A 56,333-nucleotide genomic window follows, 5' to 3' on the forward strand; every position below is an offset into this window, starting at 1 on the left:
GGTCCGGAAATGGCGATGACGGTATTGTCAACGGCATTTCGGAAGCCCATGCCGAGGCAGCCATCGATGTGACGGCATTCAACCAGAGCATCGTGATGGGCGCCAATCTGCAGGGCAACACGATCGACATGACCGTTGTCGGTGGTGACCTGACCAGCACCTTTACTGGCGAAGACGTCTAGCAAGCGCGAATGTCCGCCACGGCGGACCGGATGTTGACCTGCGCGGGGATATCCCCGCGCAGCGTTCCCAACGGAAATAGGCACTGATCGGTCCTGGGCGGGTCCGACACCAAAAGGGAGACGCGACCCCCGTGCTTATGGACAAGACGACAGAAGCCATCGCCCATTTCATCGGTCTGTTTGCAACCACGCTGGAAGAAGCCCGTCTGCGCAAGGACTACAACGAGTTTCAAGCAACGCGCGATTCCGCACCTGAACAACCCGGTCTCATCAACATCGACGCTTCGACGAAGGCGCCATACGACTTTGTCGAGATGGATCCTGGCCTGCGCTATCAGCCCCTGCCTCCGGACGTGATCTGGCTGGCGCCATGGATCGAGACCAATTTCCATCCGCCGCATATTCCGGTATCGATGCCGATCTCCTCGCAGATCATCGCGAATCTTCCGGAGCCGGGCGTGGTGCACCAGGCATCGTCGCATGTCGTGTTCCACATCGACCCGCCCAGTTCGCTCGCCGCTCTTATCAATCAGGAGATCAGTCTTTCAGACAATGACTATGTCGGCGTCGGCGGTCATGGGCTGATTTTCAGCCCGGATATGGACTATGGGGCCGAGATGGCCGCCCTTCTATATGGCGCCGCGCAGCTATCGCCGGTCGGCCGTCTGGATGCACCCGGCTCCGGCGTGGAGATCGGCAACTTCATCCTCAACTCGGCGTCGGCGTTGGAAACCTTCGTCGAGGAGAGCCACCAGGATGGTGACGTGTCCGCTCTCAGCCAGGACAGGATCGAGGGGACCTATGTAAATGGCGAGCTTGTCTCGGAGCTTCCTAATCTGAAGGATTATCTACCCGATCCCGAAGGGGAGGAGACCGATGCAGGATCAACCACGGTTCACTCCGTTCACGGGCTTGGAACTGTGGAGATCGCGGCCTCGGTCACGGTGGAAGCCGGCTCCAACCTGCTGGTCAATTCCGCAGTCCTTACCAACAACTGGCTGGTCGGACCCGTCATCGCAACGGTCGGCAATCACGTCGAACTTAATGCGATCGTGCAGATCAATGTCTGGAGCGATACCGATGCGATTGGCACTTCGGTAGGCGGGTGGGCCTTTGACCCCGGCGAGACGACGGAAGCGTTCAATATCGCCATGTTCTCGCGCATCGATCCTGGTGCAGACACACATGCCGAAGCATCAGATGATTTCCCGCAAAATTGGGCGGTTACTCGCATCGACGGCGATCTGATCCTGATGAACTGGATCGAGCAGTTCAGCTTCATGATGGACAATGATGTCCATGTCCTGTCGTCTTCGGGCGTAAAGTCCATGGTGACGACCGGCGACAACACCATGCTGAACAACGTCAATCTGACGGAGCTGGGGCTTTACTTCGACCTGATTATCGTCGGCGGCAATATTTACGACTGCAATTTCATCTACCAGATGAATGTCCTGCTCGACGACGATCTCGTCGGGGCAGTCAAAGGTTTCCAGACAGACGGGGACGGCACGCTTTCCACAAGTGGCAATCTACTGTGGAACCAGGCAGGAATCGTCAATATCGGCGGAGCCGATCGTTTTGAGACGATGCCTGATTACTACAGGGAGGCCGCTGCGAATCTGAAGGCAGGCAAGAACGATTTGCCAAGCGGCGTCTTCGGTGATGATGCCTTTGCTGGTCTTGGAGGCCTTCGGGTCCTCTATGTGTCAGGCGATATTCTCGATCTGCAATACATCAAGCAAACCAATATTTTGGGTGATGCCGACCAGGTCGCGCTAGCGATGAACAGCATCGGCGAGAACTTTCCTGATGCTCAATGGAACATATCCACGGGCTCCAACGCACTTGTCAACACGGCCGGAATTCTGGATCTCGATTCGACCGGAAAGAACTATGTCGGCGGCGATCAATATTCGGATGAGATTTTGATCCAGGCCGAACTGGTGTCTACCGATCCCCATCTTGGCGGACAGAATCCCGATGTCCTGGTCAATGAAGCCGTTGCATTCCTGGACGACGATTTTGCCGCCCCGGATGACGATGCCCCATCCGCCCCGACTGTTCACGATGCGCCTCATGTCGATGTCATGCAGACCATGCTGGCTTGACGGCGTAATCCGAGGAAACCGATGAAAGACAATCACGCACATTCCCTGCGGCCTTTCACCGACGAAAAAGGAGAGGGCGGATCAACCGGAATGCCGGATGATGATCCCGTTCAGGCACTGTCGCGAATGCTCTACCGGACGGAAGAAGCTATGCGCTCGATGAACGACCTTGATCGGGCGATCGTCGAACTGAGCGATGCCGCAGCATCGCGTCCCTCGCTGCCGCCCAGGCCTGATTGTGAGCGGGCTTCTCCCAGCGAGCCGCAAGCCCCGACACAGGAGGCGCCGCCCTCGTCCTGGAAACGGGAAGAAGTCGTTGAGGAGCAAGCACGGCCAACTGTAGTGGAGGTGGAGCCCGAAGTGCGGGTGGTCGAACCCAGCCGGCTTGATGTGACGGAAACAAAGTCCATCCCCGCCACCGCGCCTGGCATGGTGACGATTGATGATGACCGATCGCCCATCAAGGCTGATGGACGATCGCCTGACAAGGCCGGCCCGGGCAATTTGGACAAGGGTGGCGGAGGAGGGAGTGGCGGTGCGGGAGGCCAATTTCACCGTCGTCTCGGGCCGATAAATTTTGCGCAGAATTTGCGCGCGGGCCTGCAAGCGGTCAGGAAAAACCTGCTTGTCGTCATGATCTTCACAGTTGCCAGCAACATCCTGGTGCTGGCCATTCCCATCTATCTCTTCCAGATTTCGGATCGCGTTTTGACCAGCCGGTCGATCGATACGCTGATCATGCTCACAGTCGTGATCGTAGGAGCTGTTTTGCTGCAGGCGGCGCTCGATGCGATACGGCGTTTCATTCTGATGCGCACGGCCGTCGAGGTCGCAGCCCAGCTAGGTGCCCCGATCCTCAGTGCCGCCGCCCGCGCCGCCCTGCATAGCAATGGCCGCGAATATCAGACCCTGGGAGACCTTCAGCAATTGCGCTCCTTCCTGGTTTCGGGAACGCTTCTGGCATTTCTGGATGCGCCGATGGCGCCTTTTTTCATCCTGGCGGTCTTCCTTGTGCATCCGCATCTGGGATTTATCGTCGTCAGTTCGGCGCTTGCGTTGCTGGCGATCGCCGCGATCAACCAGCGCGCGACCTCCGGGGCTTTCAGTGAGGCCACCTCTCACCAGAGCAAGGCCAATCTTCATCTCGATTCCATGTCTCGCAATTCGCAGATCATCAATGCGCTGGCAATGATCCCGGAGGCGGTCAAGATATGGGGAAAGGACACGGCTGGTTCGCTCAAGGCACAGGTGGCGGCACAGGATCGCAATATCGTTTCTGCCGCCACCTCCAAGGCGGCGCGGCTTCTGACGCAAGTGGCAATGCTTGGCTGGGGTGCGTTTCTGGCCATCGAAGGCGAATTGACTGGCGGCATGGTCATCGCCGCTTCGATTATCGCCGGTAGGGCACTGGCACCTGTGGAAGGGGCCATCGAAGGCTGGAACCAGTTCATCCAATCGCGTGCAGCCTACGGGCGCATATCGACTCTGCTTCAGTCGTCGCCGCTCAATTTCGAGCGCTTGAACCTGCCGCGGCCGCAGGGCCGGCTCGATGTGGAGCGGCTGCTTTTCGTGCCGCAAGGCACCAAGCGTGTGGTGCTCAACGGCATCACTTTTTCGCTTTCGCCGGGCGATTCGCTGGCGATCATCGGCAATTCAGGCGCCGGAAAAACCACATTGGGCAAGATGCTGGTCGGCTCGATCCTGCCGACCTCCGGCAATGTGCGGCTCGACCTGATGGACCTGCGCAACTGGGACCAGCGGCAGTTCGGCGAGAATATCGGCTATCTGCCGCAGGACGTTCAACTTTTCCCGGCTACCATCAAGGCCAATATCGCCCGCATGCGTGAAGATGCCAGCGATGCCGACATCTATCAGGCCGCGATGCTTGCCGATGTCCATGAGATGATTGCAACGTTCCCGCAAGGCTATGAGACATTCGTGGCAGGCGACGGCGCACCGCTTTCCGGTGGCCAGAAACAGCGCATCGCGCTTGCCCGTGCCTTTTTCGGCAATCCGCGGATGGTCATTCTGGACGAGCCCAATTCCAATCTGGATAGCGCCGGGGATGCGGCGCTGGCGCGAGCGCTGGAACATGCCAAGCGCGAGAAGATTACCGTCATCACCATTACCCAACGGCCGGCCCTGCTGCGCAGCGTCGACAAGATTCTGCTGCTCACCAACGGAACGGTGTCGCTGTTCGGTGCGCGCCAGGAGGTCTTGCAGGCCTTGGCCGCACGGGGAATGGCGCCGAGTTCTGCCGGATCGTTGGCAACGCAATCGGAATGAATGGGTAGCAAAGTGACTGTCGCCACGCATCACGATCCCGAATGGTACGCAGATGTGCCTCGCTCCATCCGCAAACAGGCCTTTGTCGGCCTCGCGCTGATGGCATTGAGTTTCGGCGGCTTTGGAACCTGGGCGATGACGGCACCGCTTGCTGCGGCCGTCATCGCCCAGGGCAGCTTTGTCGCGACCGGGCAAAACAAGATCGTGCAACATCTGGAAGGCGGCATCATCAAGGAGTTACTGGTCAACGAGGGTGACCATGTCGAACTCAACCAGCCGCTTTTGCGGCTCGATGAGACGGCCGCAAAGGTCAATGAACGGCAGTTCTTTCTGCGCCGGCTACGTCTCGAGGGGATTGTCGCGCGCCTGTCTGCCGAGGCCGCTGGGCTGAAGAAGATCAATTTCCCTCAAATCATCCGGGAAAATCGCGGCGATGACGACGTGGCTTCCATCGTCGCCGGCCAGGAGCTCAATTTCCAGGCGTCACGCAGCAAGCTCGAGAGCGAAATCAGCCTTCTCACCCAGAATATGAAGGCGCTCGAATTCAGAGCGAGCGGCTATCAGCAACAGTTCGATTCGATGGAAAGACAGCTCGAACTGCTGGGAGAGGAATATGAAGGCAAGAAAGTGCTCTTGAAGCAGGGCTTGCTGCGCAAGACCGAAATCAAAGCCATTGAGCGTGCAATGGCCGATGCGGAAGGGCAGATGGGACGGCTGGCGGCCGAGGTTTCGGAAACCGATGCGCAGATCGTCAAACATAAACAGCAGGTCGACCAGACGCTTGCCGCCTACAGACAGGCCGCGCTTGATGAATTGCAAAGCGTAGAGGCCGATCTTGACAGCGTTCGTCAGCAATCGCGTGAGGCGGAGAATGTTCTGGGACGCGCTACGATCCATGCGCCGGTAGCCGGAACGGTGGTGCGCATGCTCTATCACACCTCGGGCGGTGTTATCGAAAGCGGCAAGAGCATTATGGAAATTTTGCCGGCCGATGTGCCCCTCGTCATCGAAACGCTGGTTCCGCGAACGGAAATCGACAATGTCAGGGTCGGGCAGAAGGCCACGGTTCAACTCATCGCCCTCAATCGCCGCACGACCCCGGTATTGAACGGTGAAGTCTACTATGTTTCTGCAGACTCCCTGCCTGACGCCAGCGGCGATCAGAGGCACGAAGCCTATCTCGCCCGAATCAATCTTCCGGTCAGCGAACTGTCGAGGGTACCGGGATTTTCGCCTACCCCAGGCATGCCGGTGCAGGTTATGATCCAGACGGCCGAGCGGACATTCTTCTCCTATCTGATCAAGCCGATCACGGATAGCATGTCGCGCGCCTTCATCGAGCAGTGACGTACCCTCGATGTAGCATAGAACGGCTGGTGCGATGTGCTGAGCGCTATCAGCGCCTGCTCATTCCTGGCATTTGCCGTTATGCAGGCATCCGCAACCACACAGCTATTGGCATGAACGACGCCGATGATACTGGCATCCCCACGTGCTTCGGCGCAGGCATTGAGGTTGACGATGACGTTGATGCGCGTTTCCGCCTGCCGCAGTCGGCTTGTGGATTCAGTGTGATCGGCAACTGCAACCTGTTTTGGCCAGTTGGCTGCCGCTCCGATATCTTTGTCGTAGCGCGGGCTGAGATATTTCCTTGAACCGGATCGCTTCCAGCACAGACCACCAAGGCGTGGCCTGAGGCGGCCACGGTCGCCTGTCCGAACTGAGCTTTAGGGAACAATTATTCTTTCAGTTCTGATTCTTCGGCGCATTGTCGACCATTCTGTGTTACCGGTGCTGTGGGGTGAAGGCTCGGCGGTCCACATCACTTTGTGGAACCAGGCTCTTGGGGTTCGGACCTTCCTGACTACATTGACAACAGGAAAGCTGAGAGGTCCTCATGGCACGGAAAGCGGTTGGCGGGTCGTCTGCAGGTGAAGGCGCAGAGCCGTCCACCACGCCGCCGAGGACGAAACGCCGCAAGAAGATCGCTGTAGGGCTGTTCAGTCCGCACGTGATTTCGGCATTGCGGCAGGAACGAAAATCCTACATTGCCCACCAAAGTCGGGAAAGTGATGGCGACGCCCTTGTCGCTTCTTACAACATCCACAAGGGTGTGGGCCTTGACCGCCGGTTCGATCCCTACCGGACAATCTCGGTCATCAAGGAAATCGGCGCGGATGTGATTGCCCTGCAGGAGGCCGACCAGCGCTTTGGCGATCGTGCCGGCCTGCTCGATCTTGCAGCGCTCAAGCGCGAGTGTGGCCTGATCCCTGTTCCGATGGAAATCCAGCAAGGGGGGCACGGCTGGCACGGCAATGTCATTTTGTATCGCGACGGCACGGTTACCGCTGCTCACCAGATCGCCTTGCCGGGTGTCGAGCCTCGCGGTGCACTGGTAGTTGACCTCAAGCTTACCAGCGGCCCGCTGCGCATCATTGCGGCGCATCTCGGCCTGCTACGTCGCTCGCGGGCCCAGCAGGTCAAGGCGCTTCTGTCTGCGGCAAGCTTCGACGACGGCACGCCGACTGTGCTCGTCGGTGATCTCAATGAATGGCGACTGGGCAAGCGATCGTCATTGCAGGGCCTGGCGCCGGCATTCGGTCCTCTCCATGCTGCCATCCCGAGCTTTCCGTCCCGTTTTCCAGTGTGGGCACTCGATCGCGTTCTCGGCAATCCGCACAGTCTCATTTCCAGCGTGGAGTTGCACGAAACCCCGCTGGCACGCATCGCCTCCGACCATCTGCCGATCAAGGCGGTCATCAGCCTGTCGGAGGGAAAAAGCACCGGCGACAAACAGAAATCGCGCGATTTGGCCGCCGCCGCATAGCCGCCGTCTTACCGGCGATCGCACGTGGCAACCCCGTCGAATCATTGGCCGCTTTTCCAAAATATGGTTTAGCTTGACCGCGTGTGTACAAACCGATGCGAAGCTTGCCCTGATAGAAAGCACAATCGCGCGCTCGCATATCGTCGCGGAACGCGCAGTTGTGGTCACATGCATGTGAGATGAAAGATTTGCTACAAGCCCGCTTGCATTTCGTTCAGTCAGTCGCTAGGTAGCACTTCTCATTCGCAGCCGGGCGGATCGGCCGGCTAGCGACGATCGTTTATGCGGTCGGTTGCGCGCCCGTAGCTCAGCTGGATAGAGCACCAGACTACGAATCTGGGGGTCAGAGGTTCGAATCCTTTCGGGCGCGCCAATTCTCTATGATACCGGAACAAAGAACTCTTCAAGCGGGATTTGAGCGGTGTGGATCGGTGGGGCGGCCGGACGACTTGCCGATATTCGCAAAAACTTTGCCCGTCGCTCATGCTCTGGGCGAAAATCATGAATCGCCGATCACGCCCCACCCCTGATCAAAAATACCCGCCGACGCCTATTCACCCGGCAGGATGTGGGTGGCATCGGGGCGCCAGGAGACCCACACCTGGGCGCCCGGCTCGAGATTGAGCTGTTCGAGTTCGTCGTGGCTCTTCTGGACCTTGATCTCGATGCGCTCGGCACCTTCCAGATGGATGACGGCAGTGGCGCCGACAAACTCCTCGCCGACCACGGATGCCTGCAGCCGGTTCAGCCTATCCTCTGGTGGCCGGTTGCTCAGGTGCAGCCTGTCGTCAGAAACCACGAATGTGGCCTTGTTACCCTTTGAAAGCGGCTTGGCTGCGTTCGGCACAACGTCGAATTCGCCCGCAGGGGTCGATATCTTGACGGCTGCTTCACTCACATTCGAGACCTCGCCGGCAAATATGTTCGACGAGCCAAGGAATTCGGCGACGAACTTCGTACGCGGCGCGCGGTAGATCTCCTGCGGGTTGCCGATCTGCTCGATACGCCCCCGGCTCATGATGACGACGCGGTCGGCCATCGAGAAGGCCTCCGACTGGCTGTGCGTGACATAGACGAAGGTGATGCCAAGTTCGCGCTGCAAGTTCGAAAGCACCGACTGCATGCGCACCTTGAGATGGGCATCGAGGGCCGACAGCGGCTCGTCGAGCAGAAGGATCTGCGGCTCCGTCACCAGCGAGCGCGCCAGCGCCACGCGCTGGCGCTGGCCGCCGGAAAGATGCGCTACGTTGCGGTCGGCAAATTCGGTGATTTGCATGCGCTCCAGCCACTTGTCGACCCGGCGCCTTCGCGCGGCCTTGTCGGCCCCACGCATGCGAAGGCTGAACTCGACATTCTCGCGCACGGTCAGGAAAGGAAACAGCGCCAGGCTTTGCCACACCATCGGCGTGTCGCGGTTCCAGGTCGGCAAATCGTTGATGCGCTTGCCGTCGAGCCTTATCTCTCCTTCAGAAGGCGCTTCAAGGCCTGCCAGCATCCTCAAGGTGGTGGTCTTTCCGCAACCGCTGGAGCCCATGATGGCGAGGAACTCGCCCTTACGAATCTCAAGGTTCAGTTTTTCGACCGCAACGAAGTTGCCGAAGCGCTTCGCCACACCGTCGAAGACGACAAGGGCCTGATCAGTCATGGCGTGACTACTCCAATATCTGCTGGGGCGGCGGCACTGGTGGTGGCAGGCGTACCACTGCGTCTCATGAGAAGAATCTGGGCGAGCACCACCAGGGTCATCGAGGCGATGAAGACAAAGGTGCCGATTACATTGATGCGCGGGCTGACCTGGCCTTGCAGGAAGCCGAGCACCTTCACCGGCAGCGTCTCGTTAAGGCCGGACACGAACCAGGCAACCGCGAATTCGTCGAAGGACACCGCCATGGTGATGAACAGGGCGGCAAAGATGGCCGGCTTGCAGAAAGGAATGATGACGTGCCGCATGGCCATCCATTCCGAGGCGCCGAGATTCCAGGCGGCCGCCTCCAGGGAGGGGTCCATTTGCGACAATCTCAGCCGGCAGATCGCCATGGCGAAAGGCGCGCACATCACGACATGGGCGATGATGACGGAATAGATAGCGCCTGAAAGCGAGATGTTGGACAGGAACGCAAGCATCGCAAGGCCGAGGATGACCACGGGGATTGTCGGCGGCAGCAGGGCGAGCGCCATATAGACCGACTTGCCGAAGAACTTGTAGCGGAAGTCGGTATAGGCGGCGCCGAAGCCGATGGCTGTGGCCAGGGCCGAAACCACGACGCCGGCAATCAGCGTGTTGCGCAGCCCCTCCCATATCAGCGGGTCGGCCCATACGGCCTCGTACCAGATCATCGAGAACCCGCCGAGCGGAAGTGAAGGGAACCGGTCGACATTGAACGAGAAGACGAAGCTCGCTGCGATTGGCGCAAAGATGAAGCCGAAGGACAAAAGAACGTAGAGCTTCAGTGCCCAGTCGATCAGTCGATTGCTATTGAAGCTATTCATCGTCCGCGCTCCCTATAGGCGAAGCTTACGGCCGCAAAAGCCACAGCAAGCAAGGTTGCGATCATGGTAAGTGCGATCACCGCCGCCCTCGGCCACTGCTGGCCCGATTTGGTGGTGTCGGTGATCAGGATGGACAGCGTCGGCGGGTCACCACCGCCGAGATAGAGCGGGCTGACGAAATCGCCGAAAGTGAGGATGAAACAGAAAAGCGCGGCAATGACGAGACCGACCTTCGCCGATGGAACGATCACCTCGAACACGGTACGCAGGCGGCCGCAGTGTAAATTATGTGCCGCCTCGATCAGCGTTTTGTCGACAAAAACCAGGCTGAACAATTGCAGCAGCACCACCAGCGGGAAGCTCAGCGTCAGATAGCCGATCATCACGCCGAAGGAAGAATTGAGCATGCCGAAGGGGCCGATCCCGACCTGGGCAAAGAGCGCATTGAATATGCCGTTGTCGGACAGGAATATCTGCCAGGAATAGACGCGCACCAGATAGGAGGTGAAGAAGGGGATCACCATCAGGAATATCGCCCAGCGGCGAGCGGTTTCTGAAAGCTTGAAGGCGATGGCATAGGCGCAGGGAAAGGCCAAAATGCTGGTGATGACTGCCGCAGAGGCGGATAGCAGGAAGGTACGCAGATAGGCCTGCCAGAACACCGCCCGCCCCAACATCCGTGTCCAGTTGTCCGGATTGAAGTCCGGCTCCATGCGGAAATTACGGACCGACCAGAAGGAAAGCGCAATCAGGAAGAGCAGCGGCGCAAGGAAGAACAAGGCCTGCCAGACAAGCATCGGCAGCGAAAATGTCAGGCCATAGAAAGTGATGGATTTCCGCATTGCGCCAGTCCGGTTGTGGGCCTGTCAAGGCATCGCCATTCAAGGCCGGAAGAAACAGGCGGGCCGATAGCCCACCCAAGATCATGACGACGTTTCCGCGCCATCATATTCCATCTCTTGATGGAGGATCATCCCGAAAATCGGCTTCGGGATCATGCTCTGGCTTCCGACATCCGCATGACCCAGCCGGGCTTGAATGGCGGCCACGCAGCAGTCATGCGCAACTCAGACGCCCATGCACCGGCTTGCGCCATATTGGGCGCTACGACCCCTTGTATTCCGACCAGAAGTCGTTCCAGTCCTCGAGGCTCTGCTGAACCGGCAGCTGGCGGTACTTGATACGACCGCTGCGGATCAGTTCCATGGCATTGTTGCTTTCCGTGAGCAGCATGCCCTGCCGCTTGGCCTCTTCCGGCGTTTCCTTCGCCAGCAATTCCCAGCCTTTCTGGTTCGGGATGAGGCATGGGTAGGCCACCATATTGGCCGATTTCACCTGGCCCTTAGCCGATGTGATGTACTGGATCCACTTCTTGGCCAGATCGCCCTTTTGCGTGCCCTTGCCGATGGAGAAGGATTCGGTGAATTGCAGGCCGCCTTCCTCGGGAATGACGCTGCGCACCTTGGCGCCATTGCGTTCCAGAGTACCGGTGATCCAGTCGCCAATGCCGGCCATGGCCAGCATCTGCCCGTTCTGCAATGAGGAGAACGTGCCGCCATAGTCGAAGAACCCGCCGATCTGCGGGCGCAGCGTCATCGTTTTTTCCTGCACGGCATCCCAAGCCGTCTCGTCTATGTCGTAAGGGGTGGCATTGCCGTTCAGCAGGCTGACCTGACCCAGATTAGGCAGGTGCCAGTCGAAATGGCCGACCTTGCCCTTCAGTTTCTCGGTCCAGTAGACATTGTATGTGGAGGCTTCCTTTTCGGTGATCGCCTCGGTGTTGTAGGCGACGCCGAGGAAGCCGAAGCGGGTGATGACCGAATAGAGGTCGTTATCCACCCAGTGTCCCGGGAATTTCTGGAACTCGGGGAAGAAATCGTCGAACGGATAGTCGGCAGGATCGAGCTTCTCGATATAGCCGGCAGCGTTGAGTTGCTGAACATATTCGGCATCCGACAAGATGAGATCGAAGGTTCCGGACGGCGACTGGGCGATCAGCCCCAGCATATTGTCACCGCCGGTATAGTATTTCGGCTTGAATTTGACGTTGTTCTCGGCCTCGAATTCACTCACCATGTCTGGCTCGGCGTGGCCGTACCAGGCAAGCATGGTGAGTTCGACAGGCTCGGCAAAGGCAAGCCGGCTGAGGAATGGCGTGGACAGAGCCCCACCACCGATCGCAGCCGCGCCCTTCAAGATATTGCGGCGGGTATGAACGCCCGACAGCGTCTCCTTGATAGTCATCGCATTCCCCTTTTTTGCTTGTTGTTGTTCGCACGGTATGCAGGGCGAGTGCATTTGAAAAATTAATTCTAATAATTTTGTTATTTGCGACGCTTATTAACGGGTCAGCTTGCCTTCGCGCCTTACGGGGTCTGCGGAGGCTCCCGCCTCGTCCAGTCGCGAGATGATGTGATTGACCAGACGGATGCCCGCATCGGACAGGCGCGGGTGCTTGTAGAACAGGCCGACACGGATTTCCGCCAGTGGCGGGAAGCCGTCGCTTTCATCCAGTACCCTCATGCCCGGCCGCATGGTGTAGCGCGTCAGGGCGCTGGCCCCGAGACCGTTGATGACCGCATTTTGCAGGCCGGATATGCCAGGGCCGGTATAGGCCACGCGCCAGCGTATCCGCGCAGCATCGAGTGCCTGGATCATGCGCGCGCGATACGCACAGCCCTCAGGATGGGCTGCAAGCGGCACGCCGGTGGCGGGATCGAAACGCGCGTTCTCGGCGGCCGCCCAGATCGGCCGCTCAATCCAGGATCGCGACAAATACTGGGCCCGCTCGTTATCGACCATGGCAATGGCAAGGTCGAGCTCATCGGCCCGCAGCCGCTCCAGCACCTCGGCGCTCCAGCCGCAATAGATCTCCAGCGATATCTCCGAGTGCTGGCGCGTATATTCGGTGATGACCCCCTGCAGGAAGGCCACTGCGTAATCGTTCGGCAACCCGATGCGCAGCACGCCGGCGATCTTGGCACGGTTGAAATAAGAGGCGGCTTCATCGTTCAGCCGTAGGATCTCGCGCGCATAGCTCAGCAGGATTTCGCCTTCGCTGGTCAGCAATAGCGTGCGCCCGACCTGCTTGACGATCGGAGACCCAACCAGTTCCTCCAAGCGTCGCATCTGCAGGGAAATCGCGGGCTGCGTACGGCCCAAAACCTCGCCCGCCTTGGTGTAAGCGCCAAGATCGATCACCGACACAAAGGTGCGCAGCAGGTCGGTCTGGAGATTGATGATATTGCGCATGGATTTCGATTCTTCATGCAAGGATGATGATTATAAATTTCTCATATCAGGCAGACATCATCAAATGATTGTTCATCAGGAAAAATGGGAGATGAACATGTCTGAACAAAGTGTTTTTGCCGCCGAGCTTTCCTGGCCGGACTATGATGCACGGGTGCGTGACGGAAAGGTTCCGATCCTGCTGCCTATCGGCTCGATGGAGCAGCACGGCCACCACATGCCGATGAATGTCGATGTGCTTCTACCGGTGGAATTTGCACGGCGCGTCGCCATGCAGACAGGCGCGCTTGTCGCCCCGCCCTTCACCTATGGCTATAAATCGCACCAGAAATCCGGTGGCGGCAATTATTTGCCCGGCACCACGAGCCTCGACGGCGCGACACTGGTTGCAGCTCTGCGCGACGTCCTCAAGGAATTCGCCCGTCATGGCGTGCGCCGGATTTGCCTGTTCAACGGCCATTTCGAGAATTCGTGGTTCATCATTGAGGGCATCGACCTGGCGTTGCGCGAACTCAAGTGGGGTGGCATCGACGACATGAAGGTGGTTGTCCTGTCCTACTGGGACTTCGTCGACAAGGATACGATCAAGCGCCTCTACCCCAAGGGTTTCCCTGGTTGGGAGATCGAGCATGGCGGCGTTCTGGAAACCTCGCTGATGCTGGCGCTTCACCCCGAACAGGTGCGCCTGGAGCGCGCAATCGACCATGCGCCGGCAAGCTTTCCGCCCTATGACGTCTATCCGCCAAAGCCGGAATGGGCGCCCGCCAGCGGCACACTGTCCTCACCGAAGGAAGCGTCGGCTGAAAAGGGTGAGATCCTGCTCCAGGTCTGCGTGGACGGCATCGTCAAGGCGCTGAAAACCGAATTCCCGAACTGAGTTGCCGAGCAGGCGAAAAAGCCGCGGCGTGACCGCGGCTTTTTTTGTTCAGCTGAGGCAAGGGCGTCAGAAGGAGCGTAGCGGCAGTACCAAACCGCCATGCCAGTCCGCCGGCTCGTCCTGCCTGGGCGGCCTTGGCGAAACACGCAAGTGCTTCCTCCTTGCGGCCATGATGAGTGCGATCATCCGGGCCAGCAAGGAAACAAGCTCGCGTGGCCGCGGTAAAGGTGGAGCCGACGCGGGTTCCGCGTCGATCCACCGATAAGGCAGATCGTGGGGGATATAGAAGGCCAACGCCGCCTCACGATCATCTTCAGTTGCGGATGACATTGTGTTCGGGGCCGAAGGGGAAGCCGGTGATGTTCTCGGCGCCGTCTTCGGTGACGATCAGGATGTCGTGCTCGCGATAACCGCCGGCCCCCGGCGTGCCCTCCGGCAGCATCACCATCGGCTCCATTGACACGACCATGCCCGGCTTCAGTTCGGTTTCGATGTCCTCGCGCAGTTCCACGCCCGCCTCGCGGCCGTAATAGTGGCAGAGCACGCCGAAAGAGTGGCCGTAGCCGAAGGAGCGGTATTTCAACAGGTCCCACTCGCGGTACATCTCGTTGAGCTCGATGGCGATGTCCTTGCAGCGCGCGCCCGGCTTGATCAGTTCGAGGCCGCGGCGGTGCACCGCCACGTTCTTCTCCCAGATGTCGAGGCTGGCATCATCGACATGGTCGCAGAACAGCGTCCGCTCCAGCGCGGTGTAGTAGCCGAAGATCATCGGGAAGGTGTTGAGCGACAGGATGTCGCCGGACTGCACGATGCGGTTGGTCACCGGGTTATGCGCCCCGTCGGTGTTGATGCCCGACTGGAACCAGGTCCAGCTGTCCATCAGCTCGACATAGGGATGCGACTTTGCGATCTCGCGGATCATGGCATTTGTGGTGGCGATCGCCACCTCGTGCTCGGGTACACCCGCCTTGACCGCCGCCACACAGGCTGCGCCGCCGACATCGCAGACACGAGCGCCTTCGCGGATCAGCTTGTGCTCCTCGGCCGACTTGATGGTGCGCATCCACATCGACGGCTGGCCGACATCGACAAATTCCACCCCCGGCAGCGCCGCCTCGAGTTGGCTGCGGAACTCCAGCGAGACATGGTCGAACTCGATGCCGATGCGCTTGGCGCCTGCCGTCAACTGGCGCACGGCTTGATAGAAATTATCACGTCGCCAGTCGGTATAGGTGATGTTGTCGCCGAAGGAACGCCGCCATGGCTGGCCGCCATCAATGCCGGCGGAAACGGTGGTGGCGTTGTTATGGTCGATGACCATGCCGTATTTGCGGCCGAAATAGCAGTAAAGCCAGCCCGAATAGTAGTTGATGCAGTGATAGGACGTGAACAGTGCGGCATCGACATTGTTCTTTTCCAGCCAGCCGCGCACATCGTCCTGACGGCGCTTCATCTCGGCATCCGAGAAGGGCGAATATTCCTTCTCACCATTGTGCCACTTCATTACGTGCAACATGTCGTCTGTCATCGGCTGTTCCTCCTCAAAGACAGGATCTGATGCAGCACAGACTAGTTTTACCGGCGATATTACGAAAATTTATTCATCAAATATGAGAATAATGGATTCTTATGCAGCCCCGATTGGCTACGCGGAGAACCGGCTGGCCGGATCATGGCACAAGCGCGACGTTTCGAGCAGCAAGCCTTGACCCTCACCGATCAAGCAGCACTAGAGTAGGCAACGAAAACCGACTGCCGGATAGCCGCCGCCCTGATCCCGCGTCTAGCGCACGACCAGAACCGGAATCTTCGTGTTCGTAAGAACTTCCGCTGTCTGGCTTCCGAGTAGCAGCCGCTTTACCCCACGCCGGCCATGCGACGCCATCACGATCAGGTCACATCCTGCCTGCTGTGCAGTTTCAACGATCGCGGTGGCAGCCCATGCATCCGGGACATGGATGGTGTCGGACTTGATGCCCATTTTCTCGGCTGCTGCCTTCAGGGGAGCAAGTATACCTTCGGCAAACTTCTTGCGGCTGGCCTCATAGCTTTCGAAATCGTCCGGCGTGGCAATCCAACCCGCGGCACTTGCGGTTCCTGGCACTGGAAAAGGTTCGGTCGCGGTGATGATCGTGACCTTGCTGCCGAGCGCCTTGGCCAATGACAGTCCATGGTCGACGCCTGCCTGGGCAAGTTGCGAGCCGTCGGTCGAAATCAGGATGTGCTTGTACACCATGCGCCTCCAGTTCAGGTCAAAGTGGCAGCTTAGCCACTTCCTGTGCGACACGCCACCTGAGTGAGGCCATCATGCAATCAGGATAAGACCGGTCGCAGCCAGGGCGGCAATCCAGATAGCATCGAGGTTGATCCAGCCCCGGCGCAGGAAGGCCAGTCCTATCCATTCATAGACTCCGATCGCTATCGCCGCTGTCAGGCCCAGCATCGCCGCCATATGAACGCCTATCGCTGCAAGCGAGACCGGCAAGGAGCCGGCTGCCGTCAGTTCGCCGGCCGAGCCAGAGGCAAGACATAGCGGGATGATCACCGGCACCAGCATCAGGCCGGCGCCGTGGCTGGTCGCCATCAGGAACGACCAGAAGCCAAGCCCCAGCATACCGGTCTGCATGCCGACGCGAACGCGATGGCGATGCCCGTAGACGGCGTGGTAGGCGGCCCAGCCCAGAAGCAACATGCCTGCCATTATTTCAAGAATACGCTGATCGACGATCAACCCCACGACCACGACCGCAAACACCAGCAGGGCAATCGATACCGCATGCCCTAAAGCGATCGGGAGAAGCGACAGAAACACTATACGCCGGCTGTTTCGGTGCAGGCCCAGCGCAACGGCAAAAAGCCAGCCCATGGCCGGGTTGAGGCCGTGAAAGGCGCCTAGGCCGGCTAGCACCAGCCAGGGCGACATCACCTGCCCACTGCTATCACGCTATCGGGTGCCGGGCACATCACGGATAGCAGTAGGAATCGGATGAGCAGTCGCCGCCCTCCAGGCGCACCTGGTGCGGGCGATGGCCACGGGGCCAGTCGACGAAGAACTTGTCGTCGAACCGGATGCCGCCATTGTCCGCCACGTCGAGCTTGACCATCCAGCCGTCTATTCCGTCGGGATAGAATTGCGGATCGATCGGGCCATAAAGCGAATTGGTGAAATAGACACGCTTGCCGTCGCGGCTGATCTCGACCATTTGCGGCCCGCCGTTCAAGGTACCGTTCTTTGCGCCCGGATGGGTTTCCCGCGAGACGATACCGCCGATGCGCACCCGGCCGGTTTCCTTGGGGCTGAACGGGTCCGAGACGTCATACTGGATCATGTCGCCGGTGCCCCAGCAGGAGACGTAGAGGAAGCGGTCGTCCATCGACAGATCGATATCGGTGACCAGCGGGGCAACCGCCTTGAACCCCTTGAGCACGGGCGGCAGGAGATCGGGATCGGCCGGTTCCGCCGGAATCTCGATCACCTTCTTGACCGCCCATTTGTCGCCGTCGCGATACCAGGTCCAGATCGAGGCGGAGAGGTCCTTCAGGCTGATGACGCAGCCGACAAAACCATAGGCCTTAGTGGGGTCATGGGCGGGCCGCAACTCGAAGACGAGTTGGTGCTCCTCACCGAAATCGATCTCCTGAAGATGCTTGCGCTTGTGGAGGTCCCAGAAATGCAGCCGCCGGCCATATTTGCTACCGAGCAGCACCTCGGGAACCAACCCGTTTTCGAAGGTGTCCGGCGTTCCCCATTCGCTCGTCACCATCGTGTCGTGGCCGAGATGCCACCAGAAATCATAGGCGAGTTCCTGCGGGCCGCGGTCCATCTCCCACTGGCCGAGCACCTCGAAGCTGTCGGAGTCAAGCAGGAAAATGCCCCCGGGCGCCTTGCCCTCGGCGTTGCCGAGTGCGTTGACGTAAATCCCCTCCGGTCCGCAATGGGTCGTATGCAATCGGGTATAGCCTGCCTTTTCAGCAACTTCCTCCGGCTCAATCACCTTGACGATCTTCGGCTTTCTCGGGTCAGGCTTGGTGTCGATTATGTGCAGCCGCGACGAGCGCAACCCCGGAACGATGAGATAGCGGCGCTCCATATGCGGATGCGGCGCGTTCGGGCACAGGCAGGACGAGCATGCATTCCAGCCGAAATGGTGCAGTTCGTCACCCGCATTGGGCATGTTGACCTGGCCGACGATCTGCGAATAGGTCGCGGATGCCGGATCGACATCGACCACGGCGATAGCGTCGGGCTTTCTGCGTTCCGGATCGAAGGATGCCACATAAGCCAGGCCTTCGGCTGGCGCCTTGGCCGCCATTCTTGGTGAGGGGTAAAATGATGGGTCTGGTTGCCAGCTTGCCATGAGAGACCTCCCGGGCACCCTCCCGCCGCAATCCGCTATTTTACAGCCTCACACCGCCAATGTCGCCTTCATTCCGCCGAGGCTACCTCAACCCTTCTCCGGCGAGACCTGCGCGATGATCCAGCGCGCCAGCACATCGAGGCCGTAGCCTATGATCCCGATGACCAGGACGGTCGCCATCAGTTCGGGATAGGCGAGCCTGTCACGCGTATCGAGGATGAAATAGCCGAGCCCGGCCGACACACCCAGCATCTCGCAAGGCACCAGCACGATCCAGCTGATGCCGATGGCAAGCCTGAGGCCCGTGAGCACATGGCCGAGCACGCCCGGAATGATGACACGGAAGAGTGTTTCCCATCCGGTAGCCGCTAGGCTGCGGGCAAGCAGCAGCCAATGCGGATCGAGATGGCGAACGCCGGCCGTGGTATTGAGCAGGATCGGCCAGACCGCCGCAAAGGCCAGCAGGAAATAGATCGGCGCATCGCCGACGCCGAAAACCATGACCGCGATCGGCATCCAGGACAGCGGTGAAATCATGCGCAGGAACTGGAAAGCCGGCGTGGTCGCCGCTTCGGCCAGTTTGGAGCTTCCAACAAGGAGCCCGACAGGCACGCCGATGACCAGAGCAATCCCCAGCCCCACTAGCACGCGCTTTATGCTGACGAAGATGTGCAGCGGAAGATCCGAGCCTGTCATAAGCGCAAGCAGCGTCGGCAGCGCGCTTGTCGGCGAAAATCTCGGTGCGAAACCTTCGGGATTGGCAAACAGATCCGTGGCCACCCACCAGGCAAGCAGAAGCAAAGCGAGGCCGCAGAGGCCGAGCAGCACATGAGTCGCGCGCCGGCGCTTTTGCGGCAACAGCTCCGCAGCCCTGCTTTTCGCTGGCTGTGGAACGATCCGAACGACGGACGGCGCGTCGATATCGTCTACCCTTGCGTTCACGCCGCGATGGTCTCCGTACGTGTGAAGGAATCGGCCAGCCCGAATGCAGGCAGGCCGCCAACCTGGCCGAGCGCGGCCTTGACGAAGCGGTCATCCACCAGATCCTGGGCAGCATGGGTCGGATCGAGCGTATCGAGGAAGCTGCGATCCCCTTCCACCAGCGTATCCTTCAGCTGGTTCACCAGTTCCTGCGTGTAGCTTGGGAACGGATAGGGCTGGAAATCGATGCGCTTGTTGCGCCAATCCGGATGCCGGATGGCGCCCGACGATACATATTCGGCAATGTCGCTTTCTTCAGGCGCCAGCACGCGCTGCAGTACTTCCTTGCTGTGCGGGGTGTATCTGTTGGCGTCGTCCTTGGAGAGCAGTTGGGCGGTTTCGGCCCGGTTGTCGCGCGTCCACAATTGCGCCTTGACCATGGCGTTGACGACCTTCTGCGACCATTCCGGACGCTCCTGCAGGTCGCGCTCCTGCATGAAAACAACGCAGCATGCATGGTCTTTCCAGACATCGCCGGTAAAGCGCAGGATCTTGCCGACCTTCAGCACTTCGGCAGCCGCGTTGAACGGTTCGGCCACGATATAGCCGGCAATCTGGCCCGCCGCGAGCGCGGGGACCATGTCCGCCGGCGACATGACGACAAGATTGACCTCGTTTGCGGCAGGCGACCCGGTCTTCTTGGAGACCGGAGTCAGGCCGTTTTCACGAAGCAGCGCCTGCAGCACGACATTGTGGATCGAATACCAGAAAGGTATCGCGACCGTCTTGCCGCCGAGATCGGGAACCGTGTTGACGTCCTGCGCCACGCTGAGGCCGGAGCCGCTGGTATGGTTCCAGGCGACGACCTTGGCCGGCGCCTTGCTGCCATAGCGCGCCCACACGGTAATGGGCGACAGCAGATGGACGACATTGACCTGTCCGGCAAGGAAGGCCTCCAGAATCTGCGACCAGCTTCTGAACAGGACCGGCTTCTCGACCTTCAGCCCTTCATTTTCGAAGAAACCCTTGCCATGGGCCACCAGCAGAGGCGTGGCGTCGGTGATCGGCAGATAGCCGACCTTTACCGGTTCATCGGGGTCCTGGGCACGCGCCTGGTTTGCCCTGATGAAGGGCAGCGCGCCTGAGGCCGTGAGCAGCGCCGATAGCTTGAGGAGGTCCCGGCGGGAGAAGAAATCATCGGTGAGCATTGAAATGTCCTGAATCAATGGCGGCGAACCGCGTTGCGTAAAGTGCTGAGTATCTCGATGCGCAGGGCCCCCAGTTCGGCGACATTGTCGTCGCGCGGCTTGGGCAGATTGATGGTCCACTGACCGATCTGCACGGCGGGAGAGCCACCCAGCAAAAGGATGCGATCCGAAACCAGAAGAGCCTCGTCTATGTCATGCGTGACGAGGATGGCTGCGGTCTTGAAATCGGCGATGACCTTGAGCAGCAAATGCTGCATCTCCGCGCGGGTCACTTCATCCAGAGCCCCGAAAGGCTCGTCCAGAAGCAGAACCTCCGGTTTGCGTGCCAGGCAGCGCGCCAGTGCGGCTCGCTGGGCCATTCCGCCGGAAAGCTCCGTTGGGCGCGCCCGGCGGGCGTGGCTCAGGCCAACCTCATCGATGGCGGTATCGACACGGCTCTGTCGTTCGGTAGAAGAGAGCTTCGGCTGGTGCTTGAAATCGAGCCCGAACGCAACATTGCGCTCAAGATCCAGCCAGGGCAGCAGGCCGGGGTTCTGGAAGGCGATCGCCAGACGTGGGTGGACGCTCGAAAGCGTGCTTCCCTCGACATGGACCGCACCTGAACTCGGCGCCTGGAGGCCGGCCAGCACGCGCAACAGGCTCGACTTGCCAACGCCGCTCGGCCCGAGAATGGTAACCGCTTCGCCCGCTGCAAGATCGAGACTGAAATCGGCAAGCACGGCATCGCTGGCGCCGGCATAGCGCAGCGCGATGTTTTTTGCCGTCAGTGCGGGGAGCACATTGCCTGTCACGCTGCGTCCTGCCTTCTTTCAAGCAGAGCTGCCTTCAATTGGACGAGACTTGGCGTGATGAGGGGAATGAATGCCGCCTCGCGCCAGCGCCGCGCAAAATCCCTTCCAGGCCCGCTCAGATAGGCACGGCCACCCGATGCCTGCAGTTCCAGCGAAATCGCCTCCGAGACGATCTCGGCAAGTTCGATCCGCAGGGTAAACAGCGATACGGCGTCCACCTCGAATTCGCGTGACCTGAGGCCGGCGGATAGGCGGCTTTCGGCCTGGGTCAGCCGCTGGGTGACGGCAGACAGCTGCGGGCTCAGGACGTTGCGTCCGGCACCGACCGATTTCGCCGTTTCGGCGATTGCGCGCCGCGCCAGCCCGATCGACATGCCGCATTGCAGGCCGGTAAAGGCCGGGCGCACCTGCGGCAGCCATTCGCCCGCATCCGGGTGAAGGACACGCTCGGCGCTGATGCGCACTTCCGACAGCTTGATCGCTGCCGTGTTGGTGGAGCGCATGCCCAGCAGCGAGAGGTCATTGGAGCGCTGCAGCCCATCATCGTCATGAGCAAGCGAGGCGATGAATGTTCCTCCGTCCGCATGGTCAACGGCGGCAGCGACATGAAAACTTTCCGGGCGCAAATTGGTCACCCAGGGCATCTTGCCGCTAAGAACAAGGCTGTCGCCTTCAGCTCCTGCCGAAATCTGGAGCGGCTCCAGCCCGGCAAGAAACTTCATGGCGTTCGACAGGCCAGTTGCTCCCGCAAGACGCCCGGCCAGCAGGTCCGGCAGAAGCTTTTCGCCAAGTTGCTTGTTCGGGCTCTGCAGCAGGAATTCGATATAGGTACGTTGGCTCCACAGGACGAAGGCCGCTGCCAGAGATTCCTCCGCGACCACGGAGATCCCCGCGACGCCGTCCACCACGTCGCCTCCCGACCCGCCCAGTGCGACGGGAACGCCTGCCCCCGCAAGCCCCGCCGAGGCAAGGCGCGGCAGCACCGTCGAAGGGCTCTCGACGCCAGTATCCAGGTCATGGGCCGCAGCAACGACCCAGTCCGAAAACTCCCCGTCGAGCCGTGTCTTGCCGACCTCGTGCATCACCCGGGCGGTCATTCTGCTGCCGCCTGAACGAGCGGAGGCTCCCAGCGATAAGCAGAAAGCTGCTCGTTGAGTGGCGGCTGGCCGAGATTGTTGGCGAAGTTGCACAGGGTGGCGAGGCTGACGCCGAGCACGACTTCAAGGGCAGCCTGGTCATCGAAGCCGGCCTTCTTGAATGTGGCCAGCGCCTCGTCGGACACCGCACCGCGGCTGGCGATGACGGCTTCGGTAAACCTCGCCACGGCATCCAGCCGCGCATCGGCGACGGTCGAGCGTGCACGCAAGGCATTCACCACCTGCTTGTCAAGTTGCGCCTTCTTTTCGGCGATTGCGGTATGCCCGGCGACGCAGAAGCCGCAACCATGCGTGGCTGCTGCTGTGATCTGCACTGCCTCGCGCTCGGGAAGGGTGAGGGAACTGCGGGCATTGATGCCTGAAACCGTCAGATAGGTTTCGAGCGCCACCGGGGCATTGGCAAGAATACGCAACAGGTTGGGCAGATAGCCATTGTTCTTTTCGGCCGTGGTCAATGCGGCCTTTGCCGCCTCTGGGGCATCGTCGATGGTACGGAGAGGAAGTCGAGACATGGGAATCCTTGCCTGAGAAAAAATAAATCTACGGGTTGAAAGTCCCTCTCAAGGTAGCATTCACCACATTTCGTCCGTAATTATGCGCGTTGCGAGTTTGCCTTTGGCTCCGGAAAATTTGTCTACGCAGCCCGCCAAAGGACGAATAAAATTCCAGGGGCTGTGCATGGCCCTCGCCGCATATTTTCCGTCTTGATCGTCTGGGGCTATCGAACTGACGCTACAGTCCTGCCGTGTGATGGCATTTGGCGCAGAATTGCATGCCTTACAGGCGAAAAATCCTTGGCGGTGGGCATGTCAGCGCCTAACAGTGGTATCGGATCAGGAGAAAGACATTTGAGCGATATGGAGAGCCGCAGGAGATCGGGACGGGAGCCACGCCTGCTTGGCTTGTCCACCCCCTCGCGTATCCCGCTGATCCCGCCAGTGACAGCGGCGCGATGGCTGCTGGTGCTGATCGTCGCGGCGGGAATTTATTTCTTCCACGGCTTTCTGGTTCCGGTGCTCGCGGCCCTGGTCATCGCTTTTGCAAGTTGGCCGCTTTATCGTCGCTTGCTGGCAGCGTCAGGGGACAACCGGACGCTCGCAGCGACGCTGGCGATCGTGTTGATCCTGACCTTCCTCATCGTGCCGATCTTCATGGCCGGCAGCTATGCCTTCAACGAAATCCGCGAATGGTTCAGCTGGGCGGTCGAGACCAATCGGCATGGCGCACCGACACCGGCATGGATCACCGCGCTGCCGGCGGTGGGTGAATGGCTCGACCAGCAATGGGCGCGCCATATCGGGCACCCCGGCGCTATCGGCGAGCTTATCCAACTCGTCAGCGGCGCCAATATCGGCAACATCTATCGCGGCGTGCTGGCAGCGGGCGGCGCGTCCTTCCATTTGTTCCTGACGCTTCTGTTCATGCTGATCGCGCTGTTTTTCGTCTATCGTGACGGCGAGGCCTTTGCCCGTCAGATCGACCGGCTTGGCGAACGCATCCTGCCGACGCGCTGGGAGCGGATCTCCGGCGTGGTGCCGGCAACGATCAGTTCCACCGTTACCGGCATGACATTGATCGCCGTCGGCGAGGGGGTGGTGCTGGGCACAGCCTATTGGATCGCCGGCGTGCCATCTCCGGTGACGCTCGGCGTTCTGACCGGAATAATGGCGCTGATCCCTGGCGGTGCTCCGTTGTCCTTCACGCTTGTCTCGGCCTATCTGGTGGCAAGCGGATCGCCGGTGGCAGGTGTCGCCCTGTTTGCCTGGGGTTCGATCGAACTTTTCATCGTCGATAAGACCCTGAGGCCGAGACTGGTCGGGGGGCCTATCAAGCTGCCGTTCCTGCCGACCTTTTTCGGACTGATCGGCGGCGTCAAGACCATGGGCTTCCTTGGCCTGTTCATCGGCCCGGTGCTGATGGCGCTGCTGGTGGCGATCTGGCGAGAATGGCTGCGCGAGGTGGAGATGAGCGACGAGCCGGTGCAGGAAGTCGTCGAACAGGATATGGATGCAGAGGTGAAGACGGTCGTTCCGCGCAGGCTGACCGGCTCGGATTAAGGGAAATCCGGCTCAGTCCACCACGATCTCCAGCAGGAACGGCTTTCTCATTGCCCAGGCGGCCTGCAGTGCCTCAGTCGGGTCAGCCGAGGCTGCGATCCGCTTGGCGGCAATGCCATAGGCTTCGGCAAGGCGGATGAAATCGGGCGGAGCCGGCGAAACGCCGACCGGCTCGACGCCAGCCTCGCGCATGGACATCTCGATCTCCCGGTAGCCGCGATTGTTCCAAACCAGGAAAATGACCGGAGCCTGCGCATCGAGTGCCGCCCCAAGCTCCGACATGGTGAATTGGAAGCCGCCGTCGCCCGACAGGCAAACTACCGGCACATCCGGCATGGCCAGAGCCGCACCGATCGCCGCCGGCGGCCCGTAGCCAAGCGCCCCGAAACCTGTGGCGGCGTTGAACCAGCCAGCCGGCCGATCATGATCATAATAGAGATTGGCGGCATAGATGGGCTGCGTGGAATCTCCGACGATGATCGCGCCCGGCAGCGCATCGCGTATGATTTCGACGAAATCGATCTGTCCGCGCATGGCAGGGCTAAGTTCTGCGAGCGCAGCCTGCCGAACTGCCTGTGCACGGGCTGTGCCCGCGTGGTGTGACACTCCCTTCCTGCCGGCAGCGATCAGTTCGCCCAGCGCCTCAAGCGCTGCCGCGCTATCGGCTTTCAAGTTGACCGTGGCCGGATGCCGGGCAAGCTGCTCTTCGTCGATATCAATGCGTACCAGCTTGGACGGGAGAGAAAATCCGCCATCGCCATACATGTCATAGTCGGTCGGGCCCAGTTCCGTCCCAACTGCAATGACCAAGTCTGATTGGCCGATCAAGGCACGGATGGCTTTCAGGCTTGGGCTGGCATGGACGCCGAGCGGATGCCGGTGAAGCAGGCCGCGTGCATTGGCCGTGGTGACGACCGGTGCATCGATCAGTTCGGCAAGCCGACGCAATGGCGCCTCGGCGGCCCTTGCCCCCCCGCCGGCGAGAATGAGCGGGTTTTTCGCCGCATCCGCCAAGCCGGCTGCCTGGGTAAGCAATGCGCTATCCGCCATTGGCCGGACTGTTTCAACGTCCGGCATTTCAAGCTCACCCGCTTGTTCACTCATGACGTCCAGCGGAATTTCGATGTGTACCGGACCGAGCCGACTGGTTGCAAAGAGCGAGAAAGCACGGGCCAGCACCTGCGGTAATTCATGGCCCGATTCAATACGGTGCGAAAACAGCGCGACCTTTGCCAGCATGCCGCGCTGGTCCGGCAATTCGTGCAGATAGCCCAACCCCTTGCCGATCGAAGCCCTCGCATTGACACTGGAGACGACCAGCATCGGCACGGAATCGGCGCGCGCCTGTCCCATCGCGGTAATCGTATTGGTCAGACCGGGTCCGGTGATGACGAAAGCCACCCCCGGCCGGCCAGAGGCTCGCGCATAGCCGTCAGCCATGAAGGCAGCACCCTGTTCATGACGCGGCGTGACATGGCGTATTTTCGAGCTTGCAAGACCCCGATAGAGCTCGACCGTATGAACACCCGGGATGCCGAAAACGGTGTCGACACCATGCTGTTCGAGCAATTTGATCAGGGCTTCGCCGACGGTGGTCATTGCCGCAGAATGGGCCTTGTCAGGCAGGTCGGGCCGCCTTCGCAGGCAATGCACAGGGCGTCCGCCTCAAAGGTCTGAACCATGCAGCCGGCCTTTTCCATCGCCGCCTTGGTCCGGGGAAATCCGGCAACCGCGATGACCTGGTGCGGCGCGGTGGGCAAGACGTTCAGGCTAAGCCCGCTGGAGGCCGAAAATTCATCGGCGTCGCCCTCGACGAGCCGGATACCCCGCGCCTTCAGCAGTTGGTAGAATGCCGCTGGCAGCAGTGGCGAATAGACCAGCGCCAGATCTTCGGCCAGCGGGCTGATTACCGACATCAGGTGCAGGCAGGCTTCCTCGCCATGCCAGAGCGGCAGGTCGAAGCCGAGGACTTCTATGCCGTGCGGCAACAGCATGTCGGCGAGTTGGCGGATACCTGCCTCGTTGGTGCGCAGGCCGCGGCCGACGGCCAGTGTCCCGCCATCCACCCAGACACAATCGCCGCCTTCGACGGTGCCGGGAGCCTCGACGCGGCCGAGGATCGGTATGCCCATGCGCTCATAGGCGGCTTCGTGCAGCGAAGGCTCCGGCCGCCGCAACGCCTTTCCCATGGAAAGGATGATTGCCCCATGGCCGGTCATCAGCGACGGATCATGCGTGAAGACGGAATCGGCAAGCCCGTCATCACGGTCATCAAGCCATTCCACCCGTGCTCCGGCGGCGGCCACCAATTCGGCGAACGCGGCGTGCTGGGAAGCCGCTTTGCTGGGATCAAAGCCAGGCCCATAATGCCATTTTGTGCGATCCGCGCCGCGCATGGCGCTTCGTGCCGAGCGCATCAGCACCCGTTTCAATGGCGCGGCCATCGATTGTGCCCCAAAGGATCGCGTCACTTGCAAGTTCATCCGCATCTCCCGTCTGCCGGCTGACTGCGAGCCTAAGCAGTGCCGGCGGTAAGGGCAATGGGGGCACGGTCTGCGGGTTGACGGAAAGGAGTGAGCCAGTCCATGCTGGGTGTGGGCAACGGAATGCAACGGAATGCATAGCCGCAGTTTGGGATCGAGACGATCCATCCAGAGTTTGGGAGACCTCTTGTGAGGACTTCTGGCGCCATCCGGGAGGACATCTCCACGGCGCCGGATGGTGCTGCTGAAGCCATCCATATCGAAAACCTGCACAAGAAGTTCGGTGAACTGCATGTCCTGAAGGGGGTATCGCTGTCGGCGCGCGACGGCGACGTGGTGGCCATTATCGGCGGCAGCGGCTCGGGAAAATCGACGCTTCTGCGCTGCATCAACTGCCTCGAAAATCCGACCAGCGGCATCATCCGCGTCAATGGCGAGGAAATCCGCCTTAAAAGCGACAGCCACGGCAATACGGTACCGGCCGACAGGCGGCAGATTGAGCGTATCCGCTCGAGACTCGGTATGGTGTTCCAGAGTTTCAATCTATGGAGTCACATGACGCTGATCGAGAACGTCATCGAAGTTCCGGTGCATGTTCTCGGCATCAAGCGGGAGGAAGCAATCGCCACAGCCGAGAAACTGCTGGCCCGTGTCGGTCTTTCCGACAAGCGTGACGTCTATCCGGCCTTTCTCTCAGGTGGGCAGCAGCAGCGTGGCGCGATTGCCCGCGCGCTCGCCATCCAGCCGCGGGTGATGCTTTTCGACGAGCCGACCTCGGCGCTCGACCCGGAACTGGTCGGGGAAGTGCTGAAGGTGATCGCCGACCTGGCGCGCGAGGGGCGCACAATGATCCTGGTTACCCACGAGATGAAATTCGCCCGCCAGGTCGCGAGCCATGTCATCTATCTCTACAACGGGCAGGTGGAGGAGGAAGGCCCGCCCGAACAAATTTTCGGCACGCCACGGTCCGAGCGGCTCAAGCAATTCATCCGCAATATCGGTTAGGCGGACGAAAAACGGGAACACAATAACCGGAACAGGGAGTGGAAAGAATGGTGAATGGTCTGAAAATGGCGCTGGCGGGACTTGCACTGGGCTTGGCGTCGGTGATGCCGGCACATGCCCAAGCGCTCAAGGTCGGCATCGCAGCCGAACCCTATCCGCCCTTCGCGGCGCCCGATGCCTCGGGCAATTGGGACGGCTGGGAGGTGCAGATCGCCAAGGCGCTTTGCGAGGAAGCCAAGCTTGAATGCGAGATCACGCCGATCTCGTGGGACGGCATCATTCCGGCCCTTACCACCAAGAAGATCGACATGATCGCGGCGTCGATGTCGATCACCGCCGAGCGCGAAAAGACGATCGCCTTTTCCGATAAATACTACAACACGCCGACCGGTATCATCGGCCCCAAGAGCGAGACCTTCGAGGCCACCCCGGAAGGGCTGAAGGGCAAGATTCTCGGCGTACAGGTTTCGACCGTGCATGAGGTCTACGCCAAGAAGCACTTCGGCGACACCGCAGCCGAAATCAAGATCTACCAGACGCAGGACGAGGCGAACGCCGATCTCGCCGCCGGGCGTATCGACGCTGTGCAGGCAGATTCCATAGCGCTTGACGATTTCCTGACAACCGAGCAAGGCAAGGCCTGCTGCGACATGAAGGGTACGGTCGCCGAGGACGTCGAGGTGCTGGGGCCGGGCGTCGGCGTAGGCCTGCGCAAGGAAGACACTGAACTGAAAGACAAGATCAATGCCGCCATCAAGGGTATTCGTGCCAGCGGCAAATATGACGAAATCTCGAAGAAATACTTCGATTTCAACATCTATGGCGACTAGGCGCCGGCAAACCTGATCTCGATCGGTGGAGGCAAAGGCAATCGAAGCGTTCCTTCTCCCACTGTCGCAGTCAGGCCTGTTTGAACTGCTCTCGCCGACCCCGCCCGGCTGGGGCGGCAACCTCCTGCGCGGTCTGTTCAATTCGGTACAGATCGCGCTTGGGGCCTTCGGGCTCGGGCTGGCGATTGGCACAGCCGGTGCCTATGGCAAGCTTTATGGCGGACCAGTCATCCGCGACCTGCTCGAAGTCTACACCACGATCATGCGGGCGGTACCGGAACTGGTGATGATCCTGCTGCTCTATTATGCGGGCACCGATCTGGTTAACCGCGCACTGCAAGGCTTCGGCTATTCGCCGATTGACATCAGTGGCCTGGTTGCCGGCATTGCGGTTCTGGGCATCGTGCAGGGCGCTTACGCAACCGAAGTGTTGCGCGGCGCCATCCTTGCCATTCCGCAAGGCCAGATCGAAGCAGCGCGCGCCTATGGCATGTCGCCTAGCCTGCTGATGCGGCGCATCACGTTGCCGGCCATGCTGCCTTTCGCCATTCCCGGCCTCGCCAATCTGTGGCTGATCGCCACCAAGGATACCGCGCTTCTAGCCGTTGTGGGCTTCAACGAACTGACCCTGGAAACGCGCCAGGCAGCCGGCAGCACCAAGGCCTATTTCACCTTCTTCATGGCGGCTGGCGTGCTTTACCTGCTGCTGACGCTGTTTTCCAATGTGATTATTGGACGTATCGAGCGCTGGTCGCGTCGTGGCATGCCCTCGGTTGCGGGCGGACATTGATGCAAGACCTGCCACGCAGGGCCCTGCGCATTCCACCGCACCGGATCGGACTTCTGGTTGCTGCATCGGCTCTGGTAATTTTCGCCGCGCTCTTCATGCGCTGGGACTGGCTGCCCGACTATTACGGTCTTGCGCTTGCCGGGCTGTGGCGGACGATCTGGATTCTGGTCGTCACCTGTGTGCTTGGCTTCGTCATTGCGGTCCCGCTCGGCCTTGCCCAAGCAGGCGGGCCGCTTTGGCTGGCGCTGCCCGCCCGCGCCTTCTGCACGACGATACGCGGCACGCCGCTATTGCTTCAGCTCTGGTTGCTCTATTTCGGTCTGGGCTCATTGTTCCCGCAATATCCGTGGATACGAGAATCCGAGCTCTGGCCCTATCTGCGGCAGGCATGGCCCTATGCGGTGCTGTCGCTGACATTGTCCTTCGCCGCCTATGAGGGCGAGGTGATGCGCGGGGCCTTCGCCGGTGTGCCGCGCGGTCAGCTCGAGGCCGCCCGCGCCTTCGGCATGCGGCGAAGTGCCATCCTTCGTCGCATCTGGCTGCCGCAGGCCATTCACCGGGCCCTGCCGACATTGACCGGCGAAACCGTACTGCAACTGAAAGCAACGCCATTGGTAGCGACCATCACAGTCGTGGACATCTATGCGGTTGCCGGGCGGGTGCGGCAGGACACTTTCATCATCTATGAGCCCTTGCTGCTGTTGGCGTTGGTCTATCTGTGCATCGCCGGCATTATCGTATTCGCTTTTCGGCGGCTTGAAGCACGAATTCCGGCGAGGCTCGGATAACAGCAGCGCCATTCCCTCAATAGGCGCCTCACTCTTTCTTGATTTGACCGTGAAGGGTCCCGGCTGCCGTTTGTGCAGTGCAACCAAGGAGATGGCATGTCTGAAACGACGATGATGAAAACCCGCAGCCGCCTGATCATTCCCGGCTTGAGCGGCCTGTATGAAAGTCTGCATGAGGGCGCGGAAACGCTGCTGCGCGTCGTAGCCGGCCTCGCGCTCGTCACCCATGGAGCGATGAAGATCGGCAACCCATTCGGAGCCGCCGAAATGGTGGAAGGCCTTGGCTTTTACCCCGGCGTGTTCTGGTCGCCGTTATTGGCCTTCACCGAATTCTTTGGCGGGTTCCTGATTGCGATCGGCTTGTTGACCCGACCTGCGGCCTTTGCCGCCACATTCGTTCTGCTGGTGACCGTCTGGTTTCACTGGATAACCATGGGACAGGGCTATTCAGGCGCGGAGAAGTCTATTCTCTGGGCGGCGATCTTCCTGTTCTTCACCATTCGCGGCGGCAATCGTCATTCGGTGGATGCGAAGATCGGCAAGGAATTCTAGCCGATCCGGGGCACACCTCAGGGCTGGCCCTCTTCATCCCCCAGACTGTCGACTGTTTCAAAACCAGGGACATTGCCATTCGTTTCGGCGCGGTCGCGGTAAAGTGCCGCCCGCGCCAGAAGCATGAGCGTGACCGGTGTGGTTACGAGCACGAAGACCGTGATCAGGATTTCATGCAGCACCGGCCGTGATCCGAGGACACTGAAGCAGGTGATCGAGGCGATCAGGATGCTGCCGGCGCCCCAGGTCGTGCCAAGCGTCGGTGCATGCATGCGTTCATAGAAACTTTTCAATCGCAAAAGGCCAATCGCTCCAGTCAGGGTCAGCCCCGAGCCGACGACCAGGAAAAAGGCAACCAGCAAGGCTGCCCAAGCGGGCAGGTCGGAAGGATGAGTCATTCGATCACCTCCCCGCGCATCAGGAACTTGGCCAGCGCCACGGTGGAGACAAAGCCGAGCAGCGCTATGATCAGGGCGAGTTCGAAATAGAGCGTCGTGCCGGAGCGGATGCCGAATGTCAGCAAAAGCAGCATGGCGTTGACATAAAGCGCATCGAACGCCAGCACGCGATCCTGCGCGCGCGGGCCGCGGACCATCCGGTAGAGATTGCAGCCCATCGCCGCGACAAGGAAAAGCTGCGACAACGCGATGGCAAGGATGAGGATGATGCCGCTCATTCGAAAATCTCCATCAGCAGGTGCTCGTAGCGCTTGATGACGTTGATCCATCCCTGCTCATCGACGAGATCGAGAACATGGGTCAGCAGCCTCCCATTGGCGGCGTTGTAGTCTACCCAGGCAGTGCCCGGCGTGCTGGTGATGATGCAGGCAAGGATTGCCAGGCCGGTGCGGTCACGCAGTTCGAGCGGAATCATGACGAAACCGGATGTCTGTCTTTTGTGCCCGCCTTTCAGAATGATGCTCGTAACGGCGATATTGGAACGCAGGATGTCGATGAAGACCAGATAGATCAACTTAGGGATCAGGTCCCACCGCCGCAGCCTGGGCTTGGACGGCTGCAGTGCCACCATGGCGCGCGACGCAAACAATGCAATGGCCGTGCCGAGTATCGCATGGCCAAGCGAAAAGCTGTTGAGCAGCAGCCACATGACCACCAATGACACGGTCAGCAAAGGATATGGCAGCAGACGGCTCATTGATGCGCCTCCCGGGCGGGAGCGGGCATGCGAGGCGCGCTCAGCACGTCTCGAATGTAGTTCTCCGGAGCGTGCAGCGAACGCGCAGTTGCCTCCATGTAACGCATCACCGGACCGCCCTGTACCGTTATGGCCAGGCACAACAGCAGCAGGAAGGCGACCGGCACGATTTCGATCAGCAGGACGCGCGGCACCGTGCCCTCGATTGGCGCCCAGAACGTCCGGATTCCGGCGCGCGTCATGGCGATCATGGCCGACAGGCCGGACAATATGAGCAGCGCGACAAGCGCCCATATCATGGCCGGGATAACGCCGCCGGCGCCAAATCCCTCCGGGTTCATCATAGCCGTCAGCAGCGCGAACTTGGCGATGAAGCCGGAGAGCGGCGGCATGCCGGCGAGCAGCAATCCGCACCCGGCAAAGCAGATTCCCAGAATAGCGAGCGTCGCAGGAATGGCGACACCGACTTCCTCTTCCTCCTCCTCGTCATCCAGGTCGTCACCATAGGCCTCGCGCGTAACGGCAAGGATGTCGGCGGCCGGATCCTGTGCGCGCTCGACCAGTTCGATCAGCAGGAAGAAGGCGCTGATCGTCAGGGTCGAACTCACCATGTAGAACAACGCGCCCGAGGTTACCTCGATCTCGGCAAGTCCGATCGCCGCCAGAAGGGTGCCCGACGACACCAATATGCTGAAGCCGGCAAGCCTTCCCATTGCCTGCGATGCCAGTACGCCGATAGCGCCGAAGGCGATTGTCGCCATCCCGCCAAACAGAAGCCACTGCTCACCGAAGCCGGAAGATGCGCCCGCACCCGCGCCGAACAAGAGGAGGGACAGGCGCAGGATGATATAGACGCCGACCTTGCTCAGGATGACAAAGATTGCAGCCACCGGCGCTGCCGCCGCCATATAGGCTGTCGGCAGCCAGAAGCTTAGCGGCCACATGCCGGCCTTGACCAGGAATGCAACGCCGAGGATCGCGCCGCCGGCCTCCAGCAACATGCGATTTTCTTCCGGTACGGCGGGTATGCGCACGGCCAGATCGGCCATGTTCAAGGTGCCGGTCACGCCATAGATCAGGCTGACGCCGATCAGGAACAGCGAGGCACCGGCGAGATTGATGACGATATAGTGGAGGCCCGCCCTGACACGAAGTGTTCCTGAGCCATGCAACACCAAGCCGTAAGAGGCTGCCAGAAGCACCTCGAAGAAAACGAACAGGTTGAACAAGTCGCCGGTCAGGAAGGCGCCGTTCAGCCCCATCAGCAGGAACTGGAACAACGTGTGGAAATGCGGCCCGCTTTTGTGCCAGCGCGCCAGCGAATAGAACAGCGACGCGCAGGCGAGCATCGCGGTCAAGGTCAGCATCAACGCCGACAGCCTATCCAGTACCAGGACGATGCCGAAGGGGGCCGGCCAGTTGCCAAGCAGGTAAACCCCTGTCGTCGGCGTGCCCGTATCGGCGTCTGCCAGCCTCAAAAGCGCGACCGCGACAATTGCAAGCATCAGCACCGAAACTGCGCTGATCAGCGCCTTGAGAACACGGCGGCGCTCATCAAAAAGCAGCAGCAGCGCGCCGGTGGCCAGCGGCAGCAATATCGGCAGGATGATGAGATGATCGGACAGAAGCATCAATTCGGCTCCCTGCCGTCGACATGGTCGCTGCCAGTAAGGCCGCGGGAGGCGAGAAGCACCACGAGAAACAGCGCTGTCGTGGCAAAGCCGATGACGATGGCTGTCAGAACCAATGCTTGCGGGATCGGATCGGTATATTGCGTCGGATCGACCGGTGCTCCGGACGGCAGCACCGGAGATGCGTTCACCCTCAGCCTGCCCATGCTGAAGATGAACAGGTTCACCCCATAGGAGATGAGGGAAAGGCCGACGATGACCTGATAGGTGCGAGGCCGCAGCAGCAGCCAGACGCCTGAACCGACCAGCACCCCGATGCCGATGGCAAGGATCAGTTCCATCAGGCGATCTCCTCGTCGGCCGCTGCGGCGATCTTGGAGGCGCGAAGGCGGCGGATCGACTGGTGGGCGAGCGCGATCAGCATCAGCACCGTAGCCCCGACAACCAGCGAGAAGACGCCGAGATCGAACAACGCCGCTGTCGCCGCGGGCACCTCGCCAACCAGCGGAATGTCGATATAGCGCGAATGGGAGGTCAGGAACGGATATCCGAATATCCAGGCGCCGGCGCCGACGCAGGCTGCAATCAGCAGGCCGAGGCCGATCCAATTCACCGGCAGGACACGTAACCTGTCTTCCACCCAGGTCGTTCCGGCGGCCATATATTGCAGGATGAACGCCGCCGCCATTGCTACGCCGGCTGCAAAACCGCCACCGGGAAGGTCGTGGCCGCGAATGAAGAGATAAGCCGCCAGCACGATGATGACCGGAAACAGCCACTGCATGATCACGGACGGGACGAACAGATAGTCGTTGAGCGTATCGCCATGCTGACGATCAGGCCGCTCTTCGTCGAATGCCCGCTGGATGCGCTGCTGCTCAGGCAGTTCGATGCTGTCGGGCGCTGGGCGGAAGCGGCGCAGCAGCGCAAACACCGTCAATGCGACGATGCCAAGAACGGTGATCTCCCCGAAAGTGTCGAAGGCCCGGAAATCCACCAGGATGACATTGACAACGTTGCGCCCGCCACCCTCCAGATAAGAGCGCTCCAGGAAGAAATCGGCGATCGTCTCAGGCGGCGTGCGGGTCATGACGGCGTAGGCGATCAGGGTCATGCCCATTCCCGCGCTGATGGCCATGGCAAGGTCGCGGAAGCGACGAAGCCGCGCGCCAACGGTCGTTGGCTCTGTGAAGTCCATATGGAAGCGCTTGGGCAGCCAGCGCAAGCCAAGCAGAATGAGCACTGTGGTAACGATCTCGACCAGCAATTGGGTGACTGCCAGGTCGGGCGCCGAGAGCCAGACAAAGGTCATGCATGTGACGAGCCCGGCTCCTCCCAGAAGGATGAGGGCGGCAAGCCGGTGGAATTTCGCCTGATAGGCAGCGCCTATCGCGCAGAGTATGCCGATGAGCCAAATGCCGGCAAAGACCAGGTCAATGCCCCTCCACACCAGTTCGCCCGGGTGGAAACCCTGGCTATAGAGTGGCCATGCCGCCGCACAGAAGGCTATCACCACGAGGAGACGAAGCTGCGGTTGCAGCTTGCGGGTTCCAAGCCGGCTTTCCAGGGTTCGTGCCCAGCGCCAGGACAGCGTCACCATGATGCGCTCGAAAATGCGCTGGCCTTTCAGCCGGCGCAGGATCGGCGGGCCTTCCTCGCAGCGGGCAAGATAATCCTTCAGCAGAAGGTAAAGCAGTGTGCCGCCGGCAAGGGCAATCACGCTCATGATCATCGGGACCGTGAAGCCGTGCCAGACCGCCAGGCTGTATTCGGGTGTCTGCGGCCCGAGCACCGACGTCACCGCGGAATGAAGGAAGGGACCGATGGTCAGCCCAGGCACGATACCGACGATAAGACAGGCGAGCACGAGCAACTGGATCGGAAACCGCATCAGGAACGGTGGTTCATGCGGTTCATGCGGCAGATCGGTGGGCGCCGGTCCGAAGAAGACGCCATGGATGAAGCGGATCGAATAGGTGACGGCGAATGCGCTGGCGACCACGGCGACATAGGGAGCGGCCGTATCGAGGATCGAAACCTCATGGGTCTGGATCGCCTCGGCGAAGAACATCTCCTTGGAGAGGAACCCGTTCAAAAGCGGCACGCCGGCCATGGCTGCACTTGCGACCATGGCGAGGGTGGCGGTGATCGGCATGAAGCGGAAAAGCCCGCTCAAACGACGGATGTCGCGCGTCCCGCTTTCATGATCGATGATGCCGGCGGCCATGAACAGCGACGCCTTGAAGGTGGCATGGTTCATCATGTGGAAGATCGCGGCAACCGCACCGAGCGGGCTTCCGAGGCTGAGAAGCAGCGTGATCAATCCGAGATGACTGATCGTCGAATAGGCGAGCAGGCCTTTGATGTCCTGCTGGAAAATGGCGAAATAGGCCCCCAGCAGCAGCGACATCATGCCCGCGAAACCGACGATCCAGAACCATTCATAGGATCCCGCCAGCACCGGCCACAACCGCGCCATCAGGAACACGCCGGCTTTCACCATGGTGGCCGAGTGCAGATAGGCTGAAACCGGCGTCGGTGCCGCCATCGCATTGGGCAGCCAGAAATGGAATGGAAACTGGGCGCTCTTGGTCAAGGCCCCGAACAGAATGAGCACAAGCGCAGGCAAATAGAGTTCGTGCGACCGGATCGCATCTCCCGACGCCAGAACGCGATCGAGATCATAGCTGCCGACGATATGCCCGAGGATGAGCACACCCGCAAGCAGGCCAAGTCCGCCCGAGACGGTGACGGTCAGGGCCATGCGCGCACCGTCGCGAGCGCTGGCATTGTGGTGCCAATAGCCGATCAGCAGGAAGGAAAAGATACTGGTCAGTTCCCAGAAAACCACCAGCAGGATAAGGTTTCCGGAGATCACCACGCCGAGCATCGCACCCATGAAGGCGAGGAAGAAGGAAAAGAAGCGCGGGACCGGGTCCTCGGGCGACATGTAGTAGCGTGCGTAGAGAACCACCAGGAAACCGATGCCGCTGATCAGCATGGCGAACAGCCAGGCAAAACCGTCCATCCGCAACGAAATATTCAGGCCCAGGGAAGGCAGCCATTGGATTTCGCTGTGTATGGCGCCGCCAGCGGCCACATGTGGATAGCATGAGATGGCAAGCGCCAGCCCGGCCAGGGAAATACAGCCAGCCAGCCATGCTTCGGCGTTGCGGGCGTTTGAAGGAAGGAAAGCGGCTATGAGGCTGCCGACAAAAGGCATGACGAGCATCAAGATCAGCGATGTATCGTCTGCCATCTGCGTTGGAGCTCTCCGGAAAAATCAGGCAACCATTGCCTGACTTCGCCCATTATGGTTGACTCGAACAAGATTCGGCAAGGCTTTGATTGAATGAATCTCCTTCCTCAACAATGCCGCGCGGCAAGAGGGCTGCTCAATTGGACACAGGCACAGCTTGCAGCGCTTGCCGGAGTGTCACGCACCACGATCAAGGATTTTGAGTGTCACAGGCATTGCCTGCATCGTGCCACCGAGGACTTGTTGGTCAAGGCGCTCGAGAAAGGCGGTGTGCGCTTGCTTTCGGCCGACGACGAAGGACCAGGGGTGCGCCTGAAAAGCCAGATATAGGCGATCGCGGTACAGGCTGTTATAGGGCTCGTGCCCACCCTGAAGGCCGGGCACTAAAATCAGTCCTGCGGAGGAAAAATGCGCGAGCTGGAAAGCCTGCTGGCGGACAAGGGATGCCAGTTCGCGACAATCGCATCCTGCGACACCAATGGCTTCCTGCGCGGCCAGTTCGTTTCGCGCAAGACCCTTTTGTCGATTGCGCGCAATGGTGTGGGCATGGCGCCGGTAACCCTTGCTTTCGATCCGACGGATGTCGTGCTGCCGATCCCCGGGGTCGGCGACGAGGACGCCGACTTCCACGACGGCAAGATGCGTCTCGACCTGGAAACATGGCGCGAAATCCCCTGGCATGGCGAGGGCAAGCGGCTGCTTTTTCTGGGCGACCATCAGGGCGAGGAAGCGGCGCTCTGCCCCCGTTCACTGCTGAAGAGGGTGGTGGCGCAGGCTCATGCCGACGGGCTTTCGCCAAAATACGGGCTTGAGCTGGAATATACGCTATTCAACGAGACGCCGCAGTCGGCGCGCGACAAGGGCTATCGCAACCTAGTCCCCGCTACCACCTATCCCAGCCACGATCTGCTGCTTTATCAGGCCGCGCAGAGCAAATGGTACGACGACCTGGTCGATATGTGCGCCAGCCTCAGGATCGACCTCTACAAGGCCCACGAGGAAATCGGCCCCGGCTTCATGGAAGTGTGCGTCGATGCGGGCCGCGACCTTGGCCCTGCCGATCAGGCGGTAGTCCTGCGCACTTTCCTGAAAGCCTTGGCGCTACGCAACGGCCAGATGGTCACCTTCATGTCACGCTGGAGCGAGCAGGCCGACAGCCAATCGACCCATATCCATATATCGCTGGTTGATGAGAAAAACGGCGCGCCGCTTTTCTGGAGGGAAGGCGCGCCGCACAATATGTCGGATACGCTCCGCCATTTCATCGGCGGCATGCAGGCGCATCTGGCTGAGCTGATCCTGATCTTCGCGCCGACGGTGAACTCTTACCGTCGCTTTGCGCCGGGTACCTTCGCCCCGTCATCGCTTGGTTGGGGCTTCGAAAACCGCACCACGGGTCTTCGCGTCGTCGGCGACGAACCGGGAGCAATGCGGCTGGAAAACCGGCTGCCCGGGGCGGACAGCAATCCATATCTGACCACCGCAGCCATGCTCGCTGCCGGCCTGGCAGGCATACGTCGCCGCATCGAGCCGCATGCCGAGTTGATCGGCAACGGCCTGGGGAGACGCAAGCATGATCCGGCGCTGCTGTTTCCCCGCACTATGGCCGAAAGCATCGAGCGGTTTCGTCGATCGGAATTTGCGCGCGAATGGCTGGGCGAGCGTTTCGTCGAGGCGTTCGCCGCCACGCGCGAGGCGCAGATGAACGAATTCGCCGTCAAGGTGCCAGATGTGGAACTGGCGCGCTTCTTCGAACTTGCGTGAAGGCTCGGAACGGGCTGTCAGGTGACAGCAGCGCGTACCGCAAAACGCGGCTCGCGCCACGCCTCAGTCTCTAGAATGTCGCGCAACGCATCCACTGCGTTCCAGACGTCGTGATAGCCTATATAGAGCGGCGCGAAGCCGAAGCGCATCACGTCTGGCGCACGAAAATCACCAATCACGCCGCGTTCGATCAGCGCCTGCATGATAGCGTAGCTGTTCTCATGTGAGAACGACACCTGACTGCCGCGCGAGGTGCCGTCGCGCGGACTGGCAAGCTTCACGCCAAATCGGCCGCAATGGGCCTCGACCAGTTCGATGAACAGATTTCCAAGCTCGACGCTCTTCTGGCGCAGCAGCGCCATGTCGACATCGTCCCAAATGTCGAGCGCACCCTTCAATGCGCGCAAAGACAGGATCGGCTGCGTACCGCAAAGAAAGCGGCGGATGCCGGCATCGGCCTCATAGCCCTGTTCGAAGGCGAAGGGCTTGGCATGGCCCCACCAGCCCGACAGCGGCTGGCGCAGGTCCTGATGGTGGCGCTTGGCCGCGAATAGGAAAGCCGGCGCACCAGGGCCCCCATTGAGATATTTATAGGTGCAGCCGACGGCCAGATCGGCATCCGCGCCATTCAGATCGACCGGCATGGCGCCGGCACTGTGGCACAGGTCCCAGACGATGATCGCACCAGCATCATGCGCCTTGCGGGTCAGGGCAGCCATATCGCGCAGCTCGCCGGAGCGGTAATTGACATGGTTGACCAGCACCACGGCAACCTTGTCGTCGATCAGTTCCTCGATCGTGGGGGCGTTTACCCCTTCCAGCCGGATTTGGGTGCCGGGGCGCGTGGCAGCGACCCCTTCCGCCATATAGAGATCAGTCGGGAAACTGCTGCCCTCCGCCACGATCACCGAACGGTCCGGACGCAGGGAAAGTGCTGCATGCAGGGCCTTGTAGATATTCGTCGAGGTCGTGTCGGTGACGACTGTCTCGCCGGGAGCCGCGCCGATCAACCGCCCGATCCGGTCGCCAAGCTGCTGCGTAAGCTCAAACCAATGGGCCTTGTTCCAACTGCGGATGAGGCCCTGTGCCCATTCCTCTTTCGCGGCTGTCTCCAGTTCGATGAATGCCGCCTTGGAGGCGGCCCCAAGTGAATTGCCGTCGAGATAGATCACGCCCTCCGGCAGGATGAACCGCTCGCGCATATGGCGAAGCGGGTCGCTTGCATCAAGCGCGCCAACCTCCGAGACACCAGGAACTGAAGACATGGAAATCCCCCAAATCTATTCGCGGAAGGCTTCGCGAGCGGGCGCCGGCCCGCGGCTGCGGCGCAGGCTTGGCAGCGCCAGCATGGCGAGCACGAAAAGGCCCGTGGCAAGCTTGAGGTCGGGCGGCGGCATTCCCGCGGCAAGGCACAGGGACACGAGTTGGTAATAGACGATGGCGCCGACGAAGGGCGCCGCTATCTGACGCAGAACGCTTTGCTTGCCTACTATCGCCTCGCCGATCATCAGCGCGGCCAGGCCGTTGATCAGGATGCCGAGACCCATATTGACGTCGGCGAAGCCCTGCGACTGGACCATGACCGCACCGCTGAGCGCCGAAAAAGCGCCGGCGAGCCCAACACCGCCGATGGTTGCGGCCCAGACATTGATGCCCTGCGCCTCGGCCATATCGGGATTGGCGCCGACAGCACGAACCGCGGTCCCCCTCTCGGTCTTGAAGTAGATGTTAAGCAGGACGAAGACCGCCAGCGAAAGCAGGCCAACAGCCACGATCTTGCTTGCCGGGAAACCCGGCTGGGTGAAGGGCACCCAGTCGAACACTGTCGGCGCACCGAACACCGACAGGTTGGATTTGCCCATGATGCGCAGATTGACGCTGTAGAGCATCGTCATCATCAATATGCCGGCCAGCAGCGTATGGATGCGGAAGCGCAGATGGATGAAGGCGGTGCAGCAGCCGGCCGCAAAGCCTGCGATCAGCGCCACGGCGATCGCCGTCAGCGGCGACGCGCCTGCCGCCAGTAGCACGCCACACACGCAACCACCGAGCGGAAAGGCGCCTTCGCTGGTGAGGTCGGGGAAGCTCAGCATCCGGAACGGGATCATGATCCCAAGGACGACGAAGCCGAGAATGAGGCTCTGGGCGAGCGTGACGGGGATGAGCGAGATGAAGCTCGCGAAAGTGGTTTGAACGAAATCCATCGGTCAACTCGCAAGCAGCATGCGGTCGGTCTTGACCGCGAAATGGCCGATCAGGTCGGGCACGGTGATATTGGCCTTCTCGTCACCGGCAATTTCCAGGCGCACGCGGCCCGCATCCAGCATGATCACGCGGTGACCGAAATCAACGGCATGCTGCATGTTGTGAGTCACCATCAGGGTGGTGAGCTTCAATTGCTCGACCGCGCGAACGGTCGCTGCCATGACGATGTCGGCAGTGCGTGGATCAAGGGCGGCCGTGTGCTCGTCCAGAAGCAAGAGATCGGGAGACCCGCCCACTGCCATGATCAGTGACAGCGACTGCCGTTGACCGCCCGAAAGCAGCTCAACTCGCGTATCGAGCCGGTTTTCGAGGCCAAGGCCAAGAAGGGACAGCCTCTCGCGATAGGTTGCAATGCGAGTGTTGGTGAGACCGGGGCGCAGGCTGCGCTTCTTGCTGCGCAGATCGGCCAAAAGCATGTTCTCCGCCACCGTCATGCTGGCCGCCGTGCCCTTCATCGGGTCCTGGAACACACGTGCCAGCCGCATGGCCCGCTTGTGCACCGGCAAGCCTGACACATCGTCGCCATTGACCAGTATCTGGCCCGAATCGAGGCTGAGCGATCCTGATACGGCATTGAGCATGCTGCTCTTGCCCGCGCCGTTGGAGCCGATGACCACACCGAACTCGCCTGTGCCAAGCTTGAGGTTGAGCCCGTCAAGGGCAACCTTCTCATCTGCCTGGCCGCGGTAGAATGTTTTTTGCGCCGACCGGATTTCCAGCACGGGCACCTCCCTTTGGAATGCGGCAGCACGAGAATCGCGCCACCGCATCGATCACTTGTGGCCGATCACTCGACGAAGCAGTTGCAGCCTTCCAGCTCCGCTGGCAGCTCCGCGCCGAATTCCTTCAGCGTGGCCTTGTTGATCAGCGGCGCATGATCTTCATAGGCAGGGTTCACCGGCGCGATGGTCTTCGGGTCGGCACCCTTGAGGATCTGCAGTGCAATCTTGCCGGCATTGATGCCGACCTGCTCGTAATTGACCGCAAAGCTGGCCGGCACCACACCCTTGCGGACGGCGTCGTCGTCGGAATTGACGATCGGGATGCCGGCCTGGCGGGCAGCAGCCGCCACGGCGGCAATCGCCGGCTGCAGCAGGTTCGAAGCAGGCGTGTAGATCACGTCGGCCTTGCCGGCGAAGGAAGCGACGCGCTGCTGGATGTCATTGACATTGTCTACGCCCACCGCGACCACCTCGAAGCCAGCCGCATGTGCCGCTTCCTTGACCTTGTCCAGCAATGCCACGTCATTGGCCTCGCCCGGATTGTAAGGCTGACCGAAGCGCTTGGCCTCGGGCAGCAGCTTGTGGGCGAATTCCATGACGGCTGCCACGTCCTGCAGATCGGTAGCGCCGGTCATTCCCTCATCGCCGGCATCCCACGAGGGAACCAGCTTGGCCGCCACCGGGTCGGTGACGGCGGTGAAGACGACCGGGATGCCCGACCCCGCCAGCGCCTTCTTGGCGATCTGCGAAACCGGCGTGGTCACGGTATAGATCATCTGCGGCTGTTCGGCCTGCAGCTTGGCGATCATCTGCGGAACCAGCGAGGCATCGAAATTGGTGTGGCTGGTCGAATAGACGACGTCCTTGCCTTCGACATAGCCGCCTTCCGCCAGCGCCTTCTTAAAGCCTTCGATCGAGGCGTTGAGCTGGGGGTGTTCGCCGAAATTGGCGATGCCGATGCGAATTGGGTCGGCCGAAGCAGCGCCGATGGCTGCAACAACGACACTGGCTGCAACGATACCGCGCAGCCAGCCCCTCTTTGCCTTGTTCATGCTATTCCTCCGAATTGATCCAACCAGCTGCCACCGGTAGCGGCGGCCATGCAGTGCCTTGCTGCTAGCCTGGAGCATAGCGAAGCCGTTGCATTGGTCAATATTATATATAATCGTTGCAGATTTATCGCATGATATATAATTTTTGAGAGGCTGGATGAGTCGAAACGATGCAGAATGGCGAGCATAGCAGCAAGACCGAGAGCGCCTACCAGACGCTGCGACGCGACATATTGGAGACCCGTCTCCAGCCCGGCGCGCCGCTGAAGCTCAGCGCCCTGCGCAACGCCTACGGTATCGGCTGGACACCCTTGCGCGAAGCCCTGTCGCGCCTGGAGGCCGAGCGATTGGTCACTGCGATCAGCAACCGGGGATTTGCCGTCGCATCTGTGTCGCGAGAGGAACTGGAAGATCTCACCCATGCGCGGCTGGTGGTCGAACTGCCGCTGTTCCTGGAATCGATCAAGCACGGCGACAGTGATTGGGAGGCGGAAGTCGTTACCGCGCATTACCGCCTGTCGCGCTGCAAGCTGGCGGTGGACGATTCGTCTGAAGCGGCGGTCAATGAGTGGGATGAAAAGCATGTCGCCTTCCATTCAGCCTTGCTCAGTGCAGCCAATTCACGCTGGCTCCTGCGGTTCCACGCCAACATCACCGACCAATTGCGACGGCATCACCGTTTTCTCGGACTTGCGCCGACATTGCGTGCCGCAGCGGGGCTGAAAGCGGGTTACGAGGAAGCTGTCGCCGCCTTGCGCGAGGCAATGGCAATCGAGAATCACACAAAACTCATGGAGGCCGCTCTTGACCGGGACATCGAGCGGGCGAAGGCGTTGATGATCGAGCATATCGGCTACACGCTTCACGTCTATGCGCGCTCGGCGAAAGACACGGAGGCATATTAGCCGGCGGTTTTGCGCCATGGCTTGAATTGCCTCGCCTCTTCTTTCAGCCATTCGCAAAACAGGGCGGATTTGCGGTGCGGACGTGTACGGCGTATCGCAACATAGTCCATTCCGCTTTCGATGAATCCATAGGGTGCCACCAGCCGACCGGCATGAATGTCGTCGGCCACCAATGGCCATGGCGCGATACAGACCCCAAGGCCCGCCATTGCCGCTTCCAGCATGAAGTAGAAATGCTCGTATCCGATACCCGGCTCATCTTTCACGCCGATGCCAGACCGGGCAAGCCAGTCGGCCCATGCCTCGGGCCGGGTTTGCGTATGGAGCAAGGGGAGGCCGGTAAGATTCGGCGCATACCTTCGCGCGAGCTGCGGCGCCAGGACCGGGCCGACCTGCTCCCCAAAGAGCGTGGTGATTTGTGCATCCGGCGGCCAAGGCCCCGTACCGACCCGAATGGCCACGTCGAATCCCTCGCGCGCGAGGTCGATCGGGCCATCTGATGAGGTCAGCCGGACCGAAATGCCCGCATGCGCCGCCTGGAAGCCATATAGCCTTGGAATGAGCCAGCGCATGGTGAATGTGCCGAGGCACGACACGTCAATGGGGCCGTCCTCTGTATCCGCGACGAGCCGGACGGCCTTGTCGATTTGATCGAATCCCGAAACCAGGCCCGGCAGGAGCGCATGCCCGGCCTCGGTCAATTCCAGCCTATTTTTCGGCCCCTCGAACAGGGTCACGCCCAGCACTTCCTCCAGATGTCTTATCTGCCGGCTGATGGCGCTATGTGTGACATTCAATTCGGCGGCAGCCTGAATCATACGCCCATGTCGCCCCGCGGCCTCGAAGGCGCGAAGGGCATTCAGTGAGGGCAGGTGGCGTGCCATGTGAGATTTCCGAACAAAGCCTGTTCGAACATATCGCTTTTCCCTTTGATCTGCACGGCGTTATAAGCCAGCCATATCAAGGAGGGGGCGGAAATCGAACATCGGTAGTTTGCGTCCCGCTTCCAGCCATGTCGACATGCGGTGCGGCAAGGCCGCGTAGCGATATGCGGCGAACGAAATTCTCCGATGAAGTCGCTGCCTAGCCGTGTTCCACCAACGAGCACTCCTGGCAGACGCAGGAAAAAAATGGAACCCATCGTTTTCATAGCAGTGTTGCTGGCGGCCGCATTTCACGCCGGTTGGAACGCCATCGTCAAGATCGATCTCGACCGCTTTTTATCGGTAACACTGATCTCGGTTTCGGCCTGTATCATTGCCGCTCCGATGCTGCCCTTCGTAGCTATCCCGCATGCCGCCACCTGGCCCTGGCTGCTTGTCTCGATCGGCCTGCATACCGGCTACAAGTTGTTCCTCATCCAGGCCTATCGGGCTGGCGATCTTGGTCAGGTCTACCCGATCGCTCGTGGGGCCGCGCCGCTGATCGTCTCCTTCGTCATGTCGTTTTTCTTCGGCGAGATGTTGACCCCAGCCGCAATGGTCGGCATCGCCATGCTGGTCACCGGCGTCTGCTTGATGTCGCTCCGCGGTGGGCGCGATCGAGCCAGGCTGGAAAAAAAGGCCATAAGCTTCGCCCTGATCACCTCCGTCTTCATCGCCGGCTACACCGTGACAGACGGTCTCGGCGCGCGGCTCAACGGCGATGCGCATGGCTATGCTGTCTGGCTCTTCGTGCTCGACGGCCTGACGATGCTGGGCATAATGCTGGCCCTGCGGGGCTGGCGCGGATTGGCTGCACTGCAGCCTTATTGGCGCAGCGGCCTGGCTGGCGGCACGATGTCGCTTGGCGCTTATTGGATCGTAATCTGGGCGGCTACCCTTGCGCCGATCGCGCTTGTTTCGGCCCTGCGCGAATCCAGTGTCCTATTCGCGGCCGCGATCTCGGTCCTGATCCTGCGCGAGCCTCTGACCAGATGGCGGCTGCTGTCAGCGCTGGTCATCGTCACCGGCATCCTCGCGACAAGAATGAGCTGACGCGGCAGACGGTTCTGGAGCGTCTTGTATCGAGCGCAGGAGTTAAGTCTGCATGCGTATTCAGTTTGTGGAAATGGCGCACCGGACAAGATGAAACTGGGCACCGCTATGTCATTGTCGGTGCTTTGTAATTTTTCCCTGGACGCGCTGGCGGATGCTTTGCCACGCGAGGGTGCCCCCCCCTAGCGCGGCATTGTTGCGCATCCGAAAGTCTGACTGCTCGCTATTAGACGCGTTGCAAACCATGCCGAAGCCGTTCATTACTACGATCAAAGGAGCGTTGTAATGAACGAAGCCGAAGTCCTCAAAGGATTTGGGGCCATATCACAAGAGACCCGCCTGAGGATCGTCCGCATCTTGGTAACAGCCGGTGCCGACGGGCTGCGCTCGGGGGCCATCGCAGAGGCTCTCGGCAGCTCGTCACCGCAACGCACATCGTTCCATCTGAAGGAACTAGAAAATGCGGGATTGGTGCAGAGCCGCCGCGAGGGCAAGTCCATTATCTACAGCGCCAATTTTCCGGCGCTCTCCGATCTCGTAGCTTTCCTCATGCACGATTGCTGCGGAGGGCATTGCAAGTATTGCGACCAAGCGATTGCCCTCTTTGCCAAATGCACTGGCCGGCCTACCGGCGAAGCGGGGGCGTATTGATGAGAGACGTCCTCGAAAGATATCAAGTCTGGATTTACTTCAGTGCCATTGCTCTAGCGGTCGCAGTCGGAGTCGCGGTGCCGGGAACTACCGCGATGGAGGCGGGCATAACTCCGTCGCTCGCGTTGATGCTATTCGTCACTTTCCTGCAGGTGCCGCTGGCTGAGCTGGGCCGTGCGCTGCTCTGCGTGCGCTTCCTAGCCACGCTGCTTGCAGCAAACTTTCTCGCAATACCTCTTCTCGTGTTCGGCCTGATTCAATTTCTGCCGCCCGATCCATTGGTAAGGCTCGGGGTACTTATGGTATTGCTAACGCCCTGCATCGATTACGTAGTCACGTTTTCGCACTTGGGTCGGGGCGATGGAAAATTGTTGCTGGCGTCGACGCCGGCTTTGCTGATAGCGCAGATGGCGCTGCTGCCCATTTATCTTGGATTATTTCTGGGCGATGCTGCTAATGGTCTGATCCATATAGAACCTTTCTTACATGCTTTTCTCTGGCTGATAGCCGTCCCCCTAGTGCTCGCAACCATCGTTGGATTCATCTCTGCGCGGTCCGCTTTCTTCCGGCGTATTGCAGACATCCTCGGTTTGTTGCCTGTGCCCGCGACCGCGCTGGTCCTGTTCATCGTAGTGGCAACCGTGGTGCCGCAACTCGGGCTGGCGCTGAAGGGCGCGCTCGTGGTGACACCGGTCTATGTAGCCTTCGGTGTGATCGCGCCGCTTGTCGGATGGGGCATCGCCAAGTGGGGCGGCCTCGACGCGCCGGCTGGTCGCGCGGTCGCATTCAGCACCGGCACCAGGAATTCCCTTGTCGTGCTGCCGTTGGCCTTCGCCGTGCCCGGCGCTGTGCCGCTGCTGCCGGCGGTCATCGTGACACAGACAATGGTCGAGCTAGTTGCACAACTTGTTTACATCAAGCTCATTCCCAAGCTCGGCGGCAAAACGGCATTAGCGTGACGGGGTTGTGTCATCGCGGATGTTTGGTGCCCAGTTCAGTTCTAATGCACGTGAAAAATGTTGTCTCAGATCATGGCGCAGAAACCGGCACCGGTTAGGTTGAAAACTGGCCGACCAAGGTCCGCATTGATCGGTTGTTGATCCATAGGGGAATAACACTAACGACCGCAGCTCGTTGCATCCCACCGATCTTATCCAGCGCAGCAGGACAGCATCTTGACGTCCTTGTTGAACGTCTGGGCAGCGAGCTTCAAACCCTCGACCGTTGTCAGATAGGGGAAGATGGTCTCGCCAAGCTGCTCCACGGTCATGCCGAACTTAATCGCCATTACCGCCGTCTGGATGCTGTCGGCTCCCTCAGGTGCGAGGATGTGGGCACCCAGAATCTTCCGGCTCTTGTCGTCGGCGACGAGCTTGATGAGCCCGCGTGTATCACGCGCCGCCAACGCACGCGGCACATTATCGAGTGAGAGCACGGAAGTCGCTACTGCGTAGCCAGCCGCTTTGGCGGCTGCTTCTGTCAGCCCGACGCTGGCCACCTGCGGATCGGTGAATACCACTTCGGGCATGGTGCTGTTGTCGTAGACGAGGCTGTCGCTGTTGAGCGCGTTCATGGCTGCAAGCTTGGCTCCGTAAGCGGCCATGTAGACGAACTGGTCTCGACCGGTCACGTCGCCTGCCGCATAGGTGCCCTCGCGCGATGTACGCATGTAGTCATCGACAACGACTGTGCCGCTCAAGGTTTGTTGGATGCCCGCCTCGACAAGCCCGAGTTGCTCGACGTTGGGGCTGCGGCCCGTCGCAATGAGCATCTTCTCGGCCAGAAGTGTATCAAGCCGATCTCCCATTCGGAAGGACAACTCGACGCCTTCATCTCTCTTCAGGCAACGCTCGTAGGCGACCCCACCAAGAATCGTGATCCCCTCCTGCTCGAAGTAGGCGGCTAGTGCCTCTCTGATTTCGGGCTCTGCCGCAGGCAGCAGGTGGCTTCGGCATACGATTGTCACCTTCACGCCGGCACGGGTGAAGACCTGGGCCAACTCCACTCCCACGAACCCGCCGCCGACCACTATCAAACTCTTGGGCAGGTCCTTGAGATCGAGCGCCGTGGTGCTGGTCAGATAATCGATCGTCTCGATGCCGCGGATCGCCGGCACGCCGGGGCGAGTTCCCGTGGCGATGATAACCTTCGGCGCGCGGACGAACGATCCGTTCACCGCCACACCACCTTCCGCAATGCGCGCCACACCTTCGATATAAGCGATGTTGTTGTAGGCTGGCAGCAGGTCCGCGTACTTCGCCTGACGGAGTTCTGACACCAGCTCGTCCTTTTGGGAGACGAGCGCTGCCCAGTCCGTTACGCAGCCATTGGCGCGGATGCCATCGAAGCGCGCCGACGAGCCAGCTTGATGCACGCTCTCCATGGCGCGGATCAAAGCCTTTGACGGAACGCAGCCGACATTGACGCACGTGCCGCCGATCGTGCCATGACCGATGAGCGCGACACTCGCGCCCTGCTCGGCAGCGGTGATGGCGGCGGAAAAGCCCGCCGAGCCGGCCCCGATGACGGCCAGATCATAGCCCTTGCCGTTGCCGGCGCAGCAGTCGCTCATTTCATATCCTTATTTGGATTTCGAATGTGGCTCGCAGCACGCTGCCGCATTCTGACCCCGTTTGTAGAGCCCGTAGCTCAGCACCCCAATGCACAGAGCAAGGATCGGCAACAGCACGTAGTCGAGATACCCTGTCAGGGCAGAGAGCCCGACGGCACCGAGTGCAATCAACAACACCGGTGTGGCGCAGCAGATGGCCGCCACAACGGCACCAATGGCACCGGTCTTGATCAGCGTCGCGTCGTTCATTGCGGTGCCGTCGTAGCGACCTTGGTCGGATAGCCGGCATTGGTGACCGCCGCGATCAGGGCTTCGGCCGTGGTCTTCTGATCATCGAAGGTAACCGTCGCCGAAGCGGTCTGAGCCGAGACGACCGCCTCGGTCACGCCGGGAACTGCGCTGAGCGCGCCCCTCACGATGGGGACGCACGAGACGCAGGTCATGTTGGCAACGGCGAGCTTGACGGTCTGTTCCGCCGCAATGGCCGGACCGGCAATCAGCAGCGAGGTGACGAGTGCGGTAATGCTCAAGATGCGTTTCATGGGGGAGCCTTTCGTATGAAGGTCAGGTCAGGAAAAGCGGTGCAATGAAGTCGAAGCCGAGCGCGATGATCACCAGCCCCGTCGCGATCCAAAGGCTCGACTTGACCATGCGGTTCGGTAGGGGACGGGCGCAGGAGCCATCGGAGCAGGCCTGCTTTGGCCGCACATAGACGAGGTAATAGCCGTAACCGAGAAGGGCGATGGTGCCGGCCGCGAAGTACGGCTTGTAAGGCGCAAGCGCCGTGAAGTTAGCAATCCAGGCACCCGAGATGCCGAGGCTGAAAAGCACTAGGGGCAGGATGCAGCACGACGAGGCGGCGAGGGCTCCGAGGATGCCGCCTGCCGCGATCCATCGCGCACGGGCCTGCTCGTTGGCTTCCTGATTAGGCGCGGATTCTGTCGCGTGTGCCTCGGAGCTGTGAGCCATGTTCGATTGTCCCTTCTTGTATTTACTCTCCAAGTATGCGACCTGTAGTGACTACAGCTTCAAGAGAAAAATTATCACGGAGGATCAAGTTCTTGCGAGTCGATCATTACCCTATCGGAGCGCTATCGGCCGCGACCGGCGTCAAAATCGAGACCATCCGGTACTACGAGAAGATCGGTCTGATGCCATCGCCGCCGCGAAATGAGGGACGACAGCGAATCTATGACGCTGGTCACCTTGAGCGACTGTCCTTCATCCGACGTGGCCGGGAGCTTGGCTTTTCGCTAGACCAAATCCGCGAGTTGCTCGGTCTCGTGCGGGGCCATGGCCTCACCTGCGCCGAGGTCAAAACTATGACCGACGGCCACGTCGCAGACATTCGGCGCAAGGTGAAGGATCTTAAGAAGCTGGAGCGGGTGCTATCGGAGCTCGCCGCCCAGTGCAGCGGTAACGCCGTTCCTGACTGCCCAATATTGGAAGCGCTATCTGTGGGTCGTTGAACTGCTTGCCTAAAGACGTGCGTCTTCGCGTGAACTCGCCCCGCTGACTTCCGATACATCAATAGCCGACGAAAAGCGGCCCGCTTCACTTGCTCTACAGAGTTTTGTTCGGAGGGTATTGGCCCAGCTCTGTTCTGGAACAGGACGAAACCGGGCCATCGATGGCGCGCATCCCAAAAAGAATGGCTATCTGTGGCTGTGTCTCTGGGCCGTTATGGTCGCGGAACAACGCGAGGAGATTCACCGGCGGCCACCACCGCAGGTGCCCGGGGCAATTCAGGGGCAAGTTCGATTAGGCTAAGCGCTTTCTGGCATTCAGAGAGCGCCGAACGTTCGTAAGGAGCCTCGGGGTCAACTTGCGACTGGTGGAGTGCGTCGGCGGCCGATTGGATGTGTTGCAAGGTATTTGGTGACCATTTGTTGCCGGACAGCTGCAAACTGCGGATCGCCAGTCCGATTTCGTGCCGGGCCGTGGAACCGTTCACATCAAGCCCGCCCTCGGTCGCCTTGGCGTTGAGAAGCTTCCACGCCTCACTCAGGTAATGCCGCAGCTCACGGTCTTTCGGCACGCGTTCGCAGAAGGCCGCTGTGGCGCGCTCTTGCATCGGGCGTGGGGAGGTTATGATGAGCCGTAGCCCACGATCTTCGAAGCGGTCGACTCGGGGAATGCCGATCAATCGTTCTGCAACGTCGAACGGCACCTGCGAGTTGGGTGCGATCAAGCGACGGGGCTTGGTGTCGCGGTGGGTCAGCAGGATGACCCTCGCACTCTCGACGCGGGCACGCATTTCGCCATTGACGATGAGCAGCCAGCCGTATCGGTCCGATGTCCAGTAAGTCTGGCGTTCCGCGCCGGCGGACCTCTTAGACTGACTGTTGTCATTCACATTGGCTTTCTCGGGCTTAACGGGGAGCGGGGCAGACGCTCCGACGTTCGGTTGCGACGTCGGCGTGACCGAAGAACTATCGCTCCCTTTTCGGTTTTTCATCGCACGCTACTCCCATGATGGTCCGCCGCGCTGCGGTCCGGCCGGTTTTGGCCGGGCCTGCGCCAGCCGTTCTTGCATCCGCGCGCGGCGCTCGTCGGCCGCCGACCGCGAGGACTCATCGCTCTTGGTACCTGTGATGTCCTGCGCGGTTTCGCGGACCTCGCGTTCACGCTGTTCAGTCTGCGCCATCCGCAGCTGATCTTCGACACGGGTTTCCCGCACCAGATCGCGGATAAGGCTCCGCCGCTCACGCGCCTCGATCATGTCAAGCGCGGCTTCGCGCCGTTCAATGCCCTTCTTCTCGCGTCCATGTCGGCGGTCCAGCGCCTCGTTTTCGAGGCGGTGCCGCTCGGCCGGATTGAGCGTCGGGTTACGCCGCAAATGGCCAACCACGGACCGGAGCCCGGGCACGCGCTCAAGAAGCTCAAACAGCTTGCCGGCGAGAACGTTGAACAGCCGACCATCCTCAGCCTTCTGCGCCGCGTGCAGCGCCATGCGCTCGCTCGCATGGGTCAGGGCCAGCTTTTGGCTCCGCTCGTCGATGACGCGATTGCGCCGTGCCACCTGCTTGGCGGCAAGGTCGGCAGCAGACTTCGCGCCACGCTGCCGGGCCTTCTCACGCAGCCGCTCATCGACCGCCCGCTGCCGGGCCGCTTGCTCAGCCTGTGCGGCCCCGACCGTCGGCAGGGTCTCTGCCGGCATCGAAGCAAGGCGGGCTTTCACATCCTTCGTGCGCGCGCCGTCGATCTGCCGGGCAAGGGCATGAACATGCCCGGCCCGGTCCACGACGACATAAGCGCGCCGCTCACCCTGGGCGAGGACATAGCCAGCGCGCTCCAATCCCGCACGGAAGGTCTCGGCGGTGTCGGATGAGCGGTAGATGGCGGTCACAGTGCTGCGGCGCTGCTCCGGCGTGATGCCGGAGGCCTCGGCCATTGCCTTTTCGGCGAAGGTCACGTCGCGGGTCTTCTCGAACCGGGCGTCGCCCCTGTCCTCGGCGAGCCCGGCAGGCAAGGGAAGACCATAGGCATGGGCCAGCTCACGCGCGCAGGTGCGCAGTTTCATGCGGTCATGGCTCATCGGGACGGCGCGCATGTTGGCGACATCGATCCGCGACCAGACGACGTGGCAATGCTCGCGGCCGTTCTTCACGTGGAAGACCACGGCACGCGGCTGGCCGGACAGGCCCAGCTTGCCCTCGATATGGTCGATGGCGGCCATGTACTGCTCGCGGCTCAGCGGCTCGGCGGGGTTGATGGCCAAGCTGTAGAGGGGCTGCTTGCAGCGGGTCGCACGGGCAATGCCGGTGAACTCCGCCAGCGCCCCATGCAGGTCATCGGCCACGACGCCGCGCAGCTGCACGATCTCGACGCGCGTGTTGTCGTACTCGTTCGACAGGTGCGTCGCGAGATCCGCTGCCCCGGTGCGCTGGTTGCCTTTCAGGATCATGGGCGCATCCCCAGGGCCTGAAGGCAGGCGGTGCGCATTTCAGCGAGGTCTCGCCATGCAGCCGAGAGGTTCGGGTCGTCCGCCGGGACAACGCCGGACACCTGCATGGCGCGCAGCGCATCGGCAATGTCACCGAGCTGGCGGAGCACACGGGCAGCGTCCTCCCGGCCAAGGGCGGTACGGCCAGCGGGCTGGTTCAACGCCGCAAGGCGCAGGAAGGAAGCCACGGGCATGCCCGCGCCGTCGGCCAGCTGGCGGACGGCCTCGGCTTCCTGATCGTTGAACCTTGCGGACAGCGTCCTCTGGCGCTGTCTTTTCTCGCTGGCCTTTGCCACGGCCGCCTCCTATCGCGCATCCAGGGACGCGTGATCCCTGGCCGGTCCAGCGGCACGTCAGTCGTGCATGGGCGCTGGTCCATGGGTGGGCCAGGAGGGAGAGGGAAGTCGCCCTCCTGGTCGATGGGTGATCCAAGAGGGAGAGCGAAGTCACCCTCTGGTCCATAGGTAGTCCAGAAGGGAGAGGTGAAATCTCCCTCTGGTCCGGTGCAGCGGGATACGCTGCAATCGTCCGGCAAGGCTCGATGCCAGGGCCGGACGATGAGCCCGGGGATGCAACGGGGGGCGGCTCCTGAGCCCCCCTTGCCAAGATGGAGCGCGGACTCTCCGCGCGCACATCTTGCAACGCTCAGTAAGGTGTAATTTCAATTGTATGGGATCAAGGTTCAGGAACGCCAGAAAAACGCTCCGGACAGCCTCAAGCATTCAGCGAGGCTTCATTTGCGCTGTAATCTACAGGACTTAGCGTCGTTGGTCAAATTCTGGTCACTCTAACTCAAAGCGACTTATCGGGATTTGTTTTTGCGCTATCACGACGCCCACTTTCCAGTTTATCGAAATTACTTCTCGGAACTCTTAAAATTCGATACAATTTTATCTATTCCAATTTCTACGTATTGAATTCGAGCAATCAGCCGTTCCCCAAAAATTGCGCTTCAGCCTCGACGATGTAATCAGCGAGGCCTTGATCGACCCTGCATTCAGCGGCGATGACGCTCGGCCAGCGGCCTTTGCCGTCGGAACGGAAGGGCGCGTTCCAATCTTCGATTAGGATGCGCGCGAGAGGCAGGTTGTTCGTGCCGACCGCGATGTGCAGCGCGGTGAGCCCGGTAACGGGATCGCCAGCGTTCACATCTGCCCCGTCCTCCAGCGCGGCAATCACAGCGGTGCTGTCGGCAGCGTAGGCGGCTCGCAGAAGAGCGCCGTTCGGGTCGTGGCTGCCGGAGCGGTCACGGCCGCGCTGTGGGGTTTGAGCGGCCATCAGCTGCCCTCCTTGGCGCGGTCAAAGAGGACGGGCGTACTGCTATGGGTCGATGCCCCTGTCGCTGGCCCGGCATCGAGCCCGGCGCGAGATTCATGACCTTGGCCTCCCAGCCGGCCATCGGCCACCCAGTCGAGCCAATAGATACGCGGCGTTCCTGTCAGGACGTTGCGCATCACGACGAAGAACGAGCCATTCGGATGAATGGCGATGCCCTCGTAAGCGCGGCGGGCTGTGGTCGCCGCGCTCGCCTCGGCCGGGGGCCTGCGGTCCCAGTTGCTGACAAACTCCCGGACAATGGCAAAGGGGTGAGCGGGGGCCGGGTCGATCTCAACGGCCGAAAAGGGCACCCAGTCCTCGGCGTCCCCTCTGTACACCCGCATCCCGCCGCCGGGGTCGGCAGCGCGCCGGGAACGGCCGCTATAGCGGCCGGTCATCTCCGGCGGGACCGGGCGACAATCATGCCCGTCCCGCCAGACCCCGAGAAAGGCAGCCATTTGCTCGCCGAAGGTGGCAAGGGGATCGCTGTCCGGCAGGGTGCCGACGAACTCGGCGCAAAAGCGGATGAGGGCGTCGTTTGAGCGGTGGGTGTCGCCGAGGAACCGCTGAAGCGTCTTCAAGGGCACGCGGTCGAGCGACAGATTGTTCGCCGCCGCAATCTCCTTCTGGAGCGTAGGGACGCCGATGGCGCGCTGCTGCATGTATCGCAGCAACGCGCGGCGGATGCGGCCGCGGTCCGCCAAATCAAACCGGTTCTTGGTCTCCGCCGTCCGCGCTGTCTCCATGCCGCAACCTGACCAGCCTTTGCCCAATCCGGGCATACGGCTCCGCGTCTATTTCCAGAACACTCACACAGTCTTGCACAAGAGCGCGGGAAGAAAAACGGTCATGGCTAACCCTCAGCGACAGGGCTCATCAATCAGCATGTTTGCTCTGGCCGCCGCCTGCGCGTGGGGGGCCTGGAGCGTGCCGAATGATGCGGCGCAATGGTTTCTGGCGGCGTCCGGTGCGGTCGCTGTTATTGCCGGCACAGACCGGCGGCGGGCGGAACAGGACCGCGAGCGAAAGCGTCGCGCTGCGGAGACGCCTAGCGGGGTCTATGGCACGGCGTCCTTCATGACGGGCGAAGAGGCTGCGCGCGCCGGTCTCACCAATCCGGCCGGCCTGTTCCTCGGGGCGCTTGAGGGGCGGATGCTGTTTCACACGGGCAAGGCGCATTGCATCTCCGTGGCCCCGGCACGATCCGGCAAGGGAACGTCGGCTGTTATTCCCAATCTGCTGCATTCCCAAGCCAGCACGTACATCATTGATCCCAAGGGTGAGCTTGCCGGTGTCACGGCACGGCACCGGCGAGAGACCTTCGGGCAGAAGGTCATTGTCCTCAACCCTTGGGGCCTGCACGGCCTGCCGAAACATCGCTTCAACCCGCTCGCCTATCTGATCGATATCTACGAGGACGAAACGATCCGGCGCGGCCTCACAGAAGAGGTCGCGGCGCTCGCCCTGCAGCTGGTCCCGGAGCCCGAAGACGCGCGCAACAAATTTTTCCGCGAGGGCAGCCGCAAGCTACTGCGCGCCATCATGCTGCATTTTGCGAGCCGGGGACGGCCCGCGTACTGCACGCTGCCAGACCTGTGGCGCGTTCTTCAGAACGCAACCCGCATGGACGAGACGCTGATCGAGATGGCTGGGTCCGATGCGCTTGGCGGCGTGGTCGCGGACTTCGCCGACGACATTGCGCGCACCCTCGAAAAGAACCCCGAAAGCTTCCAGAGCTTCATTGAAGGGGCAACGCAGGCCGTGTCGATATTTGACCCGGCCGGGTGGCTTGCGGACAGCGTCATGGCCTCGGACTTCTCGTTCGCCGAGCTGAAGACGGGCAAGGTCAGCGTCTATCTCGTCATCCCGCCGGACCGCGTCGCCACGCATGGGGCGTGGCTTGGGCTTCTCACTCGGCAGGCGATCACGGCGGTTGCGCGTCAGCCCGGCAATACGCCGGTGCTGTTCATGCTCGATGAGTTTGCGAACATGGGCAAGCTGGCGGGCCTATCGGAAAGCCTGACTCTGCTGCCGGGCCTGGGCGTGCGCGTATGGATCATCGTGCAGTCACTCGATCAGCTGCGCACTGTGTATGGGCGGGAGGCAACGAACACGATCCTCTCGCAGGCCGAAGTCCAGCAGTTCTTCGCGGT

General features: G+C 60.9%; 57 protein-coding genes and 1 tRNA gene (2 of these 58 running past the window's edge). 22 read left to right on the plus strand and 36 right to left on the minus strand.

Going from position 1 to position 56,333, the window contains the following annotated elements:
• The 7 genes from EET67_RS00555 to EET67_RS00585 form a co-directional block, all read left to right on the plus strand.
• On the plus strand, positions 1 to 182 hold the 3' portion of the coding sequence (locus tag EET67_RS00555; protein WP_245450645.1) for a hypothetical protein. It extends 1,711 nt beyond the left edge of the window; 182 of the gene's 1,893 nt are visible here — the last part of the coding sequence; the start codon falls outside the window, past its left edge; its stop codon occupies positions 180 to 182.
• Positions 183 to 319: 137 nt separating this feature from the next.
• Positions 320 to 2,293, plus strand: coding sequence for a type I secretion protein (locus EET67_RS00560; protein ID WP_425359493.1), 1,974 nt, complete (start codon positions 320 to 322; stop codon positions 2,291 to 2,293).
• Between the two features lie 21 nt (positions 2,294 to 2,314).
• The gene (locus EET67_RS00565; protein WP_425359488.1) at positions 2,315 to 4,579 is read left to right on the plus strand and encodes a type I secretion system permease/ATPase; all 2,265 of its coding nucleotides are present in this window, start codon (positions 2,315 to 2,317) and stop codon (positions 4,577 to 4,579) included.
• Positions 4,580 to 5,926 (plus strand): HlyD family type I secretion periplasmic adaptor subunit, encoded by a 1,347-nt coding sequence (locus EET67_RS00570; RefSeq protein ID WP_128624257.1) that lies wholly within the window; start codon positions 4,580 to 4,582, stop codon positions 5,924 to 5,926.
• Between the two features lie 113 nt (positions 5,927 to 6,039).
• Positions 6,040 to 6,234 carry a hypothetical protein gene (locus tag EET67_RS00575; RefSeq protein ID WP_128624258.1) on the plus strand — a complete coding sequence of 65 codons (195 nt, stop codon included), beginning with the start codon at positions 6,040 to 6,042 and terminating at the stop codon, positions 6,232 to 6,234.
• A 242-nt stretch (positions 6,235 to 6,476) separates the two neighbouring features.
• The gene (locus EET67_RS00580; protein ID WP_128624259.1) at positions 6,477 to 7,406 is read left to right on the plus strand and encodes an endonuclease/exonuclease/phosphatase family protein; all 930 of its coding nucleotides are present in this window, start codon (positions 6,477 to 6,479) and stop codon (positions 7,404 to 7,406) included.
• Between the two features lie 296 nt (positions 7,407 to 7,702).
• Positions 7,703 to 7,779, plus strand: a tRNA-Arg gene (locus tag EET67_RS00585).
• A gap of 177 nt (positions 7,780 to 7,956) precedes the next feature.
• Here EET67_RS00585 and EET67_RS00590 read toward each other — a convergent pair.
• From EET67_RS00590 to EET67_RS00610, 5 genes are all read right to left on the minus strand, one after another.
• A complete protein-coding gene (locus EET67_RS00590; RefSeq protein ID WP_128624260.1) occupies positions 7,957 to 9,051 on the minus strand; it encodes an ABC transporter ATP-binding protein in 1,095 nt (364 codons plus the stop codon).
• Positions 9,048 to 9,896, minus strand: a complete 849-nt coding sequence (locus tag EET67_RS00595) for an ABC transporter permease (RefSeq protein WP_128624261.1) — start codon at positions 9,894 to 9,896, stop codon at positions 9,048 to 9,050. The genes EET67_RS00590 and EET67_RS00595 overlap by 4 nt, the downstream gene beginning before the upstream one ends.
• Positions 9,893 to 10,738 (minus strand): ABC transporter permease, encoded by an 846-nt coding sequence (locus EET67_RS00600; protein WP_128624262.1) that lies wholly within the window; start codon positions 10,736 to 10,738, stop codon positions 9,893 to 9,895. Before EET67_RS00600 ends, EET67_RS00595 begins: the two co-directional genes overlap by 4 nt.
• Positions 10,739 to 11,000: 262 nt before the next feature.
• Positions 11,001 to 12,140: a polyamine ABC transporter substrate-binding protein gene (locus tag EET67_RS00605; protein WP_128624263.1), complete on the minus strand. Its 1,140-nt coding sequence runs from the start codon at positions 12,138 to 12,140 to the stop codon at positions 11,001 to 11,003.
• A gap of 96 nt (positions 12,141 to 12,236) precedes the next feature.
• On the minus strand, positions 12,237 to 13,148 hold the full coding sequence (locus EET67_RS00610) for a LysR substrate-binding domain-containing protein (RefSeq protein WP_128624264.1): 912 nt from the start codon (positions 13,146 to 13,148) through the stop codon (positions 12,237 to 12,239).
• Positions 13,149 to 13,245: 97 nt separating this feature from the next.
• Between EET67_RS00610 and EET67_RS00615 the strand changes: the two genes are divergently transcribed.
• The gene (locus tag EET67_RS00615) at positions 13,246 to 14,025 is read left to right on the plus strand and encodes a creatininase (protein ID WP_128624265.1); all 780 of its coding nucleotides are present in this window, start codon (positions 13,246 to 13,248) and stop codon (positions 14,023 to 14,025) included.
• Between the two features lie 313 nt (positions 14,026 to 14,338).
• On the opposite strand, the gene EET67_RS00620 is transcribed toward EET67_RS00615, so the two are convergent.
• The 9 genes from EET67_RS00620 to EET67_RS00660 all read right to left on the minus strand — a co-directional run bounded on the left by EET67_RS00620 (position 14,339) and on the right by EET67_RS00660 (position 22,972).
• Complete coding sequence (locus EET67_RS00620) at positions 14,339 to 15,553, minus strand: M24 family metallopeptidase (RefSeq protein ID WP_128624266.1); 1,215 nt, start codon at positions 15,551 to 15,553, stop codon at positions 14,339 to 14,341.
• A 255-nt stretch (positions 15,554 to 15,808) separates the two neighbouring features.
• Positions 15,809 to 16,258, minus strand: coding sequence for a universal stress protein (locus tag EET67_RS00625; RefSeq protein WP_128624267.1), 450 nt, complete (start codon positions 16,256 to 16,258; stop codon positions 15,809 to 15,811).
• Between the two features lie 72 nt (positions 16,259 to 16,330).
• Entirely contained in the window at positions 16,331 to 16,948 is a 618-nt protein-coding gene (locus tag EET67_RS00630) for a hypothetical protein (protein WP_128624657.1), read from the minus strand.
• A 40-nt stretch (positions 16,949 to 16,988) separates the two neighbouring features.
• Positions 16,989 to 18,383 (minus strand): selenium-binding family protein, encoded by a 1,395-nt coding sequence (locus EET67_RS00635; protein ID WP_128624268.1) that lies wholly within the window; start codon positions 18,381 to 18,383, stop codon positions 16,989 to 16,991.
• Between the two features lie 87 nt (positions 18,384 to 18,470).
• The gene (locus EET67_RS00640) at positions 18,471 to 19,325 is read right to left on the minus strand and encodes an ABC transporter permease (protein WP_245450646.1); all 855 of its coding nucleotides are present in this window, start codon (positions 19,323 to 19,325) and stop codon (positions 18,471 to 18,473) included.
• Complete coding sequence (locus EET67_RS00645; RefSeq protein WP_128624269.1) at positions 19,322 to 20,512, minus strand: ABC transporter substrate-binding protein; 1,191 nt, start codon at positions 20,510 to 20,512, stop codon at positions 19,322 to 19,324. Before EET67_RS00645 ends, EET67_RS00640 begins: the two co-directional genes overlap by 4 nt.
• 14 nt (positions 20,513 to 20,526) lie before the next feature.
• The gene (locus EET67_RS00650) at positions 20,527 to 21,303 is read right to left on the minus strand and encodes an ABC transporter ATP-binding protein (RefSeq protein ID WP_128624270.1); all 777 of its coding nucleotides are present in this window, start codon (positions 21,301 to 21,303) and stop codon (positions 20,527 to 20,529) included.
• Positions 21,300 to 22,400 (minus strand): acyl-CoA dehydrogenase family protein, encoded by a 1,101-nt coding sequence (locus EET67_RS00655; protein WP_245450647.1) that lies wholly within the window; start codon positions 22,398 to 22,400, stop codon positions 21,300 to 21,302. The genes EET67_RS00650 and EET67_RS00655 overlap by 4 nt, the downstream gene beginning before the upstream one ends.
• A complete protein-coding gene (locus EET67_RS00660; protein WP_128624271.1) occupies positions 22,397 to 22,972 on the minus strand; it encodes a carboxymuconolactone decarboxylase family protein in 576 nt (191 codons plus the stop codon). Before EET67_RS00660 ends, EET67_RS00655 begins: the two co-directional genes overlap by 4 nt.
• Before the next feature lie 345 nt (positions 22,973 to 23,317).
• Here EET67_RS00660 and EET67_RS00665 point away from each other — a divergent pair, with 345 nt between their 5' ends.
• Positions 23,318 to 24,517 carry an AI-2E family transporter gene (locus EET67_RS00665; RefSeq protein WP_128624660.1) on the plus strand — a complete coding sequence of 400 codons (1,200 nt, stop codon included), beginning with the start codon at positions 23,318 to 23,320 and terminating at the stop codon, positions 24,515 to 24,517.
• A 12-nt stretch (positions 24,518 to 24,529) separates the two neighbouring features.
• Here EET67_RS00665 and EET67_RS00670 read toward each other — a convergent pair whose 3' ends face one another.
• The gene (locus tag EET67_RS00670) at positions 24,530 to 26,116 is read right to left on the minus strand and encodes a 5-guanidino-2-oxopentanoate decarboxylase (protein WP_128624272.1); all 1,587 of its coding nucleotides are present in this window, start codon (positions 26,114 to 26,116) and stop codon (positions 24,530 to 24,532) included.
• Positions 26,113 to 26,961, minus strand: a complete 849-nt coding sequence (locus tag EET67_RS00675) for a dimethylarginine dimethylaminohydrolase family protein (RefSeq protein WP_128624661.1) — start codon at positions 26,959 to 26,961, stop codon at positions 26,113 to 26,115. Before EET67_RS00675 ends, EET67_RS00670 begins: the two co-directional genes overlap by 4 nt.
• 228 nt (positions 26,962 to 27,189) lie before the next feature.
• On the opposite strand from EET67_RS00675, the gene EET67_RS00680 reads away from it, so the two are divergent.
• The 5 genes from EET67_RS00680 (at position 27,190) to EET67_RS00700 (ending at position 30,965) form a co-directional block, all read left to right on the plus strand.
• Positions 27,190 to 28,005, plus strand: coding sequence for an ABC transporter ATP-binding protein (locus EET67_RS00680; protein ID WP_281010968.1), 816 nt, complete (start codon positions 27,190 to 27,192; stop codon positions 28,003 to 28,005).
• Between the two features lie 65 nt (positions 28,006 to 28,070).
• Entirely contained in the window at positions 28,071 to 28,835 is a 765-nt protein-coding gene (locus tag EET67_RS00685; protein WP_245450670.1) for a transporter substrate-binding domain-containing protein, read from the plus strand.
• A gap of 76 nt (positions 28,836 to 28,911) precedes the next feature.
• Entirely contained in the window at positions 28,912 to 29,625 is a 714-nt protein-coding gene (locus EET67_RS00690) for an ABC transporter permease (protein WP_425359494.1), read from the plus strand.
• Positions 29,625 to 30,413, plus strand: a complete 789-nt coding sequence (locus EET67_RS00695; RefSeq protein ID WP_128624275.1) for an ABC transporter permease — start codon at positions 29,625 to 29,627, stop codon at positions 30,411 to 30,413. The genes EET67_RS00690 and EET67_RS00695 overlap by 1 nt, the downstream gene beginning before the upstream one ends.
• A gap of 96 nt (positions 30,414 to 30,509) precedes the next feature.
• Positions 30,510 to 30,965, plus strand: coding sequence for a DoxX family protein (locus EET67_RS00700; RefSeq protein WP_128624276.1), 456 nt, complete (start codon positions 30,510 to 30,512; stop codon positions 30,963 to 30,965).
• A gap of 17 nt (positions 30,966 to 30,982) precedes the next feature.
• Here EET67_RS00700 and mnhG read toward each other — a convergent pair whose 3' ends face one another.
• The 6 genes from mnhG to EET67_RS00730 are packed head-to-tail and all read right to left on the minus strand — an operon-like array spanning position 30,983 to position 37,010.
• Positions 30,983 to 31,363 carry a monovalent cation/H(+) antiporter subunit G gene (mnhG, locus tag EET67_RS00705; RefSeq protein ID WP_128624277.1) on the minus strand — a complete coding sequence of 127 codons (381 nt, stop codon included), beginning with the start codon at positions 31,361 to 31,363 and terminating at the stop codon, positions 30,983 to 30,985.
• The gene (locus EET67_RS00710; RefSeq protein WP_128624278.1) at positions 31,360 to 31,641 is read right to left on the minus strand and encodes a K+/H+ antiporter subunit F; all 282 of its coding nucleotides are present in this window, start codon (positions 31,639 to 31,641) and stop codon (positions 31,360 to 31,362) included. Before EET67_RS00710 ends, mnhG begins: the two co-directional genes overlap by 4 nt.
• A complete protein-coding gene (locus EET67_RS00715) occupies positions 31,638 to 32,120 on the minus strand; it encodes a Na+/H+ antiporter subunit E (protein ID WP_128624279.1) in 483 nt (160 codons plus the stop codon). Before EET67_RS00715 ends, EET67_RS00710 begins: the two co-directional genes overlap by 4 nt.
• On the minus strand, positions 32,117 to 33,751 hold the full coding sequence (locus EET67_RS00720) for a monovalent cation/H+ antiporter subunit D (protein ID WP_128624280.1): 1,635 nt from the start codon (positions 33,749 to 33,751) through the stop codon (positions 32,117 to 32,119). The genes EET67_RS00715 and EET67_RS00720 overlap by 4 nt, the downstream gene beginning before the upstream one ends.
• Entirely contained in the window at positions 33,751 to 34,092 is a 342-nt protein-coding gene (locus EET67_RS00725; protein ID WP_128624281.1) for a Na+/H+ antiporter subunit C, read from the minus strand. Before EET67_RS00725 ends, EET67_RS00720 begins: the two co-directional genes overlap by 1 nt.
• On the minus strand, positions 34,092 to 37,010 hold the full coding sequence (locus EET67_RS00730) for a monovalent cation/H+ antiporter subunit A (protein WP_128624282.1): 2,919 nt from the start codon (positions 37,008 to 37,010) through the stop codon (positions 34,092 to 34,094). The genes EET67_RS00725 and EET67_RS00730 overlap by 1 nt, the downstream gene beginning before the upstream one ends.
• A 93-nt stretch (positions 37,011 to 37,103) precedes the next feature.
• On the opposite strand from EET67_RS00730, the gene EET67_RS00735 reads away from it, so the two are divergent.
• Positions 37,104 to 37,340, plus strand: a complete 237-nt coding sequence (locus tag EET67_RS00735) for a helix-turn-helix domain-containing protein (protein WP_128624283.1) — start codon at positions 37,104 to 37,106, stop codon at positions 37,338 to 37,340.
• A 78-nt stretch (positions 37,341 to 37,418) separates the two neighbouring features.
• Positions 37,419 to 38,774 (plus strand): glutamine synthetase family protein, encoded by a 1,356-nt coding sequence (locus EET67_RS00740; protein WP_128624284.1) that lies wholly within the window; start codon positions 37,419 to 37,421, stop codon positions 38,772 to 38,774.
• Between the two features lie 17 nt (positions 38,775 to 38,791).
• Here the strand turns inward: EET67_RS00740 and kynU are convergent, their stop codons facing one another.
• The 4 genes from kynU to EET67_RS00760 form a co-directional block, all read right to left on the minus strand.
• A complete protein-coding gene (gene kynU, locus EET67_RS00745; RefSeq protein WP_128624285.1) occupies positions 38,792 to 40,039 on the minus strand; it encodes a kynureninase in 1,248 nt (415 codons plus the stop codon).
• A 15-nt stretch (positions 40,040 to 40,054) separates the two neighbouring features.
• Positions 40,055 to 40,978 (minus strand): ABC transporter permease, encoded by a 924-nt coding sequence (locus tag EET67_RS00750; protein ID WP_128624286.1) that lies wholly within the window; start codon positions 40,976 to 40,978, stop codon positions 40,055 to 40,057.
• A 3-nt stretch (positions 40,979 to 40,981) separates the two neighbouring features.
• Entirely contained in the window at positions 40,982 to 41,761 is a 780-nt protein-coding gene (locus EET67_RS00755; protein ID WP_128624287.1) for an ABC transporter ATP-binding protein, read from the minus strand.
• Positions 41,762 to 41,826: 65 nt separating this feature from the next.
• On the minus strand, positions 41,827 to 42,813 hold the full coding sequence (locus tag EET67_RS00760) for an ABC transporter substrate-binding protein (protein WP_128624288.1): 987 nt from the start codon (positions 42,811 to 42,813) through the stop codon (positions 41,827 to 41,829).
• 170 nt (positions 42,814 to 42,983) lie between these two features.
• On the opposite strand from EET67_RS00760, the gene EET67_RS00765 reads away from it, so the two are divergent.
• On the plus strand, positions 42,984 to 43,718 hold the full coding sequence (locus EET67_RS00765; protein ID WP_128624289.1) for a GntR family transcriptional regulator: 735 nt from the start codon (positions 42,984 to 42,986) through the stop codon (positions 43,716 to 43,718).
• Here the strand turns inward: EET67_RS00765 and EET67_RS00770 are convergent.
• Positions 43,715 to 44,602 carry a LysR substrate-binding domain-containing protein gene (locus EET67_RS00770; protein WP_128624290.1) on the minus strand — a complete coding sequence of 296 codons (888 nt, stop codon included), beginning with the start codon at positions 44,600 to 44,602 and terminating at the stop codon, positions 43,715 to 43,717. The genes EET67_RS00765 and EET67_RS00770 overlap by 4 nt on opposite strands.
• Before the next feature lie 246 nt (positions 44,603 to 44,848).
• Between EET67_RS00770 and EET67_RS00775 the strand changes: the two genes are divergently transcribed.
• The 3 genes from EET67_RS00775 to EET67_RS00785 all read left to right on the plus strand — a co-directional run bounded on the left by EET67_RS00775 (position 44,849) and on the right by EET67_RS00785 (position 47,304).
• Complete coding sequence (locus tag EET67_RS00775; RefSeq protein ID WP_128624291.1) at positions 44,849 to 45,694, plus strand: EamA family transporter; 846 nt, start codon at positions 44,849 to 44,851, stop codon at positions 45,692 to 45,694.
• A gap of 285 nt (positions 45,695 to 45,979) precedes the next feature.
• Positions 45,980 to 46,345 (plus strand): ArsR/SmtB family transcription factor, encoded by a 366-nt coding sequence (locus tag EET67_RS00780; protein ID WP_128624292.1) that lies wholly within the window; start codon positions 45,980 to 45,982, stop codon positions 46,343 to 46,345.
• Positions 46,345 to 47,304 carry an arsenic resistance protein gene (locus tag EET67_RS00785; protein ID WP_128624293.1) on the plus strand — a complete coding sequence of 320 codons (960 nt, stop codon included), beginning with the start codon at positions 46,345 to 46,347 and terminating at the stop codon, positions 47,302 to 47,304. Before EET67_RS00780 ends, EET67_RS00785 begins: the two co-directional genes overlap by 1 nt.
• 191 nt (positions 47,305 to 47,495) lie before the next feature.
• Here EET67_RS00785 and merA read toward each other — a convergent pair whose 3' ends face one another.
• The 4 genes from merA to EET67_RS00805 are packed head-to-tail and all read right to left on the minus strand — an operon-like array spanning position 47,496 to position 49,886.
• Positions 47,496 to 48,917 (minus strand): mercury(II) reductase, encoded by a 1,422-nt coding sequence (merA, locus tag EET67_RS00790; RefSeq protein ID WP_128624294.1) that lies wholly within the window; start codon positions 48,915 to 48,917, stop codon positions 47,496 to 47,498.
• A gap of 9 nt (positions 48,918 to 48,926) precedes the next feature.
• A complete protein-coding gene (merF, locus tag EET67_RS00795) occupies positions 48,927 to 49,166 on the minus strand; it encodes a mercury resistance system transport protein MerF (protein ID WP_128624295.1) in 240 nt (79 codons plus the stop codon).
• Complete coding sequence (locus EET67_RS00800) at positions 49,163 to 49,459, minus strand: heavy-metal-associated domain-containing protein (RefSeq protein ID WP_128624296.1); 297 nt, start codon at positions 49,457 to 49,459, stop codon at positions 49,163 to 49,165. Before EET67_RS00800 ends, merF begins: the two co-directional genes overlap by 4 nt.
• Before the next feature lie 22 nt (positions 49,460 to 49,481).
• Positions 49,482 to 49,886 carry a mercuric transporter MerT family protein gene (locus EET67_RS00805; RefSeq protein ID WP_128624297.1) on the minus strand — a complete coding sequence of 135 codons (405 nt, stop codon included), beginning with the start codon at positions 49,884 to 49,886 and terminating at the stop codon, positions 49,482 to 49,484.
• A gap of 92 nt (positions 49,887 to 49,978) precedes the next feature.
• Between EET67_RS00805 and EET67_RS00810 the strand changes: the two genes are divergently transcribed.
• Complete coding sequence (locus EET67_RS00810; protein WP_245450648.1) at positions 49,979 to 50,386, plus strand: MerR family transcriptional regulator; 408 nt, start codon at positions 49,979 to 49,981, stop codon at positions 50,384 to 50,386.
• A gap of 212 nt (positions 50,387 to 50,598) precedes the next feature.
• Here EET67_RS00810 and EET67_RS00815 read toward each other — a convergent pair whose 3' ends face one another.
• The 5 genes from EET67_RS00815 to EET67_RS00835 form a co-directional block, all read right to left on the minus strand.
• Complete coding sequence (locus EET67_RS00815) at positions 50,599 to 51,375, minus strand: calponin homology domain-containing protein (RefSeq protein ID WP_128624299.1); 777 nt, start codon at positions 51,373 to 51,375, stop codon at positions 50,599 to 50,601.
• A 6-nt stretch (positions 51,376 to 51,381) separates the two neighbouring features.
• Positions 51,382 to 52,824, minus strand: coding sequence for a relaxase/mobilization nuclease domain-containing protein (locus tag EET67_RS00820; protein WP_128624300.1), 1,443 nt, complete (start codon positions 52,822 to 52,824; stop codon positions 51,382 to 51,384).
• Entirely contained in the window at positions 52,821 to 53,159 is a 339-nt protein-coding gene (locus EET67_RS00825) for a plasmid mobilization protein (protein ID WP_128624301.1), read from the minus strand. The genes EET67_RS00820 and EET67_RS00825 overlap by 4 nt, the downstream gene beginning before the upstream one ends.
• A 631-nt stretch (positions 53,160 to 53,790) precedes the next feature.
• Positions 53,791 to 54,141 carry an ankyrin repeat domain-containing protein gene (locus EET67_RS00830; protein ID WP_128624302.1) on the minus strand — a complete coding sequence of 117 codons (351 nt, stop codon included), beginning with the start codon at positions 54,139 to 54,141 and terminating at the stop codon, positions 53,791 to 53,793.
• Positions 54,141 to 54,926 (minus strand): hypothetical protein, encoded by a 786-nt coding sequence (locus EET67_RS00835; RefSeq protein ID WP_165899744.1) that lies wholly within the window; start codon positions 54,924 to 54,926, stop codon positions 54,141 to 54,143. The genes EET67_RS00830 and EET67_RS00835 overlap by 1 nt, the downstream gene beginning before the upstream one ends.
• A 139-nt stretch (positions 54,927 to 55,065) precedes the next feature.
• Between EET67_RS00835 and EET67_RS00840 the strand changes: the two genes are divergently transcribed.
• Positions 55,066 to 56,333: the 5' portion of a type IV secretory system conjugative DNA transfer family protein gene (locus EET67_RS00840; protein WP_210211080.1), read on the plus strand. It continues 337 nt past the right edge of the window; 1,268 of the gene's 1,605 nt are visible here — the first part of the coding sequence; its start codon is at positions 55,066 to 55,068; its stop codon lies beyond the right edge, outside the window.

This window comes from Borborobacter arsenicus (assembly GCF_003934165.1).
GTDB lineage: Bacteria > Pseudomonadota > Alphaproteobacteria > Rhizobiales > Rhizobiaceae > Pseudaminobacter > Pseudaminobacter arsenicus.

Coding starts and splice junctions, on each gene's coding strand:
- EET67_RS00560 (WP_425359493.1), top strand. CDS start 320: ATGGACAAGACGACAGAAGCCATCGCCCATTTCATCGGTCTGTTTGCA.
- EET67_RS00565 (WP_425359488.1), top strand. CDS start 2,315: ATGAAAGACAATCACGCACATTCCCTGCGGCCTTTCACCGACGAAAAA.
- EET67_RS00570 (WP_128624257.1), top strand. CDS start 4,580: ATGGGTAGCAAAGTGACTGTCGCCACGCATCACGATCCCGAATGGTAC.
- EET67_RS00575 (WP_128624258.1), top strand. CDS start 6,040: ATGAACGACGCCGATGATACTGGCATCCCCACGTGCTTCGGCGCAGGC.
- EET67_RS00580 (WP_128624259.1), top strand. CDS start 6,477: ATGGCACGGAAAGCGGTTGGCGGGTCGTCTGCAGGTGAAGGCGCAGAG.
- EET67_RS00590 (WP_128624260.1), bottom strand. CDS start 9,051: ATGACTGATCAGGCCCTTGTCGTCTTCGACGGTGTGGCGAAGCGCTTC.
- EET67_RS00595 (WP_128624261.1), bottom strand. CDS start 9,896: ATGAATAGCTTCAATAGCAATCGACTGATCGACTGGGCACTGAAGCTC.
- EET67_RS00600 (WP_128624262.1), bottom strand. CDS start 10,738: ATGCGGAAATCCATCACTTTCTATGGCCTGACATTTTCGCTGCCGATG.
- EET67_RS00605 (WP_128624263.1), bottom strand. CDS start 12,140: ATGACTATCAAGGAGACGCTGTCGGGCGTTCATACCCGCCGCAATATC.
- EET67_RS00610 (WP_128624264.1), bottom strand. CDS start 13,148: ATGCGCAATATCATCAATCTCCAGACCGACCTGCTGCGCACCTTTGTG.
- EET67_RS00615 (WP_128624265.1), top strand. CDS start 13,246: ATGTCTGAACAAAGTGTTTTTGCCGCCGAGCTTTCCTGGCCGGACTAT.
- EET67_RS00620 (WP_128624266.1), bottom strand. CDS start 15,553: ATGACAGACGACATGTTGCACGTAATGAAGTGGCACAATGGTGAGAAG.
- EET67_RS00630 (WP_128624657.1), bottom strand. CDS start 16,948: ATGTCGCCCTGGCTGGTGCTAGCCGGCCTAGGCGCCTTTCACGGCCTC.
- EET67_RS00635 (WP_128624268.1), bottom strand. CDS start 18,383: ATGGCAAGCTGGCAACCAGACCCATCATTTTACCCCTCACCAAGAATG.
- EET67_RS00645 (WP_128624269.1), bottom strand. CDS start 20,512: ATGCTCACCGATGATTTCTTCTCCCGCCGGGACCTCCTCAAGCTATCG.
- EET67_RS00655 (WP_245450647.1), bottom strand. CDS start 22,400: ATGACCGCCCGGGTGATGCACGAGGTCGGCAAGACACGGCTCGACGGG.
- EET67_RS00660 (WP_128624271.1), bottom strand. CDS start 22,972: ATGTCTCGACTTCCTCTCCGTACCATCGACGATGCCCCAGAGGCGGCA.
- EET67_RS00665 (WP_128624660.1), top strand. CDS start 23,318: ATGGAGAGCCGCAGGAGATCGGGACGGGAGCCACGCCTGCTTGGCTTG.
- EET67_RS00670 (WP_128624272.1), bottom strand. CDS start 26,116: ATGACCACCGTCGGCGAAGCCCTGATCAAATTGCTCGAACAGCATGGT.
- EET67_RS00675 (WP_128624661.1), bottom strand. CDS start 26,961: ATGGCCGCGCCATTGAAACGGGTGCTGATGCGCTCGGCACGAAGCGCC.
- EET67_RS00685 (WP_245450670.1), top strand. CDS start 28,071: ATGGCGCTGGCGGGACTTGCACTGGGCTTGGCGTCGGTGATGCCGGCA.
- EET67_RS00695 (WP_128624275.1), top strand. CDS start 29,625: ATGCAAGACCTGCCACGCAGGGCCCTGCGCATTCCACCGCACCGGATC.
- EET67_RS00700 (WP_128624276.1), top strand. CDS start 30,510: ATGTCTGAAACGACGATGATGAAAACCCGCAGCCGCCTGATCATTCCC.
- mnhG (WP_128624277.1), bottom strand. CDS start 31,363: ATGACTCATCCTTCCGACCTGCCCGCTTGGGCAGCCTTGCTGGTTGCC.
- EET67_RS00710 (WP_128624278.1), bottom strand. CDS start 31,641: ATGAGCGGCATCATCCTCATCCTTGCCATCGCGTTGTCGCAGCTTTTC.
- EET67_RS00715 (WP_128624279.1), bottom strand. CDS start 32,120: ATGAGCCGTCTGCTGCCATATCCTTTGCTGACCGTGTCATTGGTGGTC.
- EET67_RS00720 (WP_128624280.1), bottom strand. CDS start 33,751: ATGCTTCTGTCCGATCATCTCATCATCCTGCCGATATTGCTGCCGCTG.
- EET67_RS00725 (WP_128624281.1), bottom strand. CDS start 34,092: ATGGAACTGATCCTTGCCATCGGCATCGGGGTGCTGGTCGGTTCAGGC.
- EET67_RS00730 (WP_128624282.1), bottom strand. CDS start 37,010: ATGGCAGACGATACATCGCTGATCTTGATGCTCGTCATGCCTTTTGTC.
- EET67_RS00735 (WP_128624283.1), top strand. CDS start 37,104: ATGAATCTCCTTCCTCAACAATGCCGCGCGGCAAGAGGGCTGCTCAAT.
- EET67_RS00740 (WP_128624284.1), top strand. CDS start 37,419: ATGCGCGAGCTGGAAAGCCTGCTGGCGGACAAGGGATGCCAGTTCGCG.
- kynU (WP_128624285.1), bottom strand. CDS start 40,039: ATGTCTTCAGTTCCTGGTGTCTCGGAGGTTGGCGCGCTTGATGCAAGC.
- EET67_RS00750 (WP_128624286.1), bottom strand. CDS start 40,978: ATGGATTTCGTTCAAACCACTTTCGCGAGCTTCATCTCGCTCATCCCC.
- EET67_RS00760 (WP_128624288.1), bottom strand. CDS start 42,813: ATGAACAAGGCAAAGAGGGGCTGGCTGCGCGGTATCGTTGCAGCCAGT.
- EET67_RS00765 (WP_128624289.1), top strand. CDS start 42,984: ATGCAGAATGGCGAGCATAGCAGCAAGACCGAGAGCGCCTACCAGACG.
- EET67_RS00770 (WP_128624290.1), bottom strand. CDS start 44,602: ATGGCACGCCACCTGCCCTCACTGAATGCCCTTCGCGCCTTCGAGGCC.
- EET67_RS00775 (WP_128624291.1), top strand. CDS start 44,849: ATGGAACCCATCGTTTTCATAGCAGTGTTGCTGGCGGCCGCATTTCAC.
- EET67_RS00780 (WP_128624292.1), top strand. CDS start 45,980: ATGAACGAAGCCGAAGTCCTCAAAGGATTTGGGGCCATATCACAAGAG.
- EET67_RS00785 (WP_128624293.1), top strand. CDS start 46,345: ATGAGAGACGTCCTCGAAAGATATCAAGTCTGGATTTACTTCAGTGCC.
- merA (WP_128624294.1), bottom strand. CDS start 48,917: ATGAGCGACTGCTGCGCCGGCAACGGCAAGGGCTATGATCTGGCCGTC.
- merF (WP_128624295.1), bottom strand. CDS start 49,166: ATGAACGACGCGACGCTGATCAAGACCGGTGCCATTGGTGCCGTTGTG.
- EET67_RS00800 (WP_128624296.1), bottom strand. CDS start 49,459: ATGAAACGCATCTTGAGCATTACCGCACTCGTCACCTCGCTGCTGATT.
- EET67_RS00805 (WP_128624297.1), bottom strand. CDS start 49,886: ATGGCTCACAGCTCCGAGGCACACGCGACAGAATCCGCGCCTAATCAG.
- EET67_RS00815 (WP_128624299.1), bottom strand. CDS start 51,375: ATGAAAAACCGAAAAGGGAGCGATAGTTCTTCGGTCACGCCGACGTCG.
- EET67_RS00820 (WP_128624300.1), bottom strand. CDS start 52,824: ATGATCCTGAAAGGCAACCAGCGCACCGGGGCAGCGGATCTCGCGACG.
- EET67_RS00830 (WP_128624302.1), bottom strand. CDS start 54,141: ATGGCCGCTCAAACCCCACAGCGCGGCCGTGACCGCTCCGGCAGCCAC.
- EET67_RS00835 (WP_165899744.1), bottom strand. CDS start 54,926: ATGGAGACAGCGCGGACGGCGGAGACCAAGAACCGGTTTGATTTGGCG.